The organism is Centipeda sp. (in: firmicutes), from assembly GCF_057271695.1.
This window is the reverse complement of sequence record NZ_DBHIVL010000001.1, coordinates 1-57671: the sequence shown is the minus strand read 5'-3', so window position 1 is coordinate 57671 and position 57671 is coordinate 1. Positions and strand designations below refer to the sequence as shown.

Sequence of the window (57671 nt, the reverse complement as noted above, 5' to 3'; positions counted from 1 at the left end):
TCCGCTCAGAGATTCAAAATGCGTGCCGTGAGCGCAACGGCATCGGCGATGTTGTGACAATCGAACGCATCCGCATCCAGTGTGAGCGCTTTTCTTTCTGCGTCGTAGCGAGGTTGTGCCACCACTGTTTTCAGCCCAGCTCCCTCCTGCCCAATGGGGGCGGCACAGATCTGTGCATACCGTTTCAAATACTTCTGATACAACTCCTCGCTGCACAGAGATGCGGAATGTATCAGCAATCCATAGCACCGCTCAAATGCCGGATCCGTCTGCGGAATACAGCTGTCAACATATGCCAAAACAGCCTCCTCGTCCAACACTGCGTCCATCAGCCGCAGATCGGTCAGACGCAGGACACTGGTGTAGAATACAATTTTATCCGCTGCATCGACATAGGGAATCTTCCACTCGCTGTCACGCATGACATACTCTCCGAGCCTGGCACGAATCGGCAGACGTCTCACACGAGACTTTGCTTCACGAACAAGATCAGTGTCAGATACGAGAGACTTTCCGCCAATCGAATGCCCCGACATCCCTGCAATTGTGATCGGGCATCTCACTTCTATGACATGATCATTCAGGCAGAGATTCACCGCCGCCATATAGCCGTCCTGCGAGAATCCATCCAGAAAGCGCCCTGTGCGGCGCAGCATTTCCGACCTATAGCTGCTCCGAAATCCGGAATTGATATAGAGCGTCGGCAAAGAATAAAAAATACCTTCAATGCGCCGAATAACATCCTGCTGATGAGAAGCAAGACCGTACCGTATGTATTGTTCGTTCTGCCGCAGATCATAGAGGGGGACGTCGACGATCTTACACGGATAGAGGGAGAAATCCGGCCAAGTGTAGAACCCCCTCGTCCAGCTGAAAATCGACTCATCGGGATGATCCGTTAGAGCCTGCTTCAAGTGGTTCAACGCCCACGGATAGACACCGTCATCCGCACCAATGGAGAAGATAAAATCCCCCCGTGCATGGAGATAGGCAAACTCAAAGGTCTTATCCAGGGAGAGTGGAAACGGCGTTTTATAATAGCGGATGCGCGAATCTCCGAGCTCCTCATAGAGTTCGCGCACCGCCGTACATCCCTCGTCCGAATTATCGCTCAGAACGATCTCATAGCTGCCCTCATATGCTATGGAAAGGCAGGTTTTGAGGGTATGGCGCAGCGTATCCGCAGCATTCCGTACGGGGATAACGATGGAGAACTCACAGGAGGGCGGTGTGGCAAGCAGCTTCTCGACCGACTCCCCATAGAGATAGCTCACATAGCGGACGTAGCTCCCCGTCCAGGCAAACGCCCCGGCGTAGGAGAACGCTGACGGCAGACGGCCGGAGAGACGCTGGATGTCCCCTGCAAGCGCTGTTTTGTCATGCAGCTCTGCCATTCTCCGCTCCGACGAAAAGACAATGAGCGGTGCCTCCTGCACAATACTCCGTGCGAGCAGCTGAACGACAGCAGGTACAGCGTCCACCACTGCACCCGATTCCGTGCGGCATTTCCCTACCGTAACACAGATCTCCTCCCCAACTGCCTCTGCCGCCTGTACACATTCCTGTGCATAGGTTTCTGCATCCTGCACCGCACACACCTCATCGCTCTCACGCACGCAGATGACCTGCTGACCGAGCAGTCGCAACCCCATCGAGAGCACTGGCATATCGTCGTCGTCCGTCGCCATGATCACAAGGAACGTATGAGATACGCCATCGGTGAACAGACGGGCAAGAAGCCCATCATTTCCGCTATGAAAGGGATGCGGAAAAAGCCGTCCGGCATCCTGCAGAACATATTGCTCAAACTCCTCGAAATGCCCCGTCTGCATACACCATGCCATCATCAGCACAAGCGATAAGACAGGATTGCGTGTGACATAGTACTGCACAGCGAGATCATACAGACCGTCCGCATCCATCATCCCCGCTCGCAGATGATCCTTCATCTCATCCAATACGGCAAATTCCCGCTGCGGCAGTGCCCCTGTCCCATAGAATGCGGACAGGAATTCAAGCTGACGTCGTTCCGGCGTTTCCTCCGCATAGGTCTGTGCCTTCAATGCAAAAAGATCGGCAAGCCCTTCCTGCGGATGAAATTCCTGCACGGCATAGTCGACGAGTGCACGACAATCCTCTGCAGGCGCATCCTTTGCCAGCATGAGTGCCACCTCTGCCGCGAAATAGGGTAAACGCTTCGGATAGACGGAGCGCAGCTCAATGAGTGCTTCTTCGGCTTTTTTGAGATCTTCTACCGTACCGTGTGCAATCCACGTACGTATTTGACGCAGTACTTCCCGATATTTCTCTTCTGTCATTCGATTTCCGTCCCATCTACATGTACGCAGACACATGTCTCACATTCGTTCCGTCAGCGATCGCACACGGCATCCTTGACCGTCTGTGCCATATAGTCGATCTTCTCGTCGGTCAATCCCGGATAGACGCCGAGCCAGAACGTATCGTTCATGATACGGTCAGTCTGTGTGAGTTCGCCCGCAATACGGTAGCCCTCGCCCGATGCCCGCATCTCGTCAAAGCACGGGTGCTTCGTCAGATTCCCTGCAAAGAGCATCCGCGTCTGGATGCCGTGCTCCTCAATATAGCGTACAATCTTTGCGCGACGGACACCTGTGCGGCAGGTCAGAAGGAAGCCGAACCAACTTGGATTGGCATCCGCCGTCGCCTCCGGCAGGACAAAGAACTCCTCCATATCCGCGAGTGCGGCACGCAGACGTGCAAAATTGTGCCGCCGCCGCTCTACGAAGGACGGCAGCTTCTTCAGCTGCGCCACGCCGATTGCCGCCTGCAGATCCGTCGCCTTGAGATTATAGCCGAAATGCGAATAGACGTATTTGTGATCGTAGCCACGCGGCAGCACTCCGTCCTGTCGGTCGAAACGGCGACCGCAGAGATTGTCCTGCCCTGACGCGCAGATGCAGTCACGCCCCCAGTCACGCAGGGAGCGTACGATGCGGTGCAGCAACGCATCATTCGTATAGACCGCGCCGCCCTCGCCCATCGTTATATGATGCGGCGGATAGAAGCTCGACGTGCCAATATCGCCGATCGTCCCCGTATAGTGCTCCGTCCCATCCAACGTATACTGCGACCCGAGCGCGTCGCAGTTGTCCTCGACGAGCCACAGATTGTGCGCGTCACAGAACGCCTTCGCCGCCGCCAGATCGAACGGGTTGCCGAGGGTGTGTGCGATCATGACCGCCTTTGTCCGCTCTGAGCGAGCTCCCTCCAGCAGAGACACATCCACATTGTACGTCGGCAAATTTACATCCACGAACACGGGAACAGCCCCGTACTGGATGATCGGCGCAACCGTCGTCGGAAATCCCGCCGCGACCGTGATAACCTCATCGCCGCGCCGCACAGCACGCTCCCCGAGGAGCGGCGAGGTAAGTGCCATAAAGGCGAGCAGATTCGCCGATGAGCCAGAATTCACGAGTGAGCAGTGCTTTACGCCTAAGAATGCCGCAAGACCGCGCTCGAACTCCTCCGTATAATGCCCCGCCGTCAGCCAGAACTCAAGTGCACTCTCTACAAGGTTCTCCATCTCCTCGTGATCGTAGACACGTGCCGCATACGACAGACGATCCCCCGGCGCAAAGTCCTCCTTCGGTGCATGATATTTTTCGCAGTATTCCCGCACCAACGCAAGAATCTCCCCGCGCATCTCCTGCTCAGTCATTCGCTTGCTCTCCTCAAACATACGATACTCTTAGATCACCATATTTTTCAACTGGCTGTCAAACTTCTTCGCCTGTATGTATCGGCAAATGACAGACTGCCATCCTACATATGTGATATATTCTCCAATGCGTTTATATGTGTGCGTCACTTTCTTGATTTTACCATCACTGGTTTGACGCACGAGGCGTCGCGCCTTTGCCGCTTTCGGACGTCCAAGCTCGAGCAATTTTGCATATACAATATCTTCAGGGCAATCCTCAGATATTTCCTCCCACGCCTCAGGAAAAACAAGCGCCCCCGCCCATGTCTCTGTTGAAATATATGGGATGCAGAGTACGATAGGAAACATATCGCAAACAACGCTAACCCAATTTAGCAATACACGCTCCAATTTTGCACAAACGGAAGGAACTGCATCGCCCTTTTCACTGCAAGGCAGATCATGAGGGGAGTCATGGATGCCTGCGTCCTTATAGCTATGATAGGCAACATCCCCATCGAGATGGATGACGAGGAAATCAAAATCGCCGGCAGCGCACGCAAACTCCAATCGATCATGCAATTCCCCGCACGCCCGATATACACCGCCCCATCCGAATCCACCCGTTTCCGCTTTCTGCTTCGACAGTTCTCCGGGAGAGGGAAACAGAGGATCAAACATGAAACTATGCTCTGGAAACGAGTTGGATAAAATCCCCTGAATCAATTCTACATCCGTGGGTCCCTCTGCAACGATGCCAACACGATACTCAGACATTCGGTACGCCTCCGATGTAGCCGTCGACCCACAGCTGACTCCATGAAATATCCTTCTCCTTCGACGCGCGAACCAGTTCCTCCGTCACTGTAATCCTGCGTATCCTAGTCAGTCCATCCGAGTCCCGATCCACGACAAAAAGGCGCACGGTATCATCCAACAGGTCAAATCCATCCAGAATCACCGGATTATGCGCCGTGCAAAACATCTGCTTCTCCGGGATATAGTCCTTGAACCACTCTTGCAGAACAGCAGCCAATCGTTTTACGATGCGAGGATTAAGCGTCTGTTCAATATTGTCCACTGCAAAAATTTTAGGTCCTCCCGGCGACATACAAAGGACAAGGAGGAACAGCACATAAAGAACGCCTTCACTGGCATCTGCAGCGGTCAGCCGATTGTTGTCGCGCTTCATATAGCGATCAGTGAAGGTAATGACATTCTTTTCCCTTGGCACAGATCCTGACAGGATATGACTGATCTGTGCAGAGGTGGAAAAATCCTCAACCCACGAAAACAAATTCACGATGGATTCCAATGCTTCTTCAATCTGCTCATTATTCACTGCTGATTGGAGCAATTTTCGCAACCCCTCGGACAGTCCGCCGCCTGCCAGTCCGACAGGTGGACGCATTTGTATATCCTGAGCCAGCCCGCGCAACGCTGCGGTATTGGGATTATACAGAGCATAGTTACGCAACCCCGCAAAAAAACTAGACGTATCAGAATCCCACGGCAACGTAGACAGGATCATCGGCACGCCGCCCATCTCAGGGTTTGGATTCTTTTTCACACCTCTTGTATAGGGCTGCTCCAGATCTCCAGATGCGAGGCGCTCTGTCTTAAAACTCCAATGAGGTTTTGGATTTTTCAACGGATTCAAGAGAGAAACACTATAGAAACACGTCTCACTTCTGACCGAAAAATGAATATGCGGGCCTGTCTTATACTTCTGGTTCGAGGTCTTGTACAAACGTGGAACACCAGGACGCCCCCCCCGCCGAAGGAGCGACTCATCGTCTACAGTCCCATACACTGCCGCCGAAATCACACCGATGGCTTCCAGAATATTCGATTTACCAGCTCCATTCTCCCCAATAAAGAGGTTGATATTGCCAAGCTCTATGTCAGCATGACGAATTGATTTGAAGTTATCAATTTCTATCTGTCGAATCATAGCAAATGCTCCTTAGCCAACAAATCACAATGTCCCCGCATCATACCCCGCACGAATCCCATCCGCAAAGTCCGTCACGGGCATCCATCCCGTGTCACGTTGAATCTTCTCCACGGACGGCTGCAGAGAAAACACATCCGCATCCGCCGCTCCATAGGTGACATCACACTGCGGAGCGATCACTGCCCGTGCCTCTTCGATATAGTCCCGCAGAGGACGATAGCCGCCATGCGCAATGTTATAGATCTCGCCCGCACGCCCCCGTTTGGCAAGTGCAAGAAGCGCATCCGCTGCGTCCGCCGCATAGAGATAGTCCCAATTCTGCGCACCCGAGGAGGAAAGCGCAAAGGGCTGTTCCAAACGCAGGGAGTTCACAAGTGCGGGCAGCATCCGTCCCTCCTGCTCATACCGCCCATAGAGACTGAACACACGCCCCCAGATCCACGCGACACCGAGATCTGCCGCACGCTGCCGCGAGAGCGCACACGCGGCGAGTTTTGCCGCACCGTAGGCGCAGGCGGGGTGCGGACACGTCTCCTCCGTGATGAGGGAGGTCTGCCGCCCGTACTCTGCCTGTGAGCCCGTGCAGATGAACCGTTTGCAGCCGAGACGCGCCGCCGCCTCCAATGCGCCGAGCGTATCTGCGATGTTCCCATACTGCGCCGCAAAGTCATCGCGCCCGCCCTGCCACGCGAGATGAAAGAACACATCGCACGCTTCATCAATCATCTCATCCAGACGCGCATATTCCGACAGGTCGGCGGGTACGATGGTCAGCCGCTCCGACGGCATGAAACGAACATTGTGCGGTGAATCGGGGCGCACAACGGCATAGATATGCACATCGTCTTCCTGCATCAGCCGCTCGACGAGATTGCAGCCGAGGAAGCCCGCTGCGCCCGTGACGATGTAGTTTTTCAAGGTCGCTCCCTTCATCGTGCAGAGGATTGCCCCTCAGTACAGCCGTACCACCTCGTGTGGCAGTTTCATCGTTTCCGTGATCTGCTCACAGATTGCTTCCTGCGCGATGCGGGAGGAAATAACGATGGGCAGGACGGGGCGTGTCTGCAGCTCCTCAGGTGCGATGACGGAAATACCGTAGATCGCCCGCCCCTGATACTTTACATTGGAGTCGATGATTGCCGCGACGCGAACACCATCCGTGAGACCCAGCTGAAAAATAGTCGATGTGTGTGTCCCTGCGCCCCAAAGATAGACCGACTGACCTTTATAGGGCGCAATTTTTTTGCGGATCTTTGCCCCCTGCGCCTGAGACTGTTCAAGATAGCGTCGCATGGATGCCGCGCCCAACGCATCGAACTGCATGACAGGGGGGGGCGTCGTCATGGCATTATCTATACGCTGCCACAGCGTATAGAACGCCTCTCCCGCAGAACCGTGACGGATGCAGCGCATACCAAAACGCCTCATCAGATTCGTCAAAGACTGCATACTGAAATAGTTGAGATGCTCCACGCTGAACTGCTGATAGAAGTCATTTTGCTCCGGAAAGGTCGCGAGATCCGGAACAACGAAGCAGATCTTACCGTCTGCAGCAAGGTATCCGAGTGCCTGCTTCAAGTTTTCCTGCACATTCAAGAGGTGTTCCAACACCCCCTCCAGGATGATCACGTCAAATTTCTGCTCCGCGAGCTGCGGAATTTCCTCCCCCAGTGCACCGGGAATGGCACGAATGCCCCAGCACCGCTGTATGGTCTCACAATTTTTGCGCGACGGTTCCAGTCCAACGAGGTTTTGGACACCGTACTCCTTCAAAAAATGGAGCAAACTGCCCTCGCCGCAGCCCACCTCCAAAACTGCATCCCCCGGTTTGACGTCAGCCAGCAAAAGACGGACAAAGCCCTGCCGCACATCACCGGACTCCGTCAGTGCCTTATACGCCGCCGTCTCGTACTTCGACATCTGTTCATAGTACACAGGAAGCGGCATCGTTTCTACAATATTGCCCGCAAACATCATGCCGCACACATCGCATTGCAGCACGTCATAGTGTGCAAACGGAACAATCTCATTCATTCCACGAAAGTCACGATGAAAGAACTTCGTATGCTTCTCTCCGCCACATACAGGACATGGACGCATTTTTACCGAACCTTTCCAAACAAAAAGAGGTTATCCCAGCAGCTCCCACGAGAGCGGCGTGCCGCGCCGCACGTCACAACCGACGCGTCTTCCGAGCAAAACATCATAGTAGCGCGGACTCAGCCCGTAGCCCGGACGAATCGCACGCATATTCTCCGCTGTGAGCACATCACCCGCACGCATATCCTCAACGACATAAAGACTGCGACGGAAAACGAGCGACTTCTTCTCCTCAGGCTGTACTGCGTAGCTGATCGTGCCGAGCGCCTCCCATGCCGCATGACACTCGCGCACGAGCTGCGCCATCTCCTCCGGCTCCATGGAGAACGCACTGTCCACGCCGCCGTCGGCGCGTGCGAGCGTAAAGTGCTTCTCGATCACGGTCGCACCGAGCGCGATGGATGCGACCGCCGTGCCAATGCCGAGCGTGTGATCGGAAAGTCCGACCGAACAGCCGAACAACTCTTTCATGTGCGGAATCGTAAGGAGGTTCGACCCTGCGGGCGATGCAGGATAACTGCTCGTGCATTTGAGCAGTGTGATGTCGGGGCATCCATTCTCGCGTGCCGTCCGCACCAGCTCATCCAGCACCGCAACCGTCGCCATCCCCGTCGATGCAATCAGCGGCTTGCCCGTCTGTGCTACCTTGCGGATGAGCGCGAGATCCGTATTCTCAAACGATGCAATCTTATAGCACGGTGCGCCAAGTTCCTCAAGGAAGTCAACCGCCGTCGCATCGAACGGCGTACTGAAACAGATAAGACCATGCTCCCGTGCGCGTGCAAAGATCTTCTCCTGCCACGCCCACGGCGTATGTGCCTGTTCATACAGAGCGTAGAGGGACGAGCCATACCACGGGCTTGCGGGATTCGAGATAAAAAAGTCTCCCTCCGCAAGATCGAGTGTCATCGTGTCCGCCGTATAGGTTTGCAGCTTGATTGCATCGACACCCGACTCTGCCGCCGCGTCCACAATGCGGAGCGCACGCGCCAAGGATTGATTGTGATTGCCGCTCATCTCCGCGATGATGAAGGGCTTCGTCAACGCATGAAATCTCAGGTTATCCACGAACAAATTTCTCCTTGAACTCTGTAATCGTCGTATCCCACGCAAGCTGTCGTCCCGCAAGGAATCGCGCCAAGTCCTTCTTCGTATGATAAGATCCTTTGCCCTGCTGTGGCTTTGCCTCGTAATTGCCGCTCAAAATATGCCCCCAATGTTCCTTGAATAGGGAAATGATGGCATCCGTCAGTTTTTGATACGATGTCGCAAGGGTGTCTTCTCCCTCATCGAAATCGACCGCACGCTGTGCGATCACCGCACCCGTATCGAGCCCGCGTTCGAGCACGTGAATGGTCACGCCCTTTGGCGTGTCGTCAATAAAACTCCACACATTCGGCGAGCTCCCTCTGTTCCACGGCAGATAGGAGATATGCAGATTGACAATGCGTCCGTTGAGCAGCTGCAGAATGTCCTCTTTGATGATATGGATATAGTTAAAACTGACGACAAGCTGCGGCTTCAAACGGCGCACCATCGCATGGGTCAGTGCGCCGCTGTAGTGACAGACGTTCGTCCGCTCCCCCATCCATGTGAGAAGGGGCAGTGTATTGCTGTTGTTCGTCAAAAAGAGCACACTTCCCTGCGGCATCGCATCGAGGAGCGTGCGTTGGGCTGCGCCCCTCCCCTCGATAAAGGCAGTGACCGAACGAACGAGAGCGGCCTCCGTCACCTCCTCCGCACGCCCGAGATAGTCGATCAACCCCGCACGCGCACAGTTCTCGCAGATCTCGACCTGATTGTCGGCGATGGCGGTCACGATGGAAGGCAGCCCAAGGGCGAGGCGTTCCCATGTCGTCGTCCCTCCTGCACCGAGGGCGAGATCTGCGGCATTCATCAGCTCCGCCATGTTGTCGACTTGCTCGTGACAGTGCGTGTTCTCCATCCCGGCGCAGATCTGCCGCACGCGCTCTTTCTGCGGATTCCCCGCACCGACCACAACATGAATCTCCGTGTCGGACAAATCCAATGAACGTAGTGCACGGAATGCCTTGCTCGTCTCATCCGTCAGATCGCTGCCGCCGTAAAAAATGAGGATATTGTGCAATTCCCCCGTCCGTCTGCGCGGCTTTATTTCATAGAATTCATCGCGCAGGAGCGCGTGCTGCGGCCCGAGGAGCAGACGGCAATGGTCGGGAACAAGCCCCGCATAACGCTCTGCTGCGTTCTCATAGAAGTTTTGATCGAGCAGGATATCACAGTCATGCCGCCGATTTGCGAGATCATCGATCACCATAATCTCGTGCACGAGCGGACGACAGATGTTCTCCCACACGATGTCGAGCGCATAGTGGTCTATGACAAGGCGGTCGATCTGTCCGCACACACGCAGAACCTCCGCCGTCTCCTGTGCGTCCTGCTCCTGCGTGACGGTCAGCCATGCGAGATAGCCCGTGTGCGTCTGCTGAGATGCCACGTGCGGCAGGGCATGGACGGGAAAGCCCTCCCCCTCCGCATACGAAACGAGGTTCGACGGGAGTACACGCATCACAAAGGAGACGCTGTGCCCCTCCCTGCGGTACCGCTTTGCGAGTGTCAGACAGCGCATGACATGACCGCTGCCGATTGCAGTGGAGGCATCTGTACGGAATACGATATTCATAGCAGCCTTCAGTTCAGCTTTGTATACTTTGGGATGAGTTCAGCAACATGCGGATCAATCTCGTCATTTTCCGAGGGGACATCATTCGGATAGTCGCAGTCCTTGCAGACGGGATTCTCGAACCGACGCCCCTCAAGCATCGCCAGCAGGAACTCACGTCGTGCATCACTGTTCCACGCCTCGACGAGACTTGTCTGTGCGATGTTGCCAAGCCCCGGACACGCTGAAAAGGGTGCGCCGCAGAGTCGGATCTCGCCCAGCGGATTCACACACATCATATAGAAGGACAGGTAGCAGGCCTTTTGCTTCCGATGCGGGCGCCCAAAACGTGTCGTCGTCATATCCGACGCATTGCTGCCCAGCATATCCGTATAGTCGACATCAGCATAGAGGGGCTTGATCGTCTCGATGTGAATCTTATCGCAGATGTTTCCGAAACGAGCAAAAAACCGTTCTTTATCCCCCTCCTCAAGGGCAATATCGGCGATCTTGATATTGACCTTGCATTTATCACGGCTGTACGTATACAGATAGGTCAGAGTATCGACAAATTTGTCGAAGTCAATCGCTGTTCCGCAGACCTCCTTATACTTCTCCGCAGTCATTCCCTGCAGCGAGATAAAGATCCGATCCAATCCCGCGTCAATGATATCCTCAACACGCTTTTTATTCAGCAGCAGTGCGTTCGTAATGACAGAAATATCCTCTGCAACCTCTGCCTTATTTAGGATCTCAACCATCTCAGCAAACCTCGGATTGCAGAGCGGTTCCCCCTGACCGCCAACGGTGATCGCTTTGATTTTTCGCGGGAATTCTTTGAGACACTCCACTGTTTTCAGGAAGGTGTCCCACGGCATATGTGTCTGTGCAAACCCCTTAGCAGAAAGCTCGCTGTTGGAGAGCGAATGCAGACAGTATCCGCACTGAATATTGCAGGTTTGTGTCGGGCAAACCCCGACAGACATCGGTGTGTCCAGCGGCAAAATCTCGTGCAGCGGCATACGGTTCGCGTTAAATACCGGCTTAAACTTGGCTTTCATTGTATATGTATTCTCCTTAGCTGCAGTATAAAACGAGATCCGATCCCGTCTTGGAATGATGCCGCAGATATATCTTGTAGTCCGGCACCAGCTCCTTGATATACGGCACGATGCGGATCAGATCGTCACGTTTATGGTACACACAGATAGCCAAAAACGGACGATTCTCCCGGATGGTCTGCGCTGCTCCGTGAAGCGCATCCAGTTCGCTCCCCTCAATGTCCATCTTGATAAAGGTCGCCCTTTCGCCCGCTACCGCATCGTCAATGCGGATGGTATCAAGGGTAATCGCCTCGTGCTTTGCGCCCTTTTCCAGAATGGTCGTAACCATGGTCAACGAGCCATAGTTGTTGCAGTAGAAGGTTTTCTTTCCGGTCACGTCGGATGCCGCCGCGCGGTGGAGTTCCGTATGCAGGAAATTCTTCGCTGCGATCAGATCTGCGGACGCTGCAAACGGCTCAAACGCATGGATTTTCTCATAGGTCTTCGCAAAATCGATAAACGCCTCGATGGTGTTGCCGTCATAAGTCCCCACATCGAGGAAAACATGATTCGGGTGCTTCGGGGCAAGCTCCGGCGGGAAATAGTCGTTGCCGACGGCAATCTCCTCATAGTAGACGGGATCTGCTGTATAGACACCCGCAAGATAGTTCACATAGGTCTTTCGCGACACCTCATCAGCAAGAAGTTCATACGTGTGTCTGAACGCCTCCTCATGTTCCTCGATATAGGAGCGTGTAAAGTCCTTGAAGAGTGGATTGAAGACATCGAACGTCCATATATTTTCATCCGGAACACCAAGGTCCAAAAGCTGCGTTCGTTTTTCCGCACGGTAGGAATCGTTGTTTATGACGGCATAGTCGCCCGCCATTTTCGGAATGTCCGATGGCGCAATAACGGGCAAGCCCTTCACTTCCGTCCCATGCAGTGCAATGTTGTTGTCGCAGAACGCATACGGGGGCATATCGTTTTCCCGCAAAAGCAGTGCCGCAAGCATTCCCTGATCCCCTGCGCCGAAAACAATGATCTTCATCTCCGGATGCGCCTCATACGCCGCACGGAAATCATCAAACAGGCTGCGTTGCGGCAAATCTCTGAGCTGTTCAAACGTCATGTGTTTCCTCCATCTCTCTGCAAAGAGCCATGTTCCCCTTCTGCTCCTCCTCAGGAAGGAATGGATAGAGATCCTCAAGCTTCGACGAGATCATCTTTCCGTCCACACCGATACGGCTCTTGATGATGGGAACGAACTCCACGGCGGGCGAGCTGACCATGTTGACGATAGCAGGTGCATCGTCCGCGAGAGCGCGGCGCACGATCTCCTCCGTCTCATCGGCACGCCCGATCTCGTAGTAGGCGAGACCATACGCCTGTGCAATGGCGGCGAGATCCGGCATGCCGACCCCCGATTCTGGCGTGCAGCCCGCAAGCCGCCCGGCAAAATGCGTCTGCTGCATGGTGTAGATTTGCCGATAGCCGTTGTTGCTGTCGATGAATATTTTGATAGGGAGATCGTAGGTACGCAAAAGGGCGAGTTCCTGTATATTATGCTGCAAGCTGCCGTCTCCCTCGCCGAGGATTGTGCGTTTCTTGCCCGAAGCGATACATGCACCGATGGCGCACGGCAGTCCCGTCCCCATGCTTCCAAGCCCCACAGGGCAGATGTACTCCTGCCCGTCATGCAGGTCATACACGTTGTAGCCATAGGCGAATGCCGAGGGGGACGCGACGTACACGTCGTCCGGTCCTGCGTATGCGTTGATGTACTCCGTGACCATGTAGCCGTCCGTCAATCCATCCGCGTGCGGAATGACCTCGGCAAGCGCGGGATAACTCGCCCGCATCTCGTCCGCATAGGCGATCCACCCCGCCCGCTCGGGCATCTCCCGCGTGCGGCATACGTCCGTAAATGCGGCGATGAAGTCTCCCGCATCCATAACAACGGATTTCTCGACGGTCGTGCGGAGCTTCTGGGTCTCGGGCGCGTGGATGTTGACGATGATCTTCTTCGCGTGCGGCGCGAAATTCTCCTCATCGTATGCCGTGAGGTAGTACCGCAGCCCGCTCCCGATAACGAGCAGAACATCCGCGTTCTGCAGGACGTAGTTCGCGTAGCGCGGCGCGACCATGCCCGCGCTTCCGTAGAAGTACCGATCTGTACCACGGTGAAAGAGCCGCCGCGCACGACGCGACGTTACCGTCGGAATATGCAGTGCGTTCACCATCGCTGTAAATGCCGTGCGTGCGCCCGCGAGCATGACCCCCGTCCCCGCGAGGATGGCAGGGCGCTTTGCCGCTGCGAGCATCGCTGCGATCTCCTCCATGTCCGCCGCCTGCGGTACGACAGGCAGCGGATTCGGCGCGTAGCCGCGCAGCGCAGCAGGGTCGATCTCCGCCGCCTGTACGTCAAGCGGAATGTCCACCCACACCGCCCCCGGACGCCCATGAAGCGCGGTATCGACGGCACGTTCAAGGACATAACGAATGTCTGCAGGATCCATAACCGTAACGGCATATTTCGTCACAGATTCGACAATCGGTATGATGCCGACCTCCTGTGCGCCCGTTTGGCGCACACCCGCGAGCGTTGTGATGGTGTCACGCCGCACCTGCCCCGAAATCACAAGCAACGGTGTCGAATCGATATGCGCCGAGGCGAGCGAGGTGACGACATTCGTCGCACCCGGGCCGGTCGTGGCGAATACGACACCGAGTTTGTTTGTATACTGGGCGTAGCCGTCGGCAGCAAAGCCGGATGCCTGCTCGTGCAGATTATAGTATTTTTGAATGCGTTCTTCTTTTGCGAGAGAGTCGAGCAGGTGCATAATGCCGCCGCCCGCGAGCAGAAAGACATCCCGCACCTCCTCTTGCCGCAGAAATTCGACAACGTAGTCCGATAGTTTCATCACACACCCCCTAGTCGAGCGCTTCACGCAGGGCGGCAACGACCGCATCCTGCTGTGCATCGGTCAGATCGTAGTAGAGCGGCAGTGTCAGAGCCTCGCGGTAATACTGCTCACTCACAGGGAAATCGCCTTCCGCAAAACCAAGTGCTCGATAGTACGGCTGCAAGTGAACGGGGATGTAGTGGAGGTTCAACATGATGCCCCGCCGCTGCATCTCCGCAAAGATCTCCTGCTTGCTCTTTTTCACACGCGCAAGATCGAGGCGCACAATGTAGATGTGCCACGAGGGATCTGCCTCAGGCACGCAGTAAGGGGTACGCAGCGGCAGATCCTTAAGCTTTTCGTTATAGCGGTGTACAAGGTATCTGCGCCGCGCAACGAACGCATCCAAATTCTCCATCTGACTGCACCCAAGCGCCGCTTGCAGATCTGTCATGCGGTAGTTGCAGCCGAGGGCAACCTGCTCGTAGTACCACGGACCGTCCGCCGTGCGTGTCATGCGTGCGGGATCGCGTGTAATGCCGTGACTGCGATAGAGCTGCAAATCATCACAAAGCTCCCGCCGATTCGTCAGTACCATGCCGCCCTCGCCCGTTGTGATGATCTTCACCGGATGAAAGCTGAATACGGTCATATCCGAATACGCACAGGAGCCGACTTTTCCGTCCCGATAGTCGCCGCCGACGGCATGGGATGCGTCCTCGATCACGGTGAAACCGTATGCACGCGACAGTTCCCAAATCCGCTGCATCCGGCAGGACTGTCCCGCGAGATGGACGGGAACGACAACCTTCGGCAGCTTCTTTGCCGTCTTGAGTTTTTCCTCAAGAGCCGTCACGCTCATATTGTAGGTTCTATCATCGATGTCAACGAAATCCACGTCGGCACCACAGTAGCGCGCACAGTTCGCCGATGCAACGAAGGTCACAGGGCTTGTCCAGAGCACATCGCCCTCCCCAAGCCCCGCTGCCTGACAGGCGATGTGGAGAGCTGCAGTCGCATTCGTCACAGCAATGCCATGCGCCGCGCCGCAGTAATCCGCCACCGTATGTTCGAAGCGCTCGATGGCAGGTCCCTGTGTCAGAAAGTCGGACGCGAGAACCTCTCGCACTGCCGCAATATCCCCCTCCGTGATATGCTGATGTCCGTAGTAGATCATATCACACCTCAATATGCCTTTAGGCGTTCACGCAGGTCATCAACGGACAGCCATTCCGTATTCTGCCCCGAGTCATATTCAAAGCCGTCCGGAACACGCTTTCCTGTGATACGGAGGCAATCCTTAATCTCTTTGTTCCACCAGTAATCGTTCGGATAAATGATATAGTGTTTGTCATACTCGAACGTATGCTGTGCGTCCGCCTTCGTAATCATGCACTCGTCGATCTTTTCGCCGTCGCGGATGCCGACCTCCTTCAGGCCGATTGTATCCCCGCCCATCGCTTTTGCCAGATCTACAATGCGGAACGAAGGAATCTTGGAGATGTATGTCTCACCGCCGACACTCTCCTCGAACGCCTTAACAACGAGCTGTACCCCCTCATCAAGACTGATCCAGAAGCGCGTCATACGAAAATCCGTGATGGGAAGCTCCTTTGCCCCCTCCGCGAGCAGACCGCGAAAAAACGGTATCACGGAACCGCGACTGCCTGCAACATTGCCATACCGCACAACAGCAAATGAAGTCGAACGCCCACGTGCATAGGCGTTCGCCGCAATAAAGAGCTTATCCGATGCCATTTTGGTTGCGCCATAGAGATTGACGGGATTGACCGCTTTATCCGTCGAGAGGGCAATCACTTTCTGCACCTTGCAGTCAAGTGCTGCGTCGATGACGTTCTGCGCACCGTTGATGTTGGTTTGGATCGCCTCGCTCGGATTGTACTCACAGACAGGCACCTGCTTGAGTGCCGCTGCATGAATCACGTAGTCGATCTCATGGAACGCGCGGCACAGACGCTCCTTGTCGCGCACGTCGCCGATGTAGAAGCGCAGCTTGTTCGCGTGCTCCCGCAGACGCTCCGCCATCTGCCACTGCTTGAATTCGTCGCGTGAGTAGATGACAATCTTCCGAACATCGTAGTTTTCCAAAAGATATTTTGCCATCACGTTTCCAAATGAGCCTGTCCCGCCAGTGATTAGTATTGCTTTCTGATTAAACAACTCCATCGCCTCGTTTTTCTCAAATGACAGATCGTCATATCCCTAGTACGGAAGTTTTTGCACCCGCGCGAGCACTTCCTCCCGATGATCATCCAGATTGTCCATCGGATGCCCCGCGTACTGCATGGGCGTGCAGTCGGCACAGTGCGGAATCTCCCCAATACGTCCCTCAAGATGCAACTTCATATACTTTATGTGCTGTGTCCCGTTCCATATATCCTTCAGCCGTGACGTATGCACGCTCCCGATTGGAAGCGGCGGATATCGGCATGCACAACAGTTCACATGCCCGGCCGCCTCGATGTTCACCATGGTGAACAGGGAGTCGCAGACCTTCTTTTCCTTGAACTCGTAAGCGTAGCGCATCGTTGCCCCGTCGGGGAGCAATTCGCTGTAATCGACACAGTCCGCAACGTCAATGATATGCTCGATGTTCATTTCATCACAGATGCCGCCGAACATATCGTAAAAGAGCGCTTCATCCTCCGCCCCATCCAGTGCCACGTCCACAGTCTTGATATAGAGCTTGCAGCTGCCCCGATGCGCATAAAAGTACGCAATTTCCTCGAGAAATTTGGCATAGTCAACAGTGTACCCACAGACCTCTTTGTATTTCTCCGCCGTAACGCCCTGTACGGAGATCAGAAGCCGCGTCAGTCCTGACGCAATCAGCGCATCGGACAGTTCGTGGGTGAGCAGACTTCCATTGGTCGTGAGCTCAATGCGGTCAGACAGTTCACGTGCGCGGATATCGCGGATGATGCGCGCTGCGTCTCTGTTCATGAGCGGTTCACCATAGCCGCACAGACGAATGTTCTTCGTATGTTGATTCTCGTTAGCACAATAGAGTTCCTCGATCTGATCCGCGATCTCCTGATATGCGTCGTACGACATCATATGTGGGTGTTTGAAGCCGCCGACCGAATGCCAGCAATAGACACACTTGAAGTTGCAGTAGTCGCAGAGGTTCAAACCGATGGAAAACGGCACAGCAAGCGGCACAACCCTGTAGAGTTCCGTACGATTCTCATCGCGCCCTGTTCCGATTTTCCCCTGATGATTTGACAAATTGTTTTTCCTCCGTGAATTTATAGATGCTCTCATTTATCGCAAGAAAACTCTTCCTGCTTTATAAATATCGTACAACGCACGATTTCCATAAGAAAATCGCAGACAAATGTAGGGACATGCGCGTTTGCGAAGTTCATCAATAGAAAACCTCAACAAATTCCGTTCATTCCCCCTGCAAAAACACCGCAATCTGCCCTTCACTCACCGCACGCAGATCCGCTCCCTGCTCCCACGCCTTTGCCCATTCCACCGTTTTCTCAACAGCCTCTTCAATGTGCCAGCGCGGTTTCCACCCAAGCTGCGCCTTTAGTTTGGAGCAGTCGAGCTTCAGAAAATGCGCCTCGTGCGGGCCGCCGTCCGCGTGCGTCTGCCAGCATGCGCCATCGCCCCACGCACGGCAGAAGATGTCCGCAAGCGTCCCCGTCGTCACGCAGTCCGCATCGTCGGGGCCGACGTTCCACGCACCGACAAGGGATGCGTCCGCTGTCTGCCGCGCCGCAATCGTGAGATAGACAGAGAGTGGTTCGAGAACGTGCTGATAGGGACGCGTCGAGTGCGGATTGCGGATGTCGATGGTCTGCCCGCGCACGGCGGCGCGAATGCAGTCGGGGATGATGCGGTCGGGGGCAAAGTCGCCGCCGCCGATCACGTTGCCCGCACGCGCCGTCGAGACACGCACATCCTGCGCGGCGAGAAAGCTCTGCCGATAGCTGTAGACGGCGAGCTCGGCGCAACTCTTGCTCGCCGAATACGGGTCGTACCCCATCAGCGGCTCGTTCTCGCGGTAGCCCCATGCCCACTCCTTGTTTTCGTAGACCTTGTCCGTCGTCACAATGAGCGCAGAACGAACGGTGTCCGATGTTCGGATACATTCAAGGATATTGACCGTGCCCATCACATTCGCCGCAAAGGTGTCCACTGGCTGACGGTAGCTCATACGCACAATCGACTGCGCCGCGAGATGAAAGACGACCTCGGGGCACGCTTCGTGAAATGCACGGAAGAGCGCAGCAAGGTCGCGCACATCGCCGCGCACATCCCGCATTTCTTTCAATATGCCGAGGCGGCGCAGTGCCTCCTGTCCGCCCTCGGTCGGTGCATCGAGAGAAAATCCCGTCACCTCTGCCCCCGCCCGCAGGAGCAGGAGCGTGAGCCACATCCCCTTAAAGCCCGTATGCCCTGTGAGAAGGACACGCTTCCCCTTGTAAAAACTCAGATCGTCCATTGCACTCTCCATTTCTGCCCTATCCCACACGCCCTGCACCCCCTCTACGTCCGCTTCTTCGCAATGACCGTGCGCATCTTTTGGAGGTTGCGGCGGTAGTCCTGCGGTGCTCGCATGGCGATGACGGTGTAGAGTGCGTCCGTGATCGCCATGTGGATGAGGCGTGAGGAGACCGCCTCGGAGCTGTAGTGCACCTCGCGCCCCATGCCGTGCAGCACCACATCGCCGAGCTTCGCCAGCGGCGAATTGACATGGCTCGTGATGACGATGACCGATGCCCCCGCCTCCCGTGCCGTGCGTACGGTATCGAGAAGCTCGAGGGTCGCCCCCGTATGCGAGACGGCGATCACAACGTCCTGTGCCGTCAGCAGCGATGCAGAGGTCGCCTGTTGATGCGCGTCGCTGTACGCCTGCACAACCATGCCGAACCGCAGGAAGCGCGTCTCGATGTCACGGCAGACGGTGGCGGAGTTGCCGAATCCGTAGACGGCGATGCGACGCGCCGCGCGGATGAGATCGACAGCGCGCTCAATGGCTGCGTAGTCGAGCAGTTTCAGCGTATCCGTGAGACCGTCCGTAATGTTGCGGAAGATCTTCTGCACAACCATCTCGCCTGTATCCGCACTGTCGATATCCTGATAGACTGTCTCCGTCTGCGTATAGAGTTCGGCGGCAAGCGCAATCTTGAAGCTCTGCAGCCCGCTGAACCCGAGTTTTTTGCAAAAGCGCGAGATCGTGATCTCGGAACTGCCAACCGCCGCCGCAAGCTCCGAGATTGTCTGATCCATCACCTCACCCACATGCGCGGACACATAGTCTGCGATGCGTTTCTCCGTGCGCGTCATATGCGCATAGCTGCCGCGCATCACGGGTAGCGGTAAGTTCTCCGCCGTCATCCTGCCACTCTCCTTCGATGTTAGTTCTCTGTCATTATAGCAAAGTTTGAGACAAAAAAACACCTCTCGCAAGCATTCATTGCAGGAGGTGTTGTACATTTTACGATACAGCAAGATCGGCGAGGATGGCACGAATCTCCCGATCCTCTATCTCTGTCAGTGTCGTCCCCGGCGCGCGCGTATACGTGGAGATGGGCAAACCTGCTGCGCGCACCGCCGCCTTCATGCCCGTGATGAAGAGCGGCGTCACGGCGTAGATCCGCATGAGCCCTGCGATCTGCTCGGCGCATTTCACCGCCGCAGCGAGGTCGCCGACCTCATACGCACCGTGCATCTTGACGAAGAGCTCGGGCACGACGTTCGTGAGCCCGCAGAGAACACCGTCGCCGCCCGAGATGCGGTTCACAATATAGTACTCGTCGAAGCCCGAGAGAACGGAGAAGTCGAGACGCACGGGCTTCACCGCCTGACAGATGCGCCGCGTGTGGCTGATGTTGTCCACCGTGTCCTTGATCCCCGTGATCGTGGGACAGCGCTGTGCGAGTTCACGCACGATCTCGGGGCTGAGGTCGCTGCCCGTACGGTCGGGGAAGTTGTAGAGCATGATGGGGAGCTGCACGGCGTTTGCAATGCGCTCGAAATAGTCCACTGCCGCCGCAGCGGGCAATCCGAAATAATACGGCGAGACAATGTTCAGCGCATCCGCGCCCGTCTCTGCGGCGTAGTTGCCGAGGCGAACGATCTCCTCCTCCGCCGTGTTGCCCACGCCGATCACAACCTGTGTGCGCCCCGCAACGGTCTTGACGGCGCATTCGATCAGCGCCCGCCGCTCCGCGTCGCTGAACGCGTAGAACTCGCCGAGGCTTCCGAGAAAGAGCAGCCCGTTCAGCCCCGCTTCCACGAGATGATTGATATGCCGCTCCATGTTTGCATAGTCGATGCTGCCGTCATCCTTCAAAATCGTGATGACAGGTGAGTTGACGCCCTTAAACATAATATCCTCCGCCTTCCGTATCAGCTGCCTGATTTATCACGCAGCGCTGCCTTGCCCGCCTCGAGCACGGCGAGAATTCGCTCCACATCGTAGACATTGCCGCGCCATGTGCCGCCGCTGACCTCCTGCAGCGCCGCCCAGAGGCGCGTATCATCGGGGAGATCGGCATCGGGTCCGACGCCCTCCTGCATACTGCGCGATGCGAGGACACGTGCGCCCTCCTCATAGCTCAGAGGCTCCTCCTCCGTGCCGATGAAATTCAGGCTGCCCTCAAGTTTCTCGGTATCGACAACGATCTCCACGACATCTCCGTCGCGCAGCTTGCCAATGGGGCCGCCCGCAAGCGCCTCGGGTCCCACATGTCCGAAGCAGGCACCCGTCGAGACGCCCGAGAAGCGTGCGTCCGTGATGAGGGAGACATGCTTGCCGAACGGCAGATGCTTGAGCGCCGAGGTGAGCTGATAGGTCTCCTCCATGCCTGTCCCCTTCGGACCGCCGCCCATGACGATCATGATGTCGCCCGCAACGATGCGGCCATGCTCCTTGAGCGCTGCAATCGCCGCCTTTTCTGAGGTAAAGGTCTTGACCTTGCCCGTGTGGCGGAACACCTTGTCCGCATCGATCACGGAGGGGTCAATCGCCGTGGATTTTACGACAGAGCCCTCGGGCGCGATATTGCCCGTGGGGAAGGTCACAGTCGAGCCGATGCCGCGACGACGCGCCTCGTCCGGTGTGAAGATGACCTCATCGGGCGAGAGTCCGTCGACCGCCTCGAGGCGCTTGCGCAATATCGCACGACGCTCGGAGTGCTCCCACCAGTCAAGGTTCTCGCCGAGCGTCGCCCCCGTGACGGTGAGCGCATCCTCGTGCAGGAGTCCGAGGCGGCGCAGATGCAGCATGACCTCGGGCACGCCGCCCGCCATGAACGCAAACACCGTCGGATAGTTGACAGGACCGATCGGCAGGACGCTCACGAGGCGCGGCACTTCCTTGTTGATGCGCGACCAGTCGCGCACGTCAGGCATATGACAGCCCGCAGCATGTGCGATGGCAGGGAGGTGAAGGAGGAGATTCGTGGAGCCGCCGAACGCCGCGTGTATCACCATCGCATTCTCGATTGCCTTATCGGTCAGGATGTCGCGCGCGGTCAGCCCCCGTGCAGCAAGCGCCATAACTGCGCGCGCCGAAGCGCGCCCGAGCTCCCGCCAGATCTCCTCGCCCGAGGGTGCAAGCGCCGCATGCGTCAGTGTGAGTCCCAGTCCCTCGGCGACCACCTGTGAGGTGCCCGCCGTCCCGAGGAACTGGCATCCGCCGCCCGGAGACGCGCAGGAGCTGCAGCCCGTCCGCGCGGCATAGTCGAGCGTAATCTCATCATTTGCATAGCGCACGCCGAGGGTCTGCACCGTGCCCAGATCCTCGCTGTCCGTCGGCGAGAGCGTCGCCCCGCCAGGGATGAGGATGACGGGGCGATCGTGCATCCCCGCGAGTGCCATCATCATCGCGGGCAGCCCCTTGTCACACGCGGCGACGCCGATGATTGCCCGACGCGTCGGCAGGGAGCGCATGAGGCGGCGCATGACGATCGCCGCGTCGTTGCGGTAGGGCAACGAGTCGAACATCCCCGTCGTCCCCTGACTGCGCCCGTCGCACGGGTCGGTGACAAAGGCTGCATGCGGGACAAAACCTGCTCTCTTGATTTCATCTGCGGCGGCGCGCATGAGGTCGCCGAGCTCGAAGTGCCCGTTGTGCAGTCCAACCGCTGCCGTCGTCCCGTCGTCGCGGCGGATGCCGCCCTGCGTGCTGATGATAAGCACATCGCCGCCCGCGAGGTCATCGGGATTCCACCCCATGCCCGCATTGATCGTCATACCGAAGATATTGCCGCTCGGCGCCGTGCGCAGCATCTCATCCGTCAGCGGCAGTCGCCCCTTTGGCCCCGCTTTCCGCGTGCGGACATCGTACAGCCCCGTTGGCGCCCTTCCATAAAGTTCCTCCATAGACATCGCTGCTCCACCTTTCAAAGGCTCCGCTGATAAAATGCAGCAAGTTGGTACAGATTTTATCAAGGGTTCCTAAATACACATACACAGACAGAAACGGGGCCGCCGCACGAACGTGAACGTGCAGCAGCCCCACCTAAAGTTTAGCCTTTTGAAATCACAAGATCAGGATGACGTGCAATATCTGCGGCAAGCTCTTCCATATGGGGGACGACCGCAACGCGCATGCCCGCCCGATGCTCTACGAGGTCGAAGCCGTGCACGATGTCCTCCAACGCAACGGCGTGGGTGAGGATGCGGTCGGCATTGATCTTCCCGCTGCGGATCAGCTCCACGGCGAGCGCATTATGGCGCGGCGCGGAGGAGAATGTGCCGTACAGCGTGATCTGTCGATAGTGGACGAAGTTCACATCGAACGAGAGCTCCGGCGTATCCTTCGGCAGCCCTGCAAAGAGGCAAACCTTGCCCATCTTGCCTGTCATGGCGATGCCCGCGCGTTGTGCAGCGGCGCTGCCCGCCGTGACAATGACGACATTTGCGCCCAGACCGTCCGTCGCATCCAGAACCGCCTGCACGCCGCCGTCCTCGCCCGTCTCGATGTAGGCGTCATAGTTCAGATCCTGCGCCGCATCGAGGCGGTTGCGGCTACGGTTCAGGAGGAAGATCTTCCCCGCGCCGCGCGCGCGCGCCAGCTCCGCGTGCATGATGCCGATCGGCCCCGCGCCGATGACGGCGACGGTATCGCCGAGCTGAATGTCCATCGCCTCCTGCCCGTTGATGACACAGGCGAGCGGCTCCGAGAGCGAAGCGGCGAGATAGTCAACCTCATCGGGGATGAAGTTCACATTGCCCGCGCGTACCGCGCTCGCAGGAATCCGCACGTACTCGGCGAAGCCGCCATCGTAGCCGTGCGCGATGGTCTCACGCGTGTAGCAGAGGTGCTGACGCCCCGAGAGGCAGTAGGAGCACGCGCCGCAGCCGATGCCCGGCGCGACGATGACGCGGTCGCCGACATGATAGCGGTCGATACCTGCGCCGACCTCCTCGATCACACCCGCGATCTCGTGCCCGAGAATGATGGGCGGATGAATCGCCTTGTGCCCGTGGCGGAACGTCCGGAGGTCGCCGCCGCAGATGGCGCACGCCTTGACCTTGACGAGGATTTCCCCCGCGCCGATGGTCGGTCTCACGACATCCTCCACGCGCACATCCGCCGTGCCGTGATACACTGCTGCTTTCATATGCTCCTCCTCCCCTTATTTGAGTTCCGAAAAATCAGTTGAAACGGCGTCCGCATTGACCACCCAGCGCGGCGTACCGCCGCCGATTGTGCTCTTGACCTCCTCGAGCAGGAGATAGGGCGTGCGGTTGAATGCGTCGCGCGTCGAGCCCGCGAGATGCGGCGTGATTGTGACATTCTCGAGCGTCATGAACGGGTGATCCGCCTGCGGCGGCTCCGTCCAGAAGACATCAATTGCTGCACCGCCAATCCGCTTGTCATGCAGGGCGGAGATGAGCGCCTGCTCGTCGATGAGCCCCGCACGCGCCGTGTTGATGACGTATGCCGTCGGCTTCATGCGCGCGAACTCCTTTTCGCCGAGAAGCCCCTGCGTTGCCTCAGAGAGACGCGCGTGCATGCTGATGAAGTCCGCCTCCGCACACAGCTCCTCGAGCGATACAAGGCGTGCGCCCGCCGCCTCCACGTCCTCCGCCTTTGCATACGGATCGTAGACGAGGATCTCCACGTCGAAGCCTTTCAACTTCTTCGCTACGAGATGTCCGATATAGCCGAATCCGACGAGACCGATCTTCTTCTCGAGCATATCGCCGACAAAGGCGGCATTCGAATACTGTTTCTTCCAATGTCCCTGCTTCAGCTCTGCGTGAGCGCGGCCGATGTTGCGCATCTCTGCGAGCATGAGGCCGATCGTGTAGTCCGAAACCGCGTGTGCATTGCGCCCCATCGTGTGGAACACGGCAATGCCCTGCTTCGATGCCGCAGCCACATCCACGTTCTCAACGCCCGCACGGCACGCGCCGATGATGCGGCACTTCTTCGCTGCGGCAACGATCTCGGCGTTGATCGGCGTGTGATGCGTGATGATGATGTCAACATCGCCGACGTGGTCGAAGATCTCCTGCGGTGGCCTGCCCGCCGACGGCCCCTTCTTCTCGACCTCGCTGCGCAGAAACCAAAACTCCTCATCGCTCGCGGGCTTCCAGTCGACACGCGCAACGTCCGCATCGCCCAATATCTTTTTGACAGCGGCTTCCAGACGCTCCGACGAGAGCAGCGGATCGCCAATAACCAAAACTTTCATCGCTGTCCTCCTCACTCAAAGCGAATGATATCGCCGACCATGAAGCGCGGCACACCGTCGCCCTTCACCATGATCTGCCCCGGCTGTTCCACCGCATCCTTGCCCGTAAATACGATCGTGCAGTGTCCGTGCTCACGCAGCGTCTTCATCGCCTCATCGCCGACCGCCGTCACCGTATAGCTGCGGTCTGCAAGGTGAAGCGTGTCACCGACGACGATGTCCGCCTTCACCTCTGCCTTCGTATGCGCGACAACCATGTTCTCGTATTCGTATGGTACATCCTTATCAAAGATGATGACCGACTCGCGCGTCCGCATGAAGGGCAGTACGAAATCCCCAATGCCCGTAACCGTTACCTCATATTTCATCGCATATCTCCTCCGCTTCTATTTTCCTTCGTTGGTTCCCTGTGCGCGCGTGACCGCAGCGTTGAACTCCCGCAGAGCGGGATAGAGCGCGCGGTTCAACGTCTCATACAGCTCCATATACTGTGCGTGGTGCGCTGCATCGGGCGTATATTGCCGCTCTGCAAACTGCACGCGCGCCGCAGCATCCTCGGGGCTCGTATAGACGCCCGCACCAAGTCCCGCGAGCATCGCCGCCCCAAGCGCCGCTGCCTCGGGAACATCCTTGCTGCGTACGGGGATGCCTGTGACATCCGCCTTCATCTGCATCCAAAAAGCACTCTTTGCTGCGCCGCCGATGGCGTAGATCGACTCGACGCTCTGCCCCGAGAGCTCCTGCATCGCCTGCACAATGCTGTGCATCTCGTAGCAGAGCCCCTCGAGAATCGCGCGGACAAAGGTGTCGCGCGTCGTTGCGCGCGTGAGCCCCACAAATGCGCCGCGCGCCGCAGGATCGCTGCCCATCGTGTGCCGTCCCGAGAAATACGGCAACATCATACAGCCGCGTGCGCCGATCGGCTCACGCACCGCCTCATCGACCAGCAGATCGAAGGACTCACACGCAAATGTGTTTTTGAACCATTCAAAGATACCGCCCGATGCCACGATCATACCCATGATGTAGTAAGCGTCATTCACCACGTAGGCGACGGATGTGAAATTCTTCTCCATGCTGGCGCTGCTGATCTCGGGTGCGTCGAGAATCGCAAGCAGCTGCTCGCTCGTCCCCGTGGAGTCCAGCATCTGTCCCGGACGGATGATGCCCGTGGCAAAGGTGCCGCAGGCATAGTCCACGCCGCCCGCAAAGACGGGCGTTCCCTCCTTGAGCCCTGTTGCCGCCGCAGCAGCTGCGGTCAGAGCACCAATCTGCTCTCCGGGGTGGATCGGCTCTGCGAGCAGGGAACGCTCTATGCCCGCCTCCGCGAGGATCTCCTCCGACCAGTCGCGGCGATTCAGATCGAACGCCATTGAGCGGCAGGCGTTCGTCCACGGCGCACGCGCCGTGCCCGTCAGTTTCAGACTGATGAAGCCCGCGATCGGAATCCAGAGGCGCGCCCGCTCCCATGCCTCGGGCACATAGCGCTTGATCCACTGCATCTTGGTGATGCTCGCGACGGGGTTCGGGTTGATGCCCGTGATCCGATAGATCCGCTCACGCCCGAACGGCTCCCACGCCGAGGCAATCGCCTCTGTACGCGTGTCGAACCACCGAATTGCAGGATACACCGATTGTGCCGCGCCGTCAAGCAGTACATCCTCGCCCGAACTCGCGACGGCGATGCCGTCACAGCTCTCACCGGGCAGCTGCGCCGCGACCTCTGCAGTACACGCAGCAACGCCCTCCCAGATCAGTTCAGGCGAAGTCTCCGCCCAGCCGTTTTCATGATATTTCGTATTTGCCGGCCGCCGCGCGGAGGCGAGGAATCTCCCCGCCGCATCGCACGCGATTGCCTTATAGTTCGTAGAGCCTGCATCAATGCCCAAAAGATAGCCCATGACAGCCACGCTCCTTTGGTGCGCTTATCAGCCGATGAACATATTGAGGATCAGAACGCCCGCAAGGCCGAGCACGGAGATAATCGTCTCCATCGTGCACCACGTGCGCACCGTCTCCTTGACCGTGAGTCCGAAGAACTCCTTGAAGAGCCAGAAGCCCGGATCGTTCGGCGGTGAGATGATGAGGCTGCCCGCGCCCGTCGCGATCACCATGAGCTCGGGGCTGACCCCCGTGAGCGCAACCACAGGTGCGGCAATGCCGCCCGCCGTGAGTGCCGCGACTGTCGCACTGCCGCACGCAATGCGGATGACCGCCGCAATCGACCACGCGAGTACGAGCGGCGAGAGATCGGAGCCCATGAGCAGTGCGCCGATGTAGTTGCCGACACCGCTGTCGATGAGGATCTGCTTGAGCGCGCCGCCGCCGCCCACGATGAGGAGGATCATTGCAATCGCAAGAATTGCAGACTCGGAGATCTTCATGATCTCCTGAATACTCTTGCCGCGTGCAATGCCAAATGTGTAGAACGCGATGAAGATGGAGATCGTGAGTGCCATATCCGGCGAGCCGAGGAAGACGAGAATCGCGCGCAGGTGCGAGTCCGCCGCCAGGGAGAGCTTGCCGATGGCGGACGCTGCCATGAGGACGACCGGCACGAGTGCCGTGAATACACTCACGCCGAAGCTCGGCATCTCCTCATCCGTGAACACCTTCGGATTGTACAGCCCCTCGGGAATCGCAGGGTTGAGATCCTTGACGAAATTGTAGAAAAGAGGACCTGCGACAATTGCCGTCGGAACGGCGAGGATTCCGCCGTAGACAAGCGTCAAGCCAATGTCCGCATTGTAGATGACCGAGATCGCCGTCGGCCCCGGATGCGGGGGCAGGAAGCCGTGTGTCACGGAGAGTGCTGCCGCCATCGGAATCCCGACCTCGAGGAGGCGAATCTGCGCCGATGCCGCGATCGTGAAGACGAGCGGGATGAGGAGGACAAAGCCGATCTCATAGAAGAGCGCGATCCCGACGACGAAGCCCGTGAGGCAGACCGCCCACTTGACCTTTTCGCGCCCGAACATATGGATGAGCGTCATTGCGATGCGCTGTGCGCCGCCGCTCTCCGCCATCAGTTTGCCGAGAATTGCACCGAACGAAACGACAATGGCAAGCCCGCCGAGCGTTCCGCCAAGCCCCTTCTGGATCACGGGGATGATCTGCCCGACGGGCAGCCCCTCTGCATAGCCGATCAGCCCCGCGACGATGAGCAGCGAGATGAAACTATTCAGCTTCACACGCACGATGAGGAAGAACAGCAGCAGGATGCCCACAGCTAGAATTACGAGCGGCATAGGATTCCTCTCCTTTCACAATGGGGGATCGCCCCCCGTAGCGCGCTGCCTCAACTACTGACAGCAAAACCTATAACAATTCCTGATGTAATTATAGACGATAGCCTTTCATTTGTAAACAGCATTTCATTTATTTAATTATATTTTGTTTATTAAATATCATTTCAGAGCAAAAAAAGTTGCTACACTCATGTATGCAGCAACCCGTAAGCGTATTTACTTTTCGTAATGCTCCTGCCATACATGGTGGAACGAGCCCTCTTTGTCGACGCGCTCAAAGGTATGCGCGCCAAAGTAGTCGCGCTGCGCCTGAATAAGGTTCGCGCCGAGCTGTGGGCTGCGGAAGGCATCGATGTATTGCATGGCAGCGGAGAATGCGGGAATGGGCGCGCCGCGCTCCACGGCGAGGCAGACGATGCTGCGCAGGCTCTCCATGTTCCGATTGATCGAGGAGAGGAAGAAGTCATCAAACATGAGGTTCTTCAGCTCCGGATCACGCGCATAGGCATCCGTAATGCGCTGCAAAAACTCCGCCTGGATGATGCAGCCCGCGCGGAAGATGGACGCAATCTTTCCAAAGTCAAGCGACCAGCCGAACTCCTCTTTGGCGGCACGGTAGAGGGAGAAGCCCTGTGCGTAGGCGACAATCTTCGCCGTATAGAGGCTGCGCCGCACGGCCTCGATAAAGTCCGCCTCTGCCGTCATGTCCGCCGCTGCAGGCGCACGCATCACGGCAGACGCATGGGCACGCTCTTCGGTAAGGTTCGACAGTACACGCGCATTGCACGCCGCTGAGATCATGGAGAGATCGACACCACGCTGCAGTGCCTCGAGGCTCGTCCAACGCCCCGTCCCCTTCTGCCCCGCGCGGTCGACGATGAGGTCGACGAGTGCCCTGCCCGTCTCCGCGTCCTGCTCGGCAAAAATGTCCGCCGTGATGCCGATGAGATAGCTCCTCAGCTCCCCCGTGTTCCACGCGTGGAAGATCGCGCCGATGCGCTCGTTCGAGAGCCCGCCGACGTGCTTCAGGATGAGATAGGTCTCGGCGATCAGCTGCATATCCGCATACTCGATGCCGTTGTGTACCATCTTGACATAGTGCCCCGCACCGTCCTCGCCGATGTAGGTACAGCACGGCTCCTCCCCCGCACGCGCAGCGATGCCCTCGAGGATGGGACGTACCGCCTCGTACGCCGCACGGTCGCCGCCGGGCATGATGGCGGGACCTCTGCGTGCGCCCTTCTCGCCGCCCGATACCCCCACGCCGAAGTAGCAGATCCCCTGCTCCTTCAGTGCGTCGTGACGGCGGTGCGTGTCCTCATAGAACGAGTTCCCGCCGTCGAGGATAATGTCGCCCTTCTCCAAGAGCGGCACGAGCGTCTCAATCGCCCAGTCCACGGGCGCACCCGCCGCAATCATCACAAAGACGCGGCGCGGCTTCTTCAGGGAATCGATAAACGCCTTGAGATCATAGAACGCGTGAAAGTTCGCGGGCGGATTGCGCTTTTCCGCTGCCTCGGTCATATCGTCGGTGCGGTTCCACCCCGCCACCTGAAAGCCGTGATCCGCCATGTTGAACGCGAGATTGCTTCCCATAACCCCCATGCCGATCACGCCGATGTCCATTGTTCCGTTCTTCATCCGATCTTCCTCCCTCAACGTCCTGCCTGATATGCCGCGATCTCGGCAAATTCTTTTTGTAAGTTTCGATAAAGCCGCCCACTGATATCCGCGAGCTGCGCATAGGTCTTGTGATTTTCCTCGTCGGGCGTGTAGACCTTCTTTGCATGCACAAGAGCTGCCGTATCCGCAATCCCTTTCATCTCACCCGCAGAGATAAAACCCAGCACCGCAGCACCGTAGGCTGCGCCCTCACTGTTGCTCGGAAGGACAAGCGGCTCGCCGAGCACGTCCGCGAGGATCTGCATCCAGAGCGGCGACTTCGTAAAGCTGCCGCTCATACGGATGTCACGCACCGCACCGAACCCCTGCAGGGCATCAAAGACGCTGTGCATCCCGTAGCAGATGCCCTCCATGACGGCGCGGATCATGTGCGAACGGCTGTGATTCAGCGAGAGGCCGAAGAAGAGGCCGCGCAGATCGGAGTTCCAGTACGGCGCACGCTCGCCCGTGAAGAACGGCAGGAGGATGAGCCCGTCCGAGCCTGCGGGAATCTTCGCCGCCTTCATTGTCATAAGGTCGTAGGCATCCACGTCCAGTGCCGCCATCTGCGCCTCGCTGAAATGGCAGATCTTGTCGCGCATCCAGCGCAGGATCATGCCGCCGTTGTTGATCGCACCGCCCGCAACCCAGAGGCCGTCCACCAGATTATAACACCATGTACGCATTGCGTCATCCGTGCGCGGCTCACCGACGAGCATCCGCACAGCACCGCTCGTGCCGATGGTCGCGCTCAGCTGCCCCGCTGCGACCGCACCAATGCCGACATTGACGAGCACGCCGTCCGTCGCGCCGATCACAACGGGCAGATCTGCCGTGAGGTGCATCCGCTCCGCCGCAGCCGCCGTCAGCGGACGCATCTCCGTCGTCGAGACGACGGGCGGCAGCATCTCCTCCGTGATCCCGATAAAGTTCAGGATCTCCGCATCCCACGCAAGCCGACGTGCATTGTAGAGTGCTGTCGTGCTCGCCGTCGAGCGGTCGATGAGGAACTTCCCCGTAAACGCATGAAAGAGATGATCCTTGATCGAGCCGATGAACTTCGTACGCGCGAAGAGTTCGGGGCGATTCTGTTTCAGCCAGAGAATCTTTGCCAGCGGATAACAGGCGTGCATGGGGCAGCCCGTACGCTCGTAGAACGCGCGGCAGAGCGCAGGTTCGTTTTCTTTCAGCTCCCGCACAATGCCCGCACTGCGGCTGTCCGCCCATGTCTGCATATCCGCGAGCGGCTCTTTCGCCGCATCGAGCGGAATCAGGCTGTGCATGACCGTACTGAGCGCAATGCCGGATGGTATCCGCCCCTGATGACGCAGCGCATCCGCCACCTTGCGTACCACCTGCTCCGTCGCCGCGCGGATCTCGGAGGGACGTTCCTCCGCCCGATCCGGATGCGGCGTGCGCAGCGGATAGAATGCCTCTGCCGCCGCACGGCTCACGCCCGACGCCTCGTATGCAATGGCGCGTACCCCCGTCGTACCGACATCCACGCCGATCCATATGCTCTGCTCTTTCACACTGCCCATCATGCCGCCGCCTTTCCGTGAATACAAGGATGATTTTTCTACATTTTAGCACGCACCCTGTTAAAAAGCAATATATCTATCATGTTTTATTTTATAAAATGAGTTTTTTATATCATATCACTGCATATAAAAACCGCACCCGTACGAGTGCGGCTTTCAGTCTAGGGAATCGCCGAATTTATCAGTGCTTCCCTAATGAATCGCCTTTTTCTTGAATCGTCCGCCCACAATGTCGTGTACGGCATTGATGGTGACAAAGGCACGCTCGTCCTTGTCGAGGACGATCTCCTTGAGTTTGTCGAGCTCCAGGCGTGTGACGACGCAGTAGAGAACCTCCTTCGGCTCGCCCGTGTAGCCGCCCGCGCCGTGCAGCAGGGTCACACCGCGCCCGAGGCGCTCGTTGAGGGCGATGGTCATCTCCTCGTGCTCGCTCGTGACGATCATGACGGCGTACGATTCGTCGAGACCCTTGAGCACCACGTCGATCATCTTCGCGATAACGAAGTAGGCAAAGAGCGAGTACATCGCTTTGTCCCAGCCGTAGAGCAGCCCCGCCGACGAGAGGATAAAGAGGTTGATGAACATGACGACTTCGCCGACGGAGAACTGCGTTCGTGCGTCCATGATGATGGCGACAATCTCCGTCCCGTCGAAACAGCCGCCCGTACGCATGACGATGCCGACCCCGAGCCCCGTCACCACGCCGCCGAAGATCGCCGCAAGAAACGGATCTGTCGTCACCTGCGGCACGTCGTGAAGGACACCCGACCAGATCGAGAGCATGATGATGGCAAACACGGTCGAGAGTGCAAAACTCTTGCCGATCTGCTTATAGCCCATGTAGACAAACGGAATGTTAAAGAGGACAAGGAACACACCGAGCCCCATGCCCGTAATCGTCTGCGCCATGATCGAAAGACCGACCACGCCGCCGTCGATGACGTTGTTCGGGATCAGAAAAAGTTCGAGCCCTGCGGCGGTGATGAGTGCGCCGAGAATCAGCCACAGTCCTTTTTTGAGGTAAAAACCCGCGCCCTTGTGCGCCGCCTTCTTCGGCTTTGCCGTTACTGCCGGCGGCACGCCTCCTGTCTGACCATCCGTTTTCATCATATCCATTTCTGCAGTCATAATACTCCCCTGTTCCAATGTAATGTCTGCTCCTATTATAGAGGAAAGGAAATGCGCTGACAAGACTTCTGATCTGAGAGTGATTTTCTTGACTTTCCCTGCTGTGCCGTTTATGATGGTTTTAAGGGGCTACACAAATAGGATTTTTTAAGGGAGGGATATGGATGATCTACACCGTCACCTTCAATCCGTCGATCGACTACATCGTACGGTTGGAGAACTTCACTGCGGGCGAGATCAACCGCGTGAATTACGAGCAGATCCTGCCGGGGGGCAAGGGCATCAACGTCTCCATCGTGCTGAAAAATCTCGGACATGACTCGACGGCACTCGGGTTTCTCGCAGGATTCACAGGCGTTGCGATGCAGCAGATGCTGCATTCGTTCGGCGTTACGGGTGACTTCGTGCGTCTGGACGACGGCTTCTCGCGCATCAACGTCAAGATCAAGGCGGAGAGCGAGACCGAGATCAACGGGCAGGGGCCTGTCATCACCGAGGAGGCGCAGCGTGCGCTGTTTGCAAAGCTCGACCGTCTGACGAGCGGCGACACGCTTGTCCTCGCAGGGTCGATTCCGAACACGCTGCCCGACGACATCTATGAGCGGATCATGGAACATCTGGAGGGGCGCGGCATCCGCATCGTCGTGGACGCGACAAAGAATCTCCTGCGGCGCGTGCTGAAGTACCGCCCGTTCCTCATCAAGCCGAACAATCACGAACTCGGCGAGATGTTCGGGGTGGAGCTGAAGACCGACGACGAGATTATCTACCACGCAAAGAAACTGCAGGAGGAGGGCGCGACGAACGTGCTGATCTCGATGGCGGGCGACGGCGCGATCCTCCTCACATCGGAGGGCGTATTCTACCGCTCCCCAGCACCCAAGGGTACGCTCGTCAACTCCGTCGGCGCGGGCGACTCGATGGTTGCGGGCTTCCTCGCGGGATTCATGGAGTCGGACGGCAGCTATGAGCACGCCTTCTACATGGGCGTTGCGACCGGCTCCGCCTCCGCATTCTCACCGAACCTCGCCACGCGCGAGGAGGCACTTGCGCTGCTGAAAACTATCGTCTAGTGAAAAAGGAGGGGTTTTCCCTTGCATATCAACGATCTTCTGAAACCCGAGAGCATCGCCCTCGGCGTTTCCGCCCCCGCCTCGAAGGAGGCTGCCATCCGCCTGCTCGCGGACTATATGGAAAAGGGCGGCAACCTCAGCGATAAAGAACAGTACGTCAAGGACGTACTCGCCCGCGAGGAGAGCGGCACCACGGGGCTCGGCGACGGCATCGCAACGCCGCACGCCAAGAGCGACGGCGTAAAAGCGGCAGGGCTTGCCGCAATGACCATCCCCGACGGCATGGACTTTGCCGCCATGGACGGCAACCCGAGCCGCCTCTTCTTCATGATCGCCGCACCGAACGGAGCGAACGACGAACACCTCGCCATCCTCTCAAAGCTCGCGACCATGATTATGGATCCCGACTTCAAGGAAGCACTCATTGCCGCCAAGACCGTCGATGAGTTCCGTCAGCTTGTCGACGACAAGGAAAATGACCGCTTTGTCGCCCCGAGCACAGGCACGGCATCCGAGAAGGCAAAACCGACTGCCGACCACATCCAGATCCTCGCCGTCACCGCCTGTCCCACAGGGATCGCACACACCTTTATGGCGGCGGAGAGCATCGAGCAGCACGCGAAGAAGCGCGGCCTCACCGTCAAGGTCGAGACGAACGGCTCGGCGGGCATCAAGAACGCACTCACCCCCGAGGAGATTGCCGCCGCCGACGGCATCATCGTCGCGGCGGACAAGAACGTCGCCATGTCCCGCTTTGACGGACATCGCGTCGTCATCACAAAGGTCGCGGACGGTATCAACAAGGCAGACGAGCTCATCGACCGCGCCCTCTCGGGCAGTGCCCCCGTCTATCGTGCGAGCGGCGCGGACGAAGCGGAAAGCGCAGACGGCGGCACGGACGAGAGCCTTGCCCGCCAGATCTACAAACACCTCATGAACGGTGTCTCGCACATGCTCCCGTTCGTTGTGGGCGGCGGTATCCTCATCGCCCTCGCCTTCCTCTTCGACGACTACAGCATCGATCCGTCCAAGTTTGGCTCGAACACCCCGCTTGCCAAGTTCTTCATGCAGGTCGGCGGTGCCTCGTTCGGCTTCATGCTCCCCGTCCTCGCGGGCTTCATCGGTATGTCCATCGCCGACCGCCCGGGACTTGCCGTCGGCTTCGTCGGCGGCTCGCTCGCGGGCGCAACGGGTACGGGCTTCCTCGGCGCACTTCTCGCGGGCTTCGTCGGCGGCTACGCCGTCAACTTTCTCAAGAAGGTATTTGCAGGACTGCCCGCCTCCCTCGACGGCATCAAGCCGATCCTGCTCTACCCGTTCTTCGGCATCCTCATCATGGGGCTCATCTCGCTCTACATCATCGCACCGCCTGTCTCCGCCATCAACAACTGGATGATCGCAACGCTCGGCGGCATGGATCCCTCGGCACGCATCTTCATGGGGCTGATCGTCGGCGGCATGATGGCAGTCGACATGGGCGGTCCGATCAACAAGGCGGCGTACGTCACGGGCACGGGACTGCTCGCCTCGGGTGAGTATCACGTCATGGCGGCGGTCATGGCGGGCGGCATGGTGCCTCCTCTTGCGATTGCGCTTGCGACCACCTTCTTCAAGAACCGCTTCACCGAGAGCCAGCGAAAGGCGGGCATCACGAACTATGTCATGGGACTCTCCTTCATCACCGAGGGCGCAATCCCGTTCGCGGCGGCCGATCCCGTGCGCGTCATCCCATCGATGATTGTCGGCTCTGCACTCGCCGGCGCACTCACCATGCTCTTTGACTGCACCCTGCGCGCACCGCATGGCGGCATCTTCGTCGTCCCGACCATCGGCAACCCGCTCATGTACCTCGTGAGCATCCTCATCGGTGCCATCGTCAGTGCCGTCATCCTCTCCCTGCTCAAGAAGCCGATCAAGGAGTAAAAGAAACACAGCATAACGGCATAGCAAAATCCCGTCCTGCCAATCACGGCAAGACGGGATTTTCTGTATTTATGAAGGGAAAACTCTTACACCTTAAATCGCCCAACCAGCTCATCCAGATCTGCAGCAAGACCCTTGAGCTGCTCCGACGTTGCAGCAAAGGCATCGAGGGAGGCGGTTTCCTGCTCAATGGCGGCCGCCGAGTCCGTTACGTGTGCGGCGATCTCCCGCGACGCCTTCGCGGCATCCTTCGATGCCGCTGCTGCAAGCTGCGTACAGGCACGCACTGCCTCAATGGAGGTAAGGAGTGCCGTGCGGTTGACATCCGCCGCCTGTGAAAGGGTCTGCATCTCCTCCAAGTGTGCAGAAATTCCGTGTACACTTGCCGCGAGCATCTGAATATTCTCATCCAGTTCGCCGGTACGTGCGGCGACATTGGTAATGGCGACGGCGTTGCATTCGACCGCCTTGCTGTTCTCAACACTCGCCCGCCACATCGTATCCGACAGTCCCGCGACCTCGGTCGCGCACGCCTGCGCCCGCTGTATGATGCGGCGCAGGTCGCTGACAAAGGTATTGAACGACTGCACGATGCGTCCGACCTCATCACTGCGTTTGGCAGTGAGCTGCTGCGTGAGATCGCCCTCCTTGCCCGCCATCTCGCGGAACGAGGCGCTAAGTGCCGTAATCGGCCGCAGAACCCCCGTAAAGATACCGTAGGAGGAGATGGCAAAGATAATGAACGCAAGGACAGTCACGCCCACCGCGATGTCTTTGGAAACAGCGACCTTTGCCTGACTTGCATTGTCATACGCCGTAACGAGTTTGTCCACCTCGGTCACATAGCCGACGACCTCGGCGGCGACAACGGCATTTGCCTCGGATTTTTCCTCTTCTCCCACAGCCCCCGCAACGGCAAACACATGCGTCCGGTACTCCTCCCAGAGAGGCTGCAGCGTGCGGAGCTGTTCCTTGACCGCCTCATCCGACGCCGGGCGGAGATTCATCTCCGCATCGCCCCGACGAAGCCCCGCAAGAATGCGGTCGTACGTCTGAATCTGCGCCACCATCGTCCGCCGGAGATCGGCCGCCTGATCCGCATCGGCAGGAACAAGGCGTGCCGAAAGCCACGCAAGCTGATAGGCACGCATCCGCAGCGAGCCGGAGGCATTGACCGCGAGGGAGTCCCCATCCAGCTGTGCAAAGGTGGCGAAGTTCAGCCCGACCACCCCGATGATGAAGACAAAGAGGGCGGCGAGTGTGATGCGTAATTTATTATGAATTGACATATTTCCCTCTCGTTGCAACAAAAAGGCCGCTCTATCCATGCTATCGCAGAAAAGCCGCCGCGCAATCCCCCTGTTTGACAGATCCGCACAAAGTACATTGTATTTCGTATGAAGTCAATCTCAGACCTTGAACTTTCCGACAAGACCGTCCAGCTTCGTCGACAAACCGGACAGACGCTCCGCCGTGGCGACGATCTGCTCCAACGTCGCACTCTGCTCCTCGATGGCGGCTGCCGATTCTTCGGAGAGCCCCGCAATCTGCTTCGCCGCTTCTGCGACGTTCCCCGATGTTCCCGCAACACTCTGCGCACCTACCGATGCCGTCTGATTCAGCTGTACGATCTCTGCAGCGGCTCTGCGACTCTCCTCGGAACTCTCGGCGATGGCGTTCAGTGAGGTGCGTACCGCGCCGACCGCTTCCGTGATCTTCGCGAGCTCGCTGACGAGTTCCTGATTCGCACTGCGCGTCTCGTGCACCTGCTGGCGGATGCCGCTCATCTTCGCCGTGACATCATCCGCCGCGAGGCTCGAACTCTCGGCGAGCTTGCGCACCTCCTCCGCGACAACGGCAAAGCCGCGCCCGCTCTCGCCGGCGCGTGCCGCTTCGATCGCGGCGTTGAGCGCGAGCAGATTTGTCTGTCCCGAGATGCCCTTGATGAGATCGATGATCTGATTGATGTCCTCCGCATATTGCGTGAGGGTCTGCACGTTCCGATCCATGGTCATGACGATATCGCGCAGGACATCGGTCTGTGCTGCGACACGCGCCGCACCATCCCGGCCGTCCGCCGCCTTTTCCTCGGAATCTGCAGAGAGTACGGCAGAGCGTTCGGCAGAGGCGAGCATCTGCGCCATACCAGCCGCAATCTGTGTCACATGATCCGCAAGTTCCTGCATCTCACCGTTCTGCACGTTCGCCTGACCTGCGACATCAGTGACGGATCCTGCGACCAGTTCGACCGCCTGACTGCTTTCCCCACTTGCCCGTGAGAGTGCGCCGGAGAGTTGTGCGACCTCTGCCGCACTCTCCTGTGCGCCGCGCATGATGGTACGCATTTTCCCGACGAAGGTGTTGAAGTGAAGAACGATGTGACCGATTTCATCATCGCGCTCCGCATGGAGCTGCTGTGTCAGATCGCCCTCTCCGCCGGCGATATCACGAAACGACTCCGTCAATGCTGCCAGCGGACGCAGAATCTGCGTGAGGATCAGCCAGAGTGCACCGCCCACCACGAATATGGTGAGGAGGATCACACCGAGCTGGATGTTCTTGGACGTTTCGATCTTTGTCTGGCTTGCGGCATCGTAGGCGACGACCAGCTTGTTGACCTCCGCCACAAAGGGGGCAACCTCTTTCGCCACCTTTGCCTCTGCCGCGCGGCGCATCTCCTCGTCCGCTCCCTCGGCAACGGCATTCACATCGGCGCGGTACGCCTCCCACAGGGGCTTCACGACACCGAGCTGGCGCAGCACCGCCTCATCCGTGGGGGCAGTCAGCCCCATCGCCGCATCGCCCTGCTCCAACCCCTTCAGAATACGATCATAGTCCTCCAGAGATTTCTGTATCGATGTGCGCAGTGCGGATGCATCGCCCTCATCTGCCGACACAAGCCGTGCCGCTCCCCACGAGAGCTGATAGGCACGCATCCGCAGCGAGCCGGAGGCGTTAACCGCAGGCGAATCCCCTTTGAGTTCGTTAAACGTAAAGAAATTCAGCCCGACCAATCCCACAATAAATACAAAGAGAAGAATCAGAATCGACTGCAGTTTTGTGCGTATACTCATACCCATTTCCCCTTTTACTCGCTCCGTCCGATCAGCCCCCTGCCGTAATGTCCGGTAACAGGATATGCGGAAGGACGCGATAAACACATCTCGTGTCGTCGATTATAACACAAAACACGTTGTATAAAAATGAAAATCGTCTATGATTTCGAAAAAAGACCATCCGCCCGACAGGCCAATGGTCTTTTTTTCGGAATCGCCGATCCAATGAAGACCGAGCGACGCAGGAGGCAAATCTTCCGCATCATGAAAGCGATGCGGAAGATTTGCAGGCATTGCGTGGGCAAAAAAGATGCGCTAAGATGCCTGTGCTGAATTTATCAGGGCTTCCTGAATCAAAGTTGTACGAGTTCGCGCAGCCGTACGAGGTCGATGTAGGTTTCCGTCTGCGGATTTCTCTTCAAATATCCCTGATGCTCGTCCGACGCCGCCTGAAACGAGGTGAGCCGTTCCATCGTTGCGTGCAGAACACGCCGCGCCGCCGCGCTGCTGTTCGGGTCGTTGAGCGTCAGGTGCTCACCCGTGGCAGGACAGCGTCCCTTCCCCGCGAGAAAGGTGAGATAGAGCTGGATCTGCGGCTCATCCTCCGCGCTTTCGTAGAAGACACCCGCGCGGTACATCGCGCCGCGCACATAGCCCTGCCCGTCGATGCTGTAGGGTGTGACGACGGCGAAGTGAAGGTCGAGCAGCTGCGAGATGTCGATCTTCTTCGGATCGTAGCAGATCTCGATGCCCATGCGTCCGCCCGCCGCGCCCGTCGCCACATCCTCATGTCGGGCATCGGGCGCAGCATTGATGTAGCCGGTGCGGACGGAGGCAATGCCGCGCCGCCCCGTAAAGACCTCCTCGAGCTCGTACATATCCGCGCCCGAGAGGCAGATGCGTTTGTGCAATCTAAGTCCCCCTTCCACCACGCTGCGCGCGGTCCCCCTCCCCCGTTTACGGGGGAGGCTGTTCTCAATTCGTAAAGAGGTCGACCTGCCGCCCTGCCGCACGACGTACGTCGAACACGCTGAGGAGCTCGGCGACTGCCTGTGTCGGCGAGATGTTGCCCGAGAGAACCGCATTCTTGACCTCGGGCATCCGTCCGCGCACGATGGCATCCTCAAAGAAGAGGTTGTGCAGATGCTCGTCAATCATGCTGTTCATCCAGTCGAGGAGCTGACCGTCACGTCGTTTCTTCCAGATGCCCGTCTCGGTCGTCTTGTCGCGGAAGATGCGGATGACCTCCCAGAGTTCGGCAAGCCCCGTCTTTTCGACGGCGGACGCGAGGTAGGCGTGTGTCTCCCACCCCGGCGTCGCGGGGCGGATGAACTCAAGCATGCGCTCGTACTGACCGCGCGCGACCTTTGCCTTGAGCAGGTTATCGCCGTCCGCCTTGTTGATAACGATGGCATCGCCAAGCTCCATGATGCCCTTCTTGATGCCCTGCAGTTCATCGCCCGCACCCGTCAGCACGACGAGCAGGAAGAAGTCGACCATCGAGCGCACGGTCGTCTCGGACTGTCCGACACCGACCGTCTCAATGATGATGACATCGTAGCCCGCCGCTTCACAGAGCAGCATGGTCTCGCGGCTCTTGCGCGCGACGCCGCCGAGCGTCCCGCCTGCAGGAGATGGGCGAATGAATGCCTCGGGACGGCGCGAGAGCGTGCCCATGCGCGTCTTGTCACCGAGGATCGAGCCCTTCGTCACGGAACTCGTCGGGTCAATGGTGAGAACGGCAACGCGATGCCCCGCATCGCAGAGCATATTGCCGAACGCCTCAATCATCGTGGACTTGCCCGCGCCCGGCACACCTGTGATGCCGATGCGCAGGGCATTTCCTGTCTTTGGCAGGAGTCTCTGCAACACCCGCTGTGCAAGCTTAAAATGCTTGCTGCTGTTGCTCTCGATCAGCGTAATCGCGCGCGAGAGTGTCATGCGGTCGCCGCGCGCAACACCCTCCACATAGTCGTCCTCGGAGAGGACGAGCTTGCGGCGGGGCATTCCCGTTCCGTTCAGCAGTTTCGGATTGATATTGCCGACGGTCAGATCCTTGATGCCCTCGATGCCGCCCATGACGCTTGTCGTGAACTTGCAGTCCGCATCCTCGGGTACCCAGTCGGGCCGTTCTGTGGTATATTTTTCGCTCATAAAGCCTCCTTTCCTACTAGGAAAAATTATGGCGTTGATATTTTCTGTATCGTATAGACGTGCAGTTCCCCTGAGCAAACCTTAGAGAAGCAAGCGGAAAAGAGGACACGTTCTGCCCCCTGCGGATTTCTACCGTTCAAGCGAAGCGCGTTTGAAATCCGCAGGTATTTAGGCAGATAAGTGTCCGACCGCTTGCGTAACGAGGGTTCTGCGAAGGGGTACGCACGGCAGTCATTCTGTTGTATGGCAAAACGCCGCCCTCACAGAGAGAGCGGCGCTGCAGGGGAGCACGGATGAATTGAATCCGCTCAGATTGGTGCAGATTTTTTGTCCTGTCAAGGAGACAAACCGGACGCATAGTGGTCTATGCAGAGGATTTGGCGACGATGGCAGGGCGAAAAAGATGCACTTAGATGAGTGGATGATTTCGTCCGTGTTCCCCTATATCAGCCCGCGGCTTCTTCCTTCGCGCGTGCGATGAGAAGGGTCAGGAGCTTGATGCCCGCCTCGGGGATGTTCGTGCCCGGTGCGAAGATCGCAACCGCGCCGTGTTCGTAGAGGTTGTCATAGTCCTGCACGGGGATAACGCCGCCGATGCAGACCATGATGTCGTCGCGTCCGAGCGCACGCAGTTCGTCCACCAACTGAGGCAGGAGCGTATTGTGCCCTGCTGCGAGCGAGCTGAATCCGACCATGTGCACGTCGTTGTCGACCGCATCCTGCGCCGTCTCGGCAGGGGTCTGGAAGAGAGGACCCACGTCGACGTCCCAGCCCATGTCGGCGAAGGAGGACGCAATGACCTTCTGTCCGCGGTCGTGTCCGTCCTGTCCCATCTTCGCGACGAAGATACGCGGACGGCGACCCGTCAGCTCCTCGAACTCGTCCGCCATCTCGCGGGCGCGGTCAAGCTCGGTCTTGTCCGTGAACTCGGAGGAGTAGACACCGGAAATAGTGTGGATAACCGCCTGGAAACGGCCGGAGACCTTCTCCACCGCATCGGAGATCTCGCCGAGCGAGGCGCGGGCGCGTGCCGCATCGACGGCCGCTTCGAGCAGGTTGCCGTTGTCGCGTGTCTCTGCCGCCTTCGTGATGCCCTCAAGGCAGCGGCGCACATCATCGGCGTTGCGCTCTGCACGCAGTTTCTCAAGACGCTCGACCTGTGCCTGACGTACGGCGGTGTTGTCGATGGCGAGGATCTGCAGGGGGTCTTCCTTTTCGAGGCGGTACTTGTTCACGCCGACGATGCTCTCGATGCCGGAGTCGATCTGTGCCTGACGGCGTGCTGCCGCCTCCTCGATACGCATCTTCGGAAGTCCCGTCGAGATCGCCTTTGCCATGCCGCCGAGTGCCTCGACCTCTTGGATATGCGCCCAAGAGCGACGGATGATCTCGTTCGTGAGAGCCTCGACGTAGTACGAACCGCCCCACGGATCGATGATCTTGCACACGCTCGTCTCGTCCTGGATGTAGAGCTGCGTGTTACGCGCAATACGCGCCGAGAAGTCCGTCGGCAGTGCGATCGCTTCGTCGAGTGCGTTCGTATGGAGGGACTGCGTGTGGCCGAGTGCCGCGCCCATCGCCTCCATCGCCGTACGGGCGATGTTGTTGAACGGATCCTGCGCCGTCAGCGACCAACCGGACGTCTGGCTGTGCGTTCTGAGTGCCATCGACTTGTCGTTCTTCGCATCGAACGACTTGACGATCTTTGCCCAGAGGACACGCGCCGCACGCATCTTTGCGATCTCCATGAAGTAGTTCTTGCCGATTGCCCAGAAGAACGAGAGCCGCTTTGCAAAGTCGTCGACGGCGAGCCCCGCCTTGATGCCCGTACGGATGTACTCAAGTCCGTCGGCCAGCGTGTAGCCGAGCTCGATGTCCGCAGGTGCACCCGCCTCCTGCATATGGTAGCCGGAGATGGAAATGCTGTTGAACTTCGGCATATACTTCGTCGTGTACTCGAAGATGTCGCCGATGATGCGCATGGACATCTCAGGCGGATAGATGTAGGTGTTACGAACCATGAACTCTTTCAGAATATCGTTCTGGATCGTACCCGCCATGATCTTTTTGTCAACGCCCTGCTCCTCACCAGAAACAATGAAGAACGCGAGAACCGGCAGAACCGCGCCGTTCATCGTCATGGAGACGGACATCTGGTCGAGCGGGATGCCCGAGAACAGGATGTTCATGTCGAGCATGGAGCAGACCGAAACGCCCGCCTTGCCAACGTCGCCGACAACGCGCGGGTTGTCCGCATCGTAGCCGCGGTGGGTCGGGAGGTCGAACGCGATGGAAAGACCCTTCTGACCTGCGGCAAGGTTGCGGCGGTAGAACGCGTTCGACTCTTCTGCCGTCGAGAAACCCGCGTACTGACGCACCGTCCACGGACGGAACACGTACATCGTCGAGTACGGGCCTCTGAGACACGGCGGAATGCCGCTCGCAAAGTCGAGGTGGCTCATACGATCGTATACGTCGTGATCGTAGAAGGGGCTCACGGGTACACGCTCCATGGTCTTGTGCGTGAGTGCCTCAAACGTCCGCCCCGTCGTCCCCTCGAAGAGGGCGCGCCACTCCTTGGAGTCTGCGGACGGGCTTTCGCCGAGGCTCATCCCGGTGAAATCCGGGTTCGTAAAGCCTGCCATTACGCAATCATCCCTTTCTTTTTCTGAAGGCGCTCAAGCACCTCGTAGCAGTTCGCCTTGACGGAGATGTACTCATCAATGCCCGCGTTGTTATATGTCTCAAGGAGATCCTTCGGTGCCGCACCCGCGAGGAATACGCGTGCGTCGGGCAGCACCTCATGGAGCTTCGGTGCAAGTGCGGGTACGATCTCGGGATAGGTCGCATCCGTGGAGCAGATGACCACCGCATCCGCGCCACTCTTGCCCGCCGCCTCGGCGGCCTCCTCGACCGTCTTGAACCCGTCGTTGCCGAGCACCTCGAACGCGCCGACCTGCAGGAAGCCCGTGGTAAAGTCCGCACGTGCCTTGTGCTGCGGGATGGGGCCCATGTTCGCGAGGAAGATCTTGACGTTGTCGTTCTTCTGTGCCTTGTAGTCCTCGGTGCGGCGGCGCAGTGCCTCAAAACGCTCGCTCCAGCGGTGCGGTGCGATCGCCGTGACCGTCTCCGCCGCGCCCTTGCCGTCCGTGACCGCCGCCATCAGCTCCGCGATCGTCGCGCCCGCAAACGCCGCCTCGATGCCCTGATCCACGGAGCCGTCCGCCTTGAATGCCGCAAGAGCCTCATCGCGGTGCTTCGTATCGATGTCGGAGAGATATGCCTCGATGTCCTTCGTGCGCTGTGCCTTGAGTGCTGCCGTATCCTCCGCACGCGTTTCGAGCAGAACCTCTGTCATGTTCGGATACATATTGTTGCCGACGATGCGGTCTTTGCGGATGTCCGCCTTCTTGAAGCGGTCGGCGAGAATCTTTGCGATCTCGTCCTGCACCGAGCCTGCACGGAGTGCCGCAACGATGCCGCCCTGCTTTTCGATGCTCTGGAACTCCGCCCAGATCTTTTCCTTCATCTGGCGCGTCAGCGTCTCAACTGCCCACGAGCCGCCCGCAGGATCGATCGGCTGGAGCATACCGAACTCCTCCTGCAGCATGATCTGGATGTTGCGTGCAATGCGGCGTGAGAACTCATCGCCCTTGCGGATGGGCTCGTCGAACGGCGCACTCTCGAAGGAGTCGATGCCGCCCACAACACCCGAGAAGATCTCCGTCGTGTTGCGGAGCATATTGACGTACGGATCGTAGATGGTCTTGAAGAAGAGCGCAGGACGTGCGTGAATGCGCATCTTCTGCGACTCGGCATTGCCGCCGAACGCCTTGACGATCTGCGCCCAGATCGGACGCACAGCGCGGAGTTTTGCGATCTGCAGGAAGAAGTTCGCCCCCATCGAGAAGCCGAACGCGATCTGTCCCGCTGCCTCGTCGATCGTCAGCCCGCGCTCGCACAGCGCACGCAGATACGCCGCCGCCGTCGCCAGACACGCTGCAACCTCCTGCACATCGTTTGCGCCGCCGCTGCTGTAGACATCGCTGCGGACAAACACCGTGCGCAGATGCGGCGCATGTGCCGTCGCCCAGCGTGCCGCCGCAGCGAGGCTGTCATAGTGTGCGTCGAGCGATGCGGGGAGCTTGCCGTCGGTCACGAGTGCGCCGATCGGGTCGGCCCCGACGATGCCCTGTACCTTCGTCATATCCTCTCCTGCCGCACGGCGTGCCGCCGCGACGAGCGAGAGGAGCGGGAGAGCATTCGCACCCGCATAGACATAGAGCGGGAACTTCGCAAGATCAAGCCCCTCAAGGAGGGTGTGCATATCGTCGACCGTCGTCACGCTCGTACCGATGTCGCCGACCTTCTCCGCCTGACGTGCATCCACACCCGCACGCGAAGCGGTGTCGAGCACGATGTGGTAGATCGTCGAGCCCTTGTCATTCTCGTGACGCAGGAGTTCGTTGTTCTCTGCGGGCAGCGTCTCATCGCACGCCTGAGCGATGCCCCAGGGCTTCCCGATGTAGCCGGCGGGATCCACACCGCGCAGATAGTCACCCATGCCGGGCATGACACTCTTGGGCAGGATGTCCTCCGTGTGTTTCTTCGTATACATGGGGTCGAAGGTGATGCCCTCGTAGGTCTTCGTGAACATGACCTTCTCGAACGGCGCCCCCTTGAGCAGTGCCTCGCAGGCTGCCTTCCACTCCTCGTCCGTCGGCGGAGTGAATTCGTCGAGCGAGACCTCGGGGAAGTCCTCAACATCCGCCGATTTCTTCAGAAGTTTCTGAAGTTCCTCGTCACTCGACCGTTCTTTTTCTTCCGGCATAGTACGTCCTCCTTTAATTTATTGCGGGAAGGCTCTGTCAGGGATAGCCCCCAACATATAATAAAGCAATACGATGTGGGCTTGGGAATCGCTGATAAATTCAGCACCGCCATCTTAGCGCATCCTTTTCGCCCTGCCTGTGTCAACAAATCCTCCACAGAGTACCAACTCTGCGTCCGGTTTGTTTCCTTGGCAGGACAAAAATTCTGCACCAATCTGACGGAGTTCATTTTATCAGCGATTCCCCATTTTTTGTCCTGTCCATGAAATGCGCTGAACGCGTAGAAGAGCTACGCGAAAGCGTATTGAAGCCGACAGGGCAAAAAAGATAAACACAGAGTATTGCTAACCCTAAAAAAAATCGCTCTGAGCTTCCACCCTCAGAGCGCGCCCCCAATACAAAGGGGCAAAACGAGAACTGAAAAGATGAGCAATGTTTCCCCAAGGAGCGCATACTCCTTCATCCCGGGGAAATCTCTGGGCATGGGATTCTTTTCACATGCACACAGATCTCCTCAGGATCGTTCCACGCGCCGCAAGAAGGGCATTCTATGCAAAGAAAAAGCCCATTCTACGGTGTGCAGAACGGGCTTTTTCGGTATCGTTACTCAGTTCCCGATGGTCTGGTCTCACTGCCAAACTCTCTCTCGAGGCGAACGAATCCGCAAAATCTCCATCCCCATCACTCGCAGGTCAATCGGTGATTGTCAATCAAGCAGGTCTCCTGGCTTCAGTTCATCGTTCTTCCGCGTCTTCCCGAGGATTTCTCCCCAGTGACTGCTGACCCAAGGTCAGCGCACGGAATCACTCCCTGTTACAGTGGCGTGACCGCTCCGGCTTATGGAGTCCATGACTCCCGTACCGGATTCCCTATGAAGCAATCGAGGCTCTGTCAAACAAAACCTCTGCACTTGATCCAATGCATATGCAGTTTTTATGGTACGATAGAATAGTAACACTGAAATCGCTTCTTGTCAACTAAAAAAGAATCACTGCGTGAATTATCTCACAGTGATTCTTTATGTGCATAAATTCAATTAGTCGATGACATAGACCTCGACGCTGCGGCGACCAAACTGAATCGCCTCGTCGTAGCTCTCCATGCAGAGATCAATCGTATGTCCGACGATCGCGCCGCCCGTATCGGCAGCGATTGCCTCGCCGTAACCGGGGATGAAGAGACGCGAACCGAGCGGAATGACATTCGGATCGACTGCGACGACACCGTGGCGTGCGGGAATGCCCGTCGCCGTGATGCCGCTGCCGCCCCCATCGCTCGGGAGATATGCCGATGCGTGCATCGTGTATGCCGCACGGTAGCGTGGAATGCCGCGGCTGACACGGTCTGCCTCGCGCTCGCGTGCGCGGCGCTGCTCGGCAGCCTGCTCGTTCTCCGTCAGCCGGATCGCAAGATCTGCCGTAATCGGCGTGTCCGCCGCAGGTGTCACGTCAACCTCTTGCGGATTATAGCCGTACTCCGCCATGACCTCGCCGACGGTGCGCCCGCTCGTCATAACCTGCTGCGTGTCGTCCCAGAACGAGATGCTCACGGGAACGGCACGGTGTACGGAAATCTCGGTATGGCGTTCGCCCTCGTTGTGAAACACCTCGTAGGTGTCCTTCGCACCGAGCTTTACACCAAGTTTCTCAAAAATATCATTGGGTCTCGTCTGCACCGTCATGTCGGTGATGGTCTCTCCGTCAACGTGCACGCTCACGCGCTGCATATTCTTCGGCAGACCGTTCATCGTGAATCCGCTGGAGAGGAGCATCATCCCCGCCAAGGTGGCGCAGAACAGAGTGTTCTTCTTTGTCTGAATCAGCTGTCCCAGTTTCTTCCACTGCATAGAATTCCCCCTTTGCTGATAGCATTTTCCCACTTCACACTGAATTTTACATGAAAAATGGGATTCAGAATAATTTCAGCCATTGTTTTCACATCTTCCCCACCACTGAGAAGGATATTCGTCCCACACAAAAGCCCTGCGCACAGAGATTTCCTCTACACGCAGGGCGATGATTTACGAAAGAACAATAAAACTGTTTCAATTTTGTTTCAAAGAGCTAGGGAAGCACTGATAAATTCAGCCGTGCCATCTTGGCGTATCTTTTTCGCCCTCTCATCGTCGACAAATCCTCCACATAGCCCTTGCTATGAGTCCGGTTTGTCTCCTTGACAGGGCAAAAAATCTGCACCAATCTGACAGACTTCATTTTATCAGCGATTCCATAGGTACATCGAACTTGTGTCGTTTATCACACCGCGCCCAACTTCGGGTACAGCCGCCGCGCATTCTCTGTCGTATAGCGTGCAACCTCCTCGACGCTCTCGCCGCGCAGTTCAGCGATCTTTGCCGCGACAAAGGCGACATAGGCGGGCTCGTTGCGCTTGCCGCGCTTCGGCACGGGCGCAAGGTACGGGCTGTCCGTCTCGATGAGGAGCTTATCCTGCGGAGCTTCGCGCACGATTGCGGGCAGCTTTCCCGCATTCTTGAACGTCAGAGGACCGTCGATGCCGATATAGTAGCCGAGCTTCCACAGCTCGCGCGCCGTCTCAAGGCTGCCCGAATAGCAGTGCAATACGCCCGTGAGATCACGCCCCTCCGCCTGCAGAATGGCAAGCGTATCCCCGTGCGCCTCGCGGTCGTGGATGCAGACGGGTAGCCCCGCCGCGCGTGCAATGCCGAGCTGCATGACAAAGAGCTCGCGCTGCAGGGCGCGTGCCTTCGGATCTTTCTCCCAGTAGTAGTCCAGCCCAATCTCACCGATGGCGACCACCTTCGGATGCTTCGCCCACGTGAGCAGCTGCGCACGCTCCGCATCCGTCAGCACACACGCGCTCTCGGGGTGCACACCGACAGCGGCGTAGAGCGTGGGATACTGCTCCGCATCGGCGACCACCTGCGCGGATGCCGCCATCGTGTCGCCCATGCTGATGATCTGCGTGACCCCCGCCGCGACGGCACGCGCAATCATCTCTGCGCGGTCGTCGTCGTAGCGTTCATCATACAGATGCGCGTGCGTATCAATGAATGTCGTCATTTTTCGATCTCAATGCGCGGGAAAAGCTGCTCCGCCGTGCCGACCGTGTGCCCCTCAGGCGTACCGCCCCATGCGGCATCTGCGAGCTGCACCGTCTCGAAGTCCGATGTAAAGCCGAGCTGCTCGTGAATGCGGCGTGCCGTTACAGGCAGGAACGGAGAGATGAGTATGCTCGTAATGCGTAACGACTCGACGAGGTGATAGAGCACGGAGTCGAGCTCTGCCGCCTTCGCCTCGTCCTTGGCGAGCGTCCACGGTGCGGTCTCATCGATGTACTTGTTCGTACGCGAGATCAGTGCCCACGCCGTCTTAATCGCGGCAGAGAGCTCCATCTGCTCCATCTGCGCCGTATAGTCCTTGACCGTCGCTGCAGCCATTTCCTCAAGTGCCGCATCGAAGTCCGTGCGCCCTGCCCCCTTCGCGAGAACTCCCTTGCGGTATTTCTTCGCCATCGAAAGGGTTCTGTGCAGCAGGTTGCCGAGATCGTTCGCCAGATCCGAGTTGATGCGCCCGATGAGTGTGTCGCGCGAGATGTTGCCGTCCTGCCCGAGCGTAATCTCGCGCAGCAGGAAGTAGCGCACAGCATCCGCGCCGAACTCCTCGATGAGCGCGATCGGATCGACCACGTTGCCGACGGATTTCGACATCTTTGCCCCGTCCACAATCAACCAGCCGTGCCCATAGACCTTTTTCGGCAGATCAATGCCGAGTGCCATCAGCATGCAGCCCCAGATGATCGTATGGAAGCGCACGATTTCCTTGCCGACGAGATGCACATCCGCCGGCCAGTAGTGGCTGAATTTTTCCGCATCGTGCATATAGCCGATGGGCGTGAGATAGTTGCTGAGCGCATCGAACCAGACATAGACGACGTGCTTCGGGTCGAACGGCACGGGGATGCCCCAGTCGAACGAGGTGCGCGAGACGCAGAGGTCTTCGAGTCCCTGCTCGATGAACGCAATCATCTCGTTGCGGCGCGAGACGGGCTGGATAAAGTCGGGGTGTTCGTTGATGTAGGCAAGAAGACGATCCGCGTACTTGCTCATGCGGAAGAAGTACGCCTCCTCCGCAACCTCCTGCACGGGGCGGTGGCAGTCGGGGCAGCAGCCGTTCTCGTCGAGCTGCAGCTTCGTCCAGTAGCTCTCACACGGCGTACAGTAGAGCCCCTTGTACGCGCCCTTGTAGATATCGCCCTGATCGTAGATCTTTTGGAAAATATGCTGTACGAGTTCGTGGTGACGCTCCTCGGACGTGCGGATGAAGTCGTCATAGGAGATGCCGAGCAGCCGCCACAGCTCCTGAAAGCCCGCAACAATGCGGTCGACGTACTGAAGGGGTGTCACCCCCTCCTTCTGGGCCGCCTGTTGGATCTTCTGCCCGTGCTCGTCCGAACCGGTCAGAAAGAACACATCGTAGCCCGCGAGCCGCTTGAACCGCGCAATCGTGTCCGCAACCGTCGTGCAGTAGGCGTGCCCGATGTGCAGCTTCGCGCTCGGATAGTAGATCGGTGTAGTGATGTAAAAGGGAGTCTTTTCGCTCATAAATCATGCCTCGTTTCGATCATTTTTTCCTTATATAGTAGCACAGGCAGTGCAGGGTGACAACTACGCTCCAGAAGCATTTGTTCATTCTTGGATAGACACCAAAAAGGCAATCTCTTTCGACCGGCGCGTCACCCCCGGTATCTCTTTTGCCCGTTGCACACAGCACGCGGCGCGTGAGGACGCAATTTTCACCTCGAAAGACGATTACCTTTTCTTGCTTTTAGTATAACAAGGTCATGGACGGCTGTAAAGTATAACTTTATTTCTCAGTGTTTTTACCCATGTCGCCGCGCCGATGTGCCAGAACGAAATGACGGAATGATGGTAGTGTGCCGGATCCTGCTCAACCTTCAGGCGTAGGATCACCTTGAATTCCTCTCCATTCACCTCTATTTCTTTCAAAAGTACTGCCGTATGCGGCTTATTCGATGCGATGATATAGTCCGGTGCCTCGATGATTTGCGGAATGTACATCATGAATCTTTCATAATCGTTTGGATGGCGCTCCTTGATATGAGCAATCCGCTCGTCCGTAATAACAACGTCATCTGTCCGAATATCACGCGAAACAGCAGCATAAATGGAGCGGTCGATCTTGCAGACAAAAAACACAGCCCACCACCTCCGGTCATGTCACCCTGCGCATCACTCCGCGTCCCCCGCCAGTACCGCCTGATACACATCTCGCCGCGAGATGCCAAGCTCCTGCGCGGTGCGGCGCATGGCTTCCTTCCTGTCCAAACCTTTGGCGATGTGTGCGGCATAACGCTCCGTGAGGGACATCTCCTCCGCTGCATCCGCAGTACTCGCGACATTCTCGTCCGCGCCCGCGACGATGAGCACGAACTCGCCGCGTGGCTCGTACTCCCGATAGTGTGCGAGGAGTTCGCCAAGGGTCGTGCGGCGGAACTCCTCGAACTTCTTCGTCAGTTCCCGCGCAGCGCACGCCTGCCGCTGTGCGCCGAGTCCCGCCGCGAGTGCGGCAAGTGTCTCCTTGAGACGATGCGGAGCCTCGTAGAAGATGAGCGTCTCGGGATAGGCGGCGATCCGTGTGAGGAGTTCGCGTCGCTTCTTCTCCTTGCGCGGGAGGAAGCCAACGAAGGTGAACCCCTCCAGCGGCAGTCCCGCGCAGATGAGCGCGGAGAGTGCGGCGTTCGCGCCCGGCAGCGGTGTGACGGGGATCCCCTCGGCGATGGCGCGGCGTGCGAGGTTGCCGCCGGGGTCGGCGATGCCCGGCAGTCCCGCGTCGCTAACGCAGACGACCGTTGCCCCCGCACGGAGACGTTCGATCAGTTCTGCACCCTTTTCCTCCTTGTTGTGCTCATGGTAGCTCGTCATGGGCGTGTGGATGTCATAGTGTGCCAGCAGACCGCGTGTGTGCCGCGTATCCTCGGCGGCGATCACATCCGCCGTGCGCAGTGTCTCGACGGCGCGATAGGTGATGTCCGCGAGATTGCCGATTGGCGTTGCGCAGAGATAGAGCCGTCCCGTCTGTTCCAATGTCATTCCTCCGTTCATTTTCTCCCATTGTGGGGCACGAATGAAGCATTGTCAAGAAGGGCTTACAAAATCCACAAGTGCCTAAAAGTTCGATTATATTTCTCACTTTAACCTTTTCAATTCGACGCAGTTCGTATATAGTAAGAACACAAGATTAGAAGATCTACTTGCGAGGTGTATATTATGGATGAAAAGAAAACACGCGTCCTCGTCGTCGAGGATGAAGTACGCATTGCCCGCTTCCTGCAGATGGAGTTGGAGCACGAGGGATTCGAGGCGGAGATCGAGGGCAACGGCACGCGTGCCTATGAGCGCATCATTCAGGAGAATTTCGACATCATCCTGCTCGACGTGATGCTGCCCGGCATGGACGGCATCGAGATCTGCCGCCGTGTCCGTACAGTCTCGAATGTTCCCATCATCATGTTGACGGCACGTGACGCGGTCGAGGATCGCGTGGAGGGGCTGGACATCGGCGCGGACGACTACATCACGAAGCCGTTTGCCGTGCCCGAGCTGCTTGCGCGTCTCCGGAACGCCCTGCGCCGCCGTGACATCTCGACGGAGGATGCCTCCGACCGCCTCACGGTGAAGAATCTCATCATGTTCCTCTCGCGCTACGAGGTGCAGGTGGACGGTGAGACCGTCGCCCTCACAAAGCGCGAATACGATCTCCTGGAGTATCTCCTGCGCAACAAGCGCACCGTGCTGACGCGCGATCAGATCCTGCAGGAGGTATGGGGGTTCGACTACACGGGCGAGACCAATGTCGTCGATGTCTACATCCGTTACCTGCGCGCCAAGCTGGATGACCGCTTCCACAAGAAGTACATCTACACGGTGCGGGGCGTCGGGTATGTTGTCCGCGACTAACTCGCGCCTTGCCCGCTGGATCGACCGTTATTTCTACGTCCGCATTTCCACAAAGATCACACTGCTCTACGCGGCAATCCTCTTTTTCGTGCTCATTCTGTCCACGGCAATACTGGGGATTGGCGCGTACATCTATTTTTATCGACAGGCAGAGGTCGATCTCGACCGCAGCATCCGCCATGTGATGAGCAACATCGAGAGCGGAAATGCGGCGGAAGCGCGTTTTTGGTTCGAGGGGCCTGTGATCCCCGGCGTCATCGTGCGGATCACGGACAGCGAAGGACGCGTCGTGCTCGATACGGACGCGCATTTCCCATCCATTGACACCATCGAAAAGGGACGCGTCACAACGCCCATCTGGGCAAACCCCGAGATGGAGGTCTCCGAGTTCCAAGGCGGTGCGGTCTACCACGCACGGCGCGACATCGAGTACGGCGGCATCCGTTATCAGATCCATTTTTTCCGCACGATCACGACGGAAAAAGAATTTTTCAACGCACTCCAACGTCTTCTCTTCTACACAGTCGCCGTCTGCTTCGTGCTCGCACTGCTTGCGGGGCATTTCATCAGCCGGCGCATCCTCACGCCGATCCGTGAGATCACATGGACGGCACGCAGCATTGAGGTGGAGCAGCTCGGTCGCCGTCTCGATGTGCCGCGTGCACGTGACGAACTCTCCGAGCTGGCACGCACGTTCAACCGCATGCTGGATCGTCTGCAGGAGGGATTCACGCAACAGCAGCGTTTCGTCTCCGACGCATCGCACGAGCTGCGTACGCCGCTCACGGTCATCCTCGGCTACTCCGATATGCTCTCGCGCTGGGGGCGCGAGGACAAGAACATCCTCGACGAAGGCATCATGGCGATCCGCTCCGAGGCGGAGAATATGCAGCTGCTCATCGAAAAACTCCTCTTTCTCGCACGCGCTGACCAAAAGCGGCAGGCGGTCAACAAGGAGGAGGTCGACTTTGCCGCGCTGCTTGCCGATACGATGGAAAAGATGCAGACCGTCACGACCTCGCACGAGATAACCCTCGGCAGGAATGATCCCGTCAGCGTCGACGGCGACCCCGTGCTCCTACGCCAACTGCTGCGCATCTTCCTTGAGAACAGTCTGAAATACACGCCCCCCGGCGGTCACATCCATGCCTACTCCATCCTCTCGGATGATCGTAGAACCATCACGGTCACACTCACCGACAACGGCATCGGGATTGCGCCCGAGCATCTGGATCGCATCTTTGACCGCTTCTACCGTGTCGATTCCTCGCGTACAAAGAAGACGGGCGGCTCGGGGCTTGGACTCGCGATTGCCCGCTGGATTGCCGAGCGGCATGACATCCAGATCGCTCTCAAGAGCAAACCGGACGAGGGCACAACGGTCACGCTCAGCATTCCCGCCATAACCGAATAAAGGAATCACTGATAAAATGAAGTCTGTCAGATTGGTATAGATTTTTTGTCCTGTCAAGGAGACAAACCGGACGCATAGCCAAAGCTATGTGGAGGATTCTAGGGCACAGACAGGGCGAAAAAGATGCACCAAGATGACAGTGCTGAATTTATCAGTGCTTCCTAAACGAAAGACGCCCTCTGTGGAGTACACAGGCAGCGTCTTTTATGGTACAATAAACAAAATAAAAGAAAGGCGGATTCCTATGAAAATCCTCATCACAGGTGCAACAGGACAGCTGGGGCATGACTGCGCTGCGGAGTGCAAGGCACGTGGTCACGAGGTGCACGGTGTCTCCTCGGAGATCTTTCCGCTGTCTGACGAGAACGTCATGCGAGCCGTCCTGGAGGCTGTCGCACCCGACGCCATCCTCCACGCGGCTGCGTACACCGCCGTGGACAAGGCAGAGGACGAGCCCTCGCTCTGCCGCAAGGTCAACGCAGCGGGCACAGAGATCCTCGCACGGCTCGCACGCGAGCGCGATGCAAAGCTCCTCTACGTCAGCACGGACTACGTTTTCCCCGGCACGGGGGACGAGCCCCACGAGACGAATGCCCTCACCTCTCCGCACAACGTCTACGGCGCGTCGAAGCTCGCAGGTGAGGAGGCTGTGCAGCACCATCTTGAAAAGTATTTCATCGTGCGTACCTCCTGGGTCTTCGGTGCGCATGGCAAGAATTTCGTAAAGACCATGCTCGAACTGTCCAAATCCTACAAAAGTCTCTCCATCGTCGCCGATCAGATCGGCTCGCCCACCTACACGCGTGATCTCGCGCCGCTGCTCGTGGATCTGCTTGAGAGCGACAAGTACGGCATCTACCACGCGACGAACGAGGGGTTCTGCTCGTGGGCGAAGTTCGCCGCCGAGATCTTCCGTCAGGCGGGCGCAGAGGTCAACGTCACCTCCGTCCCCTCACACATGTATCCGACGAAGGCGGTACGCCCGAAGAACTCCCGCCTCAGCAAGAAGTCCCTCGACGATGCGGGCTTTTCCCGTCTGCCGACATGGCAGGATGCAGTGGGGAGATTCTTGGAAGAACTCAAAGAGATAAAAGAATAGCACCGTCCTTATATGTATACCCTGACAAAAGAGTGACAAATATGCCCCATTGTGATACAATGGGGCATATTTTTTCATTTCAAAGGAGGAATCCATTTGCTCAGCAACATCAGCCGCAAGTACCGCGAGACGGCACTCATCAAGCTCATCGCGCTCGGTCTCATCATCGGTATCCTCATCGCGCTCTATGCGCCTGTGCTCATCCCGGTCGTCGCCGTGCTCGGCGATGTCTTCGTCCGCGCACTGAAGGGGGTCGCACCGATCCTCGTCTTCGTCCTCGTCATGAATGCGATGGCGCAGCGAACGGTCGGCTCGGGTGCGGCACTCAAGCCCATCGTGCGGCTCTACGTCGTCGCGACCTTCCTTGCGTCGGTCGTCGCCGTCGGCTTCTCGTTCGCCTTCCCCTCGACACTCCACCTCGTCGTCGCGGATGCGACCGTCGCGCCGCCGAGCGGCATCGTCGAGGTCGTCCACAACCTCATTCTCAAGGTCGTTGACAACCCGATCAATGCGATTGCAAGCGCGAACTACATCGGCATCCTCGCGTGGAGTGTCCTCGCAGGACTTGCCCTGCAGAAGGCAAGCCCGACCACGAAGAACACCGTGCGCGACTTCGCCGTCGTCATGACGCAGATCGTGCTCTGGGTCATCCGTTTCGCCCCGTTCGGCATCATGGGTCTTGTGGCAGATGCCGTTGGTACGAGCGGCGTGGATGCCCTCATCAGCTATCTCCAGCTCCTTGCCGTTCTGCTCGGCGCATTCTTCTCCGTCGCACTCATCATGAACCCGCTCATCGTCTGGGCGCAGCTGCATCGCAACCCGTATCCGCTCGTCTTTACGACGCTGCGTGAGAGCGGCATCTATGCGTTCTTTACGCGGAGCTCTGCGGCGAACATCCCCGTCAACCTCGAGCTCTGCAAACGTCTTGGGCTCAACCCCGAGGTCTACTCCATCTCCATTCCGCTCGGTGCAACCATCAACATGAGCGGCGCGGCAATCACGATTGCGATTCTCTCGCTTGCCGCAGCAAATACACTTGGCATCGCGGTTGATCTGCCAACCGCACTCCTTCTCTGCCTCATCGCCACCATCGGTGCGTGCGGCGCATCGGGTGTTGCGGGTGGTTCGCTGCTCCTCATCCCCGTCGCCTGCTCCTCGTTCGGCATCAGCAACGACATCGCCATGCAGGTCGTCGGCGTCGGCTTCATCATCGGCGTCCTGCAGGACTCCTGCGAGACCGCACTGAACAGTTCCTCCGACGTACTCTTTACCGCAACGGCAGAGCTTGCCGAGCGTGCAAAGGAAGGTACGCTGACCGCAGAGGATATGACGCCGAAAAACTGAGTTCCACGAAATAGCAAAGCGGCTTCCACACATCTGTGTGGAAGCCGCTTTTGTGTATCAGCAAAACTTCAGAGATACCGCAGCCGTCTGTTGAGCGACACACCGAGCGCAGCAGCGGCGACTGCCTTGATGAGGTCGCCGGGGATGTACTGGACGAGTGCCATAAATGCGGCAACGATCCCGGCAAATTTATCACCAAAGAGGATCGTCAGCCAGAGCGTTGCGACGAGGTAGGTGACGGGTACGCTCACGAGTGTTCCGACGAGGGCATAACGTGCAAAGGACGGCTCGCGTCCCTTCAGCATACTCATGAGTGTGTACGCAAGCAGAAAGCCGATAAAGAATCCGCCGCGTGGCCCGAAGATGATGCCGAGCCCGCCGACACCGCCCGCAAACACGGGCAGACCGATTGCACCGAGCACGGTGTAGCCCACGAGAACAACTGCGGTCTGGCGCGGTGTGAGAACAAGCGCGGCAAGGCACATGACGAAGGTCTGCATCGTCAGCGGCGCCATAAACGGCACGGGAACCGCAATGTACGCGCTCACGCAGATCAGCGCAATGCAGAGTGCCATGCGCGTGGTATTGCGTACGGAAAAGAATTTATCATCGCGTGTTGTCATTAGAATCGCTCCTTTTCGTTGGTATTTTACAGCGAATGGAGAGATTCGTCAACTTATTTTATAGAATTGGTAGACATCATTCGACGAGGAAGTTCTTGCTGGCAAAACAGATGTTTCTATGCTATACTCTAGATGTTGCCATCCCCAACACGGGCACGGATAGGGGGTGACTGTATGAGCCTCGCAGCTTCATTCTTGATCTCCGTTGCGGCGGGTGTAGTATCCTACTACATCTGCAAATGGTTGGACGGAGAGCGATGACGGCAACCGACCTGGGGGAGTAGTCCGCCCCGCAGCAAGAGGACAGAGAAGCGGCAGCTGGCACTGCCGCTTTTTGTTTTATTTGCCAATAGCGTCAATGAGCAACAGAAAAACTCGACAGCTGGCACTGTCGAGTTTTCTTGTGACCTGAATATCGCAACTTCATGATCTCTACGGATAATATATCACATTTCATACGGAAAAGCAACAGAAAAACTCGGCAGCTGGCACTGCCGAGTTTCTTGTGACTGTAGAAAACACTACATCATTTTGTTTCTGTAGTTAGGGAAGCACTGATAAATTCAGCCACGCCATCTTGACGCATCTTTTTTGCC

The 57671-nt window shown here is 57.9% G+C and carries 45 protein-coding genes, 2 pseudogenes and 1 riboswitch; of the genes and pseudogenes, 8 read left to right on the top strand and 39 right to left on the bottom strand.

Annotated elements, in window-relative coordinates:
- Positions 1 to 5 precede the first annotated feature (5 nt).
- The 26 genes from ACO6BQ_RS00235 to ACO6BQ_RS00110 all read right to left on the bottom strand — a co-directional run bounded on the left by ACO6BQ_RS00235 (position 6) and on the right by ACO6BQ_RS00110 (position 32599).
- On the bottom strand, positions 6 to 2318 hold the full coding sequence (locus ACO6BQ_RS00235) for a glycosyltransferase family 2 protein (RefSeq protein WP_489118503.1): 2313 nt from the start codon (positions 2316 to 2318) through the stop codon (positions 6 to 8).
- Between the two features lie 53 nt (positions 2319 to 2371).
- Positions 2372 to 3703: a lipopolysaccharide biosynthesis protein RfbH gene (gene rfbH / locus ACO6BQ_RS00230; RefSeq protein WP_489118501.1), complete on the bottom strand. Its 1332-nt coding sequence runs from the start codon at positions 3701 to 3703 to the stop codon at positions 2372 to 2374.
- A gap of 30 nt (positions 3704 to 3733) precedes the next feature.
- A complete protein-coding gene (locus tag ACO6BQ_RS00225) occupies positions 3734 to 4462 on the bottom strand; it encodes a hypothetical protein (RefSeq protein ID WP_489118500.1) in 729 nt (242 codons plus the stop codon).
- The gene (locus tag ACO6BQ_RS00220; RefSeq protein WP_489118498.1) at positions 4455 to 5639 is read right to left on the bottom strand and encodes an AAA family ATPase; all 1185 of its coding nucleotides are present in this window, start codon (positions 5637 to 5639) and stop codon (positions 4455 to 4457) included. The genes ACO6BQ_RS00225 and ACO6BQ_RS00220 overlap by 8 nt, the downstream gene beginning before the upstream one ends.
- A 24-nt stretch (positions 5640 to 5663) precedes the next feature.
- Positions 5664 to 6560, bottom strand: coding sequence for an NAD-dependent epimerase/dehydratase family protein (locus ACO6BQ_RS00215; protein WP_489118496.1), 897 nt, complete (start codon positions 6558 to 6560; stop codon positions 5664 to 5666).
- Between the two features lie 33 nt (positions 6561 to 6593).
- Entirely contained in the window at positions 6594 to 7676 is a 1083-nt protein-coding gene (locus tag ACO6BQ_RS00210; RefSeq protein WP_489118494.1) for a class I SAM-dependent methyltransferase, read from the bottom strand.
- 96 nt (positions 7677 to 7772) lie between these two features.
- A complete protein-coding gene (gene pseI, locus ACO6BQ_RS00205; protein WP_489118492.1) occupies positions 7773 to 8810 on the bottom strand; it encodes a pseudaminic acid synthase in 1038 nt (345 codons plus the stop codon).
- Positions 8803 to 10404 (bottom strand): UDP-2,4-diacetamido-2,4,6-trideoxy-beta-L-altropyranose hydrolase, encoded by a 1602-nt coding sequence (pseG, locus tag ACO6BQ_RS00200; RefSeq protein ID WP_489118490.1) that lies wholly within the window; start codon positions 10402 to 10404, stop codon positions 8803 to 8805. The genes pseI and pseG overlap by 8 nt, the downstream gene beginning before the upstream one ends.
- Positions 10405 to 10412: 8 nt before the next feature.
- Positions 10413 to 11444, bottom strand: coding sequence for a radical SAM protein (locus ACO6BQ_RS00195; RefSeq protein WP_489118488.1), 1032 nt, complete (start codon positions 11442 to 11444; stop codon positions 10413 to 10415).
- Between the two features lie 16 nt (positions 11445 to 11460).
- Positions 11461 to 12558: an FkbM family methyltransferase gene (locus tag ACO6BQ_RS00190; RefSeq protein WP_489118486.1), complete on the bottom strand. Its 1098-nt coding sequence runs from the start codon at positions 12556 to 12558 to the stop codon at positions 11461 to 11463.
- A complete protein-coding gene (locus tag ACO6BQ_RS00185; protein WP_489118484.1) occupies positions 12548 to 14350 on the bottom strand; it encodes a thiamine pyrophosphate-binding protein in 1803 nt (600 codons plus the stop codon). The genes ACO6BQ_RS00190 and ACO6BQ_RS00185 overlap by 11 nt, the downstream gene beginning before the upstream one ends.
- A 10-nt stretch (positions 14351 to 14360) precedes the next feature.
- Entirely contained in the window at positions 14361 to 15509 is a 1149-nt protein-coding gene (pseC, locus tag ACO6BQ_RS00180; RefSeq protein ID WP_489118482.1) for a UDP-4-amino-4,6-dideoxy-N-acetyl-beta-L-altrosamine transaminase, read from the bottom strand.
- Between the two features lie 8 nt (positions 15510 to 15517).
- Positions 15518 to 16513 carry a UDP-N-acetylglucosamine 4,6-dehydratase (inverting) gene (gene pseB, locus ACO6BQ_RS00175; protein WP_489118480.1) on the bottom strand — a complete coding sequence of 332 codons (996 nt, stop codon included), beginning with the start codon at positions 16511 to 16513 and terminating at the stop codon, positions 15518 to 15520.
- Positions 16514 to 16555: 42 nt separating this feature from the next.
- Positions 16556 to 17581: a radical SAM/SPASM domain-containing protein gene (locus ACO6BQ_RS00170; RefSeq protein WP_489118478.1), complete on the bottom strand. Its 1026-nt coding sequence runs from the start codon at positions 17579 to 17581 to the stop codon at positions 16556 to 16558.
- Positions 17582 to 17747: 166 nt separating this feature from the next.
- Positions 17748 to 18809: a CDP-glucose 4,6-dehydratase gene (rfbG, locus tag ACO6BQ_RS00165; protein WP_489118615.1), complete on the bottom strand. Its 1062-nt coding sequence runs from the start codon at positions 18807 to 18809 to the stop codon at positions 17748 to 17750.
- 44 nt (positions 18810 to 18853) lie between these two features.
- Positions 18854 to 19705, bottom strand: a complete 852-nt coding sequence (locus tag ACO6BQ_RS00160) for a MurR/RpiR family transcriptional regulator (protein ID WP_489118476.1) — start codon at positions 19703 to 19705, stop codon at positions 18854 to 18856.
- Between the two features lie 100 nt (positions 19706 to 19805).
- Complete coding sequence (locus ACO6BQ_RS00155) at positions 19806 to 20699, bottom strand: dihydrodipicolinate synthase family protein (RefSeq protein ID WP_489118474.1); 894 nt, start codon at positions 20697 to 20699, stop codon at positions 19806 to 19808.
- Positions 20700 to 20719: 20 nt separating this feature from the next.
- On the bottom strand, positions 20720 to 22702 hold the full coding sequence (locus ACO6BQ_RS00150; RefSeq protein ID WP_489118472.1) for a YjhG/YagF family D-xylonate dehydratase: 1983 nt from the start codon (positions 22700 to 22702) through the stop codon (positions 20720 to 20722).
- A 140-nt stretch (positions 22703 to 22842) separates the two neighbouring features.
- Positions 22843 to 23940, bottom strand: coding sequence for a zinc-dependent dehydrogenase (locus ACO6BQ_RS00145; RefSeq protein ID WP_489118470.1), 1098 nt, complete (start codon positions 23938 to 23940; stop codon positions 22843 to 22845).
- 15 nt (positions 23941 to 23955) lie between these two features.
- Complete coding sequence (locus ACO6BQ_RS00140; RefSeq protein ID WP_489118468.1) at positions 23956 to 25020, bottom strand: 2-hydroxyacid dehydrogenase; 1065 nt, start codon at positions 25018 to 25020, stop codon at positions 23956 to 23958.
- A gap of 11 nt (positions 25021 to 25031) precedes the next feature.
- A complete protein-coding gene (locus ACO6BQ_RS00135; RefSeq protein ID WP_066846063.1) occupies positions 25032 to 25388 on the bottom strand; it encodes a PTS glucitol/sorbitol transporter subunit IIA in 357 nt (118 codons plus the stop codon).
- Between the two features lie 18 nt (positions 25389 to 25406).
- Positions 25407 to 26921, bottom strand: a complete 1515-nt coding sequence (locus ACO6BQ_RS00130) for an FGGY-family carbohydrate kinase (RefSeq protein ID WP_489118466.1) — start codon at positions 26919 to 26921, stop codon at positions 25407 to 25409.
- A 27-nt stretch (positions 26922 to 26948) separates the two neighbouring features.
- On the bottom strand, positions 26949 to 28268 hold the full coding sequence (locus tag ACO6BQ_RS00125; protein WP_489118464.1) for a gluconate:H+ symporter: 1320 nt from the start codon (positions 28266 to 28268) through the stop codon (positions 26949 to 26951).
- Positions 28269 to 28484: 216 nt separating this feature from the next.
- A complete protein-coding gene (gene gndA, locus ACO6BQ_RS00120) occupies positions 28485 to 29909 on the bottom strand; it encodes an NADP-dependent phosphogluconate dehydrogenase (protein WP_489118462.1) in 1425 nt (474 codons plus the stop codon).
- A 14-nt stretch (positions 29910 to 29923) separates the two neighbouring features.
- The gene (locus ACO6BQ_RS00115) at positions 29924 to 31474 is read right to left on the bottom strand and encodes a gluconokinase (protein ID WP_489118613.1); all 1551 of its coding nucleotides are present in this window, start codon (positions 31472 to 31474) and stop codon (positions 29924 to 29926) included.
- A 189-nt stretch (positions 31475 to 31663) separates the two neighbouring features.
- Entirely contained in the window at positions 31664 to 32599 is a 936-nt protein-coding gene (locus ACO6BQ_RS00110) for a YitT family protein (RefSeq protein ID WP_489118460.1), read from the bottom strand.
- A gap of 164 nt (positions 32600 to 32763) precedes the next feature.
- Here ACO6BQ_RS00110 and pfkB point away from each other — a divergent pair, with 164 nt between their 5' ends.
- Positions 32764 to 33672, top strand: a complete 909-nt coding sequence (gene pfkB / locus ACO6BQ_RS00105; protein WP_489118458.1) for a 1-phosphofructokinase — start codon at positions 32764 to 32766, stop codon at positions 33670 to 33672.
- 21 nt (positions 33673 to 33693) lie between these two features.
- The gene (locus ACO6BQ_RS00100) at positions 33694 to 35595 is read left to right on the top strand and encodes a PTS fructose transporter subunit IIABC (protein WP_489118456.1); all 1902 of its coding nucleotides are present in this window, start codon (positions 33694 to 33696) and stop codon (positions 35593 to 35595) included.
- A gap of 86 nt (positions 35596 to 35681) precedes the next feature.
- On the opposite strand, the gene ACO6BQ_RS00095 is transcribed toward ACO6BQ_RS00100, so the two are convergent.
- The 4 genes from ACO6BQ_RS00095 to meaB form a co-directional block, all read right to left on the bottom strand.
- Positions 35682 to 36884 carry a type IV pili methyl-accepting chemotaxis transducer N-terminal domain-containing protein gene (locus ACO6BQ_RS00095; protein ID WP_489118454.1) on the bottom strand — a complete coding sequence of 401 codons (1203 nt, stop codon included), beginning with the start codon at positions 36882 to 36884 and terminating at the stop codon, positions 35682 to 35684.
- Between the two features lie 120 nt (positions 36885 to 37004).
- The gene (locus ACO6BQ_RS00090; RefSeq protein WP_489118452.1) at positions 37005 to 38669 is read right to left on the bottom strand and encodes a methyl-accepting chemotaxis protein; all 1665 of its coding nucleotides are present in this window, start codon (positions 38667 to 38669) and stop codon (positions 37005 to 37007) included.
- Positions 38670 to 39004: 335 nt separating this feature from the next.
- Positions 39005 to 39562: a peptide-methionine (S)-S-oxide reductase gene (locus ACO6BQ_RS00085; protein WP_489118450.1), complete on the bottom strand. Its 558-nt coding sequence runs from the start codon at positions 39560 to 39562 to the stop codon at positions 39005 to 39007.
- A 64-nt stretch (positions 39563 to 39626) separates the two neighbouring features.
- Positions 39627 to 40805 (bottom strand): methylmalonyl Co-A mutase-associated GTPase MeaB, encoded by a 1179-nt coding sequence (gene meaB / locus ACO6BQ_RS00080; RefSeq protein ID WP_489118448.1) that lies wholly within the window; start codon positions 40803 to 40805, stop codon positions 39627 to 39629.
- A 313-nt stretch (positions 40806 to 41118) separates the two neighbouring features.
- Here meaB and ACO6BQ_RS00075 point away from each other — a divergent pair.
- A pseudogene (locus ACO6BQ_RS00075) lies at positions 41119 to 41218 on the top strand (secretion protein HlyD).
- A gap of 33 nt (positions 41219 to 41251) precedes the next feature.
- Here the strand turns inward: ACO6BQ_RS00075 and scpA are convergent.
- The 8 genes from scpA to rsmI all read right to left on the bottom strand — a co-directional run bounded on the left by scpA (position 41252) and on the right by rsmI (position 51722).
- Complete coding sequence (gene scpA, locus ACO6BQ_RS00070; protein WP_489118446.1) at positions 41252 to 43450, bottom strand: methylmalonyl-CoA mutase; 2199 nt, start codon at positions 43448 to 43450, stop codon at positions 41252 to 41254.
- On the bottom strand, positions 43450 to 45636 hold the full coding sequence (locus ACO6BQ_RS00065; RefSeq protein ID WP_489118444.1) for a methylmalonyl-CoA mutase family protein: 2187 nt from the start codon (positions 45634 to 45636) through the stop codon (positions 43450 to 43452). The genes scpA and ACO6BQ_RS00065 overlap by 1 nt, the downstream gene beginning before the upstream one ends.
- Positions 45637 to 46333: 697 nt before the next feature.
- Positions 46334 to 46566, bottom strand: a riboswitch (cobalamin riboswitch).
- 107 nt (positions 46567 to 46673) lie between these two features.
- Positions 46674 to 47483: a 3D domain-containing protein gene (locus ACO6BQ_RS00060; protein ID WP_489118442.1), complete on the bottom strand. Its 810-nt coding sequence runs from the start codon at positions 47481 to 47483 to the stop codon at positions 46674 to 46676.
- 217 nt (positions 47484 to 47700) lie between these two features.
- Positions 47701 to 47850 carry a secretion protein HlyD gene (locus ACO6BQ_RS00055; protein WP_071985981.1) on the bottom strand — a complete coding sequence of 50 codons (150 nt, stop codon included), beginning with the start codon at positions 47848 to 47850 and terminating at the stop codon, positions 47701 to 47703.
- A 42-nt stretch (positions 47851 to 47892) separates the two neighbouring features.
- Positions 47893 to 48678 carry a TatD family hydrolase gene (locus ACO6BQ_RS00050; RefSeq protein ID WP_489118439.1) on the bottom strand — a complete coding sequence of 262 codons (786 nt, stop codon included), beginning with the start codon at positions 48676 to 48678 and terminating at the stop codon, positions 47893 to 47895.
- Positions 48675 to 50219 carry a methionine--tRNA ligase gene (gene metG / locus ACO6BQ_RS00045; protein WP_489118437.1) on the bottom strand — a complete coding sequence of 515 codons (1545 nt, stop codon included), beginning with the start codon at positions 50217 to 50219 and terminating at the stop codon, positions 48675 to 48677. Before metG ends, ACO6BQ_RS00050 begins: the two co-directional genes overlap by 4 nt.
- A 237-nt stretch (positions 50220 to 50456) precedes the next feature.
- Complete coding sequence (locus ACO6BQ_RS00040) at positions 50457 to 50834, bottom strand: PBECR2 nuclease fold domain-containing protein (protein WP_489118435.1); 378 nt, start codon at positions 50832 to 50834, stop codon at positions 50457 to 50459.
- A gap of 33 nt (positions 50835 to 50867) precedes the next feature.
- On the bottom strand, positions 50868 to 51722 hold the full coding sequence (rsmI, locus tag ACO6BQ_RS00035; RefSeq protein ID WP_489118611.1) for a 16S rRNA (cytidine(1402)-2'-O)-methyltransferase: 855 nt from the start codon (positions 51720 to 51722) through the stop codon (positions 50868 to 50870).
- A gap of 183 nt (positions 51723 to 51905) precedes the next feature.
- Here rsmI and ACO6BQ_RS00030 point away from each other — a divergent pair, with 183 nt between their 5' ends.
- The 5 genes and pseudogenes from ACO6BQ_RS00030 (at position 51906) to sstT (ending at position 56452) form a co-directional block, all read left to right on the top strand.
- Positions 51906 to 52595 (top strand): response regulator transcription factor, encoded by a 690-nt coding sequence (locus tag ACO6BQ_RS00030; protein WP_489118433.1) that lies wholly within the window; start codon positions 51906 to 51908, stop codon positions 52593 to 52595.
- Entirely contained in the window at positions 52579 to 54009 is a 1431-nt protein-coding gene (locus ACO6BQ_RS00025; RefSeq protein ID WP_489118431.1) for a sensor histidine kinase, read from the top strand. The genes ACO6BQ_RS00030 and ACO6BQ_RS00025 overlap by 17 nt, the downstream gene beginning before the upstream one ends.
- Positions 54010 to 54049: 40 nt before the next feature.
- A pseudogene (locus ACO6BQ_RS00020) lies at positions 54050 to 54172 on the top strand (secretion protein HlyD); the annotation flags it as partial.
- An 81-nt stretch (positions 54173 to 54253) separates the two neighbouring features.
- A complete protein-coding gene (rfbD, locus tag ACO6BQ_RS00015) occupies positions 54254 to 55108 on the top strand; it encodes a dTDP-4-dehydrorhamnose reductase (RefSeq protein WP_489118429.1) in 855 nt (284 codons plus the stop codon).
- A gap of 96 nt (positions 55109 to 55204) precedes the next feature.
- The gene (gene sstT / locus ACO6BQ_RS00010) at positions 55205 to 56452 is read left to right on the top strand and encodes a serine/threonine transporter SstT (RefSeq protein ID WP_489118427.1); all 1248 of its coding nucleotides are present in this window, start codon (positions 55205 to 55207) and stop codon (positions 56450 to 56452) included.
- A 68-nt stretch (positions 56453 to 56520) separates the two neighbouring features.
- Here sstT and ACO6BQ_RS00005 read toward each other — a convergent pair whose 3' ends face one another.
- Complete coding sequence (locus tag ACO6BQ_RS00005) at positions 56521 to 57075, bottom strand: biotin transporter BioY (protein WP_489118425.1); 555 nt, start codon at positions 57073 to 57075, stop codon at positions 56521 to 56523.
- Positions 57076 to 57671 lie beyond the last annotated feature (596 nt).

Excerpts from the sequence above, each read along its gene's own strand:
- gndA (WP_489118462.1), bottom strand. The coding sequence starts at position 29,909 with ATGAAGAACGGAACAATGGACATCGGCGTGATCGGCATGGGGGTTATG.
- ACO6BQ_RS00030 (WP_489118433.1), top strand. The coding sequence starts at position 51,906 with ATGGATGAAAAGAAAACACGCGTCCTCGTCGTCGAGGATGAAGTACGC.
- pseG (WP_489118490.1), bottom strand. The coding sequence starts at position 10,404 with ATGAATATCGTATTCCGTACAGATGCCTCCACTGCAATCGGCAGCGGT.
- ACO6BQ_RS00065 (WP_489118444.1), bottom strand. The coding sequence starts at position 45,636 with ATGCCGGAAGAAAAAGAACGGTCGAGTGACGAGGAACTTCAGAAACTT.
- ACO6BQ_RS00140 (WP_489118468.1), bottom strand. The coding sequence starts at position 25,020 with ATGAAAGTTTTGGTTATTGGCGATCCGCTGCTCTCGTCGGAGCGTCTG.
- ACO6BQ_RS00155 (WP_489118474.1), bottom strand. The coding sequence starts at position 20,699 with ATGTTTAAGGGCGTCAACTCACCTGTCATCACGATTTTGAAGGATGAC.
- ACO6BQ_RS00160 (WP_489118476.1), bottom strand. The coding sequence starts at position 19,705 with ATGACGGCGGAGAACTTACCGCTACCCGTGATGCGCGGCAGCTATGCG.
- ACO6BQ_RS00195 (WP_489118488.1), bottom strand. The coding sequence starts at position 11,444 with ATGAAAGCCAAGTTTAAGCCGGTATTTAACGCGAACCGTATGCCGCTG.
- ACO6BQ_RS00055 (WP_071985981.1), bottom strand. The coding sequence starts at position 47,850 with ATGAAGTCTGTCAGATTGGTGCAGATTTTTTGCCCTGTCAAGGAGACA.
- ACO6BQ_RS00025 (WP_489118431.1), top strand. The coding sequence starts at position 52,579 with ATGTTGTCCGCGACTAACTCGCGCCTTGCCCGCTGGATCGACCGTTAT.
- ACO6BQ_RS00220 (WP_489118498.1), bottom strand. The coding sequence starts at position 5,639 with ATGATTCGACAGATAGAAATTGATAACTTCAAATCAATTCGTCATGCT.
- ACO6BQ_RS00050 (WP_489118439.1), bottom strand. The coding sequence starts at position 48,678 with ATGACGACATTCATTGATACGCACGCGCATCTGTATGATGAACGCTAC.
- pfkB (WP_489118458.1), top strand. The coding sequence starts at position 32,764 with ATGATCTACACCGTCACCTTCAATCCGTCGATCGACTACATCGTACGG.
- ACO6BQ_RS00090 (WP_489118452.1), bottom strand. The coding sequence starts at position 38,669 with ATGAGTATACGCACAAAACTGCAGTCGATTCTGATTCTTCTCTTTGTA.
- ACO6BQ_RS00135 (WP_066846063.1), bottom strand. The coding sequence starts at position 25,388 with ATGAAATATGAGGTAACGGTTACGGGCATTGGGGATTTCGTACTGCCC.
- ACO6BQ_RS00185 (WP_489118484.1), bottom strand. The coding sequence starts at position 14,350 with ATGAAACTATCGGACTACGTTGTCGAATTTCTGCGGCAAGAGGAGGTG.
- ACO6BQ_RS00095 (WP_489118454.1), bottom strand. The coding sequence starts at position 36,884 with ATGTCAATTCATAATAAATTACGCATCACACTCGCCGCCCTCTTTGTC.
- ACO6BQ_RS00060 (WP_489118442.1), bottom strand. The coding sequence starts at position 47,483 with ATGCAGTGGAAGAAACTGGGACAGCTGATTCAGACAAAGAAGAACACT.
- ACO6BQ_RS00110 (WP_489118460.1), bottom strand. The coding sequence starts at position 32,599 with ATGACTGCAGAAATGGATATGATGAAAACGGATGGTCAGACAGGAGGC.
- rfbH (WP_489118501.1), bottom strand. The coding sequence starts at position 3,703 with ATGACTGAGCAGGAGATGCGCGGGGAGATTCTTGCGTTGGTGCGGGAA.
- pseC (WP_489118482.1), bottom strand. The coding sequence starts at position 15,509 with ATGATCTACTACGGACATCAGCATATCACGGAGGGGGATATTGCGGCA.
- scpA (WP_489118446.1), bottom strand. The coding sequence starts at position 43,450 with ATGGCAGGCTTTACGAACCCGGATTTCACCGGGATGAGCCTCGGCGAA.
- ACO6BQ_RS00225 (WP_489118500.1), bottom strand. The coding sequence starts at position 4,462 with ATGTCTGAGTATCGTGTTGGCATCGTTGCAGAGGGACCCACGGATGTA.
- ACO6BQ_RS00150 (WP_489118472.1), bottom strand. The coding sequence starts at position 22,702 with ATGTCTATGGAGGAACTTTATGGAAGGGCGCCAACGGGGCTGTACGAT.
- ACO6BQ_RS00210 (WP_489118494.1), bottom strand. The coding sequence starts at position 7,676 with ATGAATGAGATTGTTCCGTTTGCACACTATGACGTGCTGCAATGCGAT.
- ACO6BQ_RS00190 (WP_489118486.1), bottom strand. The coding sequence starts at position 12,558 with ATGACGTTTGAACAGCTCAGAGATTTGCCGCAACGCAGCCTGTTTGAT.
- ACO6BQ_RS00005 (WP_489118425.1), bottom strand. The coding sequence starts at position 57,075 with ATGACAACACGCGATGATAAATTCTTTTCCGTACGCAATACCACGCGC.
- meaB (WP_489118448.1), bottom strand. The coding sequence starts at position 40,805 with ATGAGCGAAAAATATACCACAGAACGGCCCGACTGGGTACCCGAGGAT.
- rfbG (WP_489118615.1), bottom strand. The coding sequence starts at position 18,809 with ATGGACGATCTGAGTTTTTACAAGGGGAAGCGTGTCCTTCTCACAGGG.
- ACO6BQ_RS00235 (WP_489118503.1), bottom strand. The coding sequence starts at position 2,318 with ATGACAGAAGAGAAATATCGGGAAGTACTGCGTCAAATACGTACGTGG.
- metG (WP_489118437.1), bottom strand. The coding sequence starts at position 50,219 with ATGAGCGAAAAGACTCCCTTTTACATCACTACACCGATCTACTATCCG.
- ACO6BQ_RS00125 (WP_489118464.1), bottom strand. The coding sequence starts at position 28,268 with ATGCCGCTCGTAATTCTAGCTGTGGGCATCCTGCTGCTGTTCTTCCTC.
- ACO6BQ_RS00130 (WP_489118466.1), bottom strand. The coding sequence starts at position 26,921 with ATGGGCTATCTTTTGGGCATTGATGCAGGCTCTACGAACTATAAGGCA.
- rfbD (WP_489118429.1), top strand. The coding sequence starts at position 54,254 with ATGAAAATCCTCATCACAGGTGCAACAGGACAGCTGGGGCATGACTGC.
- ACO6BQ_RS00145 (WP_489118470.1), bottom strand. The coding sequence starts at position 23,940 with ATGAAAGCAGCAGTGTATCACGGCACGGCGGATGTGCGCGTGGAGGAT.
- ACO6BQ_RS00115 (WP_489118613.1), bottom strand. The coding sequence starts at position 31,474 with ATGATGGGCAGTGTGAAAGAGCAGAGCATATGGATCGGCGTGGATGTC.